We start from the raw sequence: 56969 nt of genomic DNA on the forward strand, positions 1-56969 counted from the left end.
AACGCCGCCACCTTCCAGGCCATCCCCATGCCGGGCGTGACCATGGGCGACGCGGTGCAGTTCCTGACCCGCCAGGCGCAGGCGCTGCCGGCCGGCTTCAGCTACGACTGGCAGTCCGACGCGCGCCAGTTCAGCCAGGAAGGTGCGGCGCTGATGATCACCTTCATCTTCGCCATCATCGTGATCTACCTGGTGCTGGCGGCGCAATACGAAAGTCTGCGCGACCCCTTCACCATCCTGGTGAGCGTGCCCATGTCCATCTGCGGCGCGCTGATTCCGCTAGCGCTGGGCATGGCCACGGTGAACATCTATACCCAGATCGGGCTGGTGACGCTGATCGGCCTGATCAGCAAGCACGGCATCCTGATGGTGGAGTTCGCCAACGAGATACAGGTCAGCCACGGGCTGGACCGGCGCGCCGCCATGGAGCAGGCCGCGCGCATCCGCCTGCGCCCGATCCTGATGACGACCGCCGCCATGGTGATGGGGCTGATCCCGCTGCTGTTCGCCACCGGCGCGGGCGCGCACAGCCGCTACAGCCTGGGCCTGGTCATCGTGGTGGGCCTGCTGGTGGGCACGCTCTTCACGCTGTTCGTGCTGCCCACCGTCTACACCGTGTTCGCCCGCGACCACCGGGCGGCGAGCGATACGCCGCGCGCCCGGGAACTGGCGCTGGCGCAGGCCGAGGACGCCGCGGCCTGAACGAAGGAATCATCATGAAACACTCGACCCCGGATTTTCCTCTCCGCACACGGCTGCGCCGCGGCGCCGTCGCGCTGCTGGCGGCGCTGGCCGCCGCGGGCTGCGCCGTGGGGCCCGACTACCGGGCGCCCAGGCCCGATCCCGTCACCCTGGCCAGCCCCGAGCAGGCCCTGTTCTCCACCGACCGGGTGCAGCGCGACTGGTGGAAGCAGTTGCAGGACCCGCAGCTGGACCGGCTGATCGCGCTGGCGCTGGAGCGCAACCTGGACATCCGCCAGGCGCAGGCGCGGCTGGCCGAATCGCGCGCGGTGCTGGACGAGCGCGAACTGGACCGGCTGCCCGCCGTGACTCTGGGCGGGGGCTACGAACGCAGTCTGTCGCAGGCCAATCCGGGCCCTGCCGGACGGCGCAATCTGGCCGAAAGCTACCGGGCCGGCTTCGACGCCACCTGGGAGCTGGACCTTTTCGGACGCCTGCGCCGGGCGGCCGAGGGCGCGGCGGCGCGCAGCGAGCAGCAGGCCGCCGACCTGGCCCAGACCCGCATCGTCGTGGCCGCCGAGGTGGCGCGCAATTACTTCGAGCTGCGCGGCGCGGAACAGCGGCTGGCGGTGGCGCGCGCCAATCTGGCGAGCCAGCGCGACAGCCTGCGCGTGATCCAGGCGATGGTGACGGCCGGGCGCGGCGACGAGGGCGACCTGGCCAGCGCGCGGGCCGAACTGGAAACCGTGCAGGCCAGCGTGCCGGTGCAGATCGCGGCGCGCCGGCTGGCGTTGTACCGGATCGCGGTGCTGGCGGCGCTGCGCCCAGTGGAGCTGGGCGAGCTGGAGGCGGGCAAGCCCCTGGCTCCGCTCAACGTGCGCCTGCCGATCGGCGACGTGAGCGCCTTGCTGTCGCGCCGTCCCGACGTGCTGGCGGCCGAGCGCGGCATGGCGGCCGCCAACGCGGACGTGGGCGTGGCCACCGCGGAGCTGTATCCGCGCATCGACCTGGGCGGCTTCCTCGGCTTCGTCGCCCTGCGCGGGGCGGACTTCGGCTCGTCGTCCAGCCGCGCGTTCAGCGTGGCCGCCGGCGCCGACTGGCCCGCGTTCCACCTGCCCACGGCGCTGGCGCGCAAGCGCGGCGCGGTGGCGCGGGCCGACGGCGCCACCGCCGGCTACGAGCAGACCGTGCTGCGCGCGGTCGAGGAACTGGAATCGGCGCTGACCGAATACGGCCAGACCCAGCAGCGCCTGGGCAGCCTGGTGCAGGCGGCCGCGCACAGCGGCCGGGCGGCGGAGCTGGCGCAACTGCGCTACCGCGAAGGCAGTGCGCCGTATTTGACGGTGCTGGACGCCCAGCGTACGCTTTTGCGCGCCCAGGACGCCGTGGCCGTGGCCGAAACCGAGTCCTATACCCGGCTGATCGCGCTGTACAAGGCGCTAGGCGGCGGATGGGAGGCGCCGGACGCCGGCTGACCGGCGGCCGCGGTTCGTGGCACCATAGCCGAACATCCCAGGCAAACATCCGGAGAATCCACATTCATGTCTGACAGCCCGTCCCGCCCCGTCGTCTGGGAGCACCAACCCGCGGACCGCGTGCTCATGACCTTGAAGACGCGCGGCCCGCAATCCGTGACCGTCATCGCCAAGGCCCTGGACGTGACGGCCGAGGCGGTGCGCCAGCAGATGGCGCGCCTGCACGCGGAAGGACTGGTGGATTGCGAAAGCCATAGCGCCGGCCGCGGACGGCCGACGCAGATCTGGTTCCTGACCGATGCCGGGCACGGCCGCTTTCCGGACACGCACGCCGAAATGACGGTGCAGATGATCGGCGCCATCCGCCAGGTGTTCGGCGAAGAGGGCGTCGAAAAGCTGATCGCGGCGCGCGAAGCGGCCATGCTCAACGGCTATCGCCAGGCCATGCAGGGCGCGCGCAGCCTGAAGGAGCGCCTGGAGCGGCTGGTGGAAGTCCGCTGCGCCGAAGGCTATATGGCCGAGCTGCGCAAGGACGGCCCGGACTTCCTCTTCATCGAGAACCATTGCCCGATCTGTTCCGCGGCGAAAACCTGCATGGGCTTTTGCCGCAGCGAACTGGAACTCTTTCACAAGGTGCTCGGAGACGAGTTCCGGGTCAGGCGCGAGGAGCACATCCTCACGGGCGCGCGCCGCTGCGCCTACCGCATCGACAAGGCCGGATAAGCCCTCATGAGCCGGGCGGCTCCCAGCCGCCCAGCGCCTTGTAGAGCGCTACCGCATTGACCAGCCGGCGCTGCTGCAGCCGGATGAATTCCTGCTCGGACTCGAACAGGCTGCGCTGCGCCTCCAGCATTTCCAGATAACTGGCCACGCCGCGCTCGTAGCGCCTTTCGGTCAGGCGCTGGCGGTCGCGATCGGCGTCGCGGACCTTGCGCTGCGCATCGATCTGGGCGCGCAGCGTGTCGCGCGCGGAAAGCGCGTCGGCCACTTCGCGAAAGGCCTGCTGGATGCTGCCTTCGTACTGCGCCACCGCGATGTCCTTGCGCGCCTCGGCCAGCGACAGGTTGGCGCTGTTGCGTCCGGCGTTGAAAATGGGCAGCGTCAGCCTGGGCGCGAAGGTCCAGGCGCCCGTGCCCGCGCCGAACAGGTCCGAGAAGCTGCCGGCCGTGGTGCCGATGTCGGTCGTCAGCTGCACGGACGGAAAGAACGCCGCGCGCGCCGCGCCGATGTCCGCATTGGCGGCCCGCAGCATGTCCTCGGCCTGGCGCAGGTCCGGGCGCCGGGCTAACAGGGCCGAGGGCAGGCCGGCGGCCAGCGGCGTCAGGCTCTGGCTTTCCAGCGTGACGGCGTCGGTGTCCGGCGGCAGGGTGAAGTCGCCCGCCAGCAGGCCCAGGGTGTGCACGGCCTGGCGGTATTCCCGGCTCAGCTCGGCATGCGTGGCGCGCGAGGATTCCACCAGCATCTGCGCGGTGCGCAGGCCCACCGCGGTTTCCAGCCCGGCGTCGTAGCGGCGCTGGGTGAGCTTGAGCGTCGCCTCGCGCAGCGCCAGCGTGCTGTCGGTCAGGCGCAGCTGCTCGGCCAGCGAACGCTGGTTGAAGTAGGCCGTGGCCGTTTCCGACACCAGCGACAGCGTGGCGGCGCGGTGCGCTTCCTCGCTGGCCAGGTAGCGCGACAGCGCGGCGTCGCTCAGGCTTTTCACGCGGCCGAAGAAATCCAGCTCGAACGCGGCGATGCCGACGGCGGCGCGATAGCGGTCCGCCACCGGCATGCGCGGCTGGCCCGGTTCGACGGCGCGTCCGCGGCTGAACTCGGCCGCGCCGTCGATGGCGGGCAGGCGGTCGGCCTGCTGCACGCCGTACAGCGCGCGGGCTTCCTGGATGCGCAGCGCCGCCACCCGCAGGTTGCGGTTGTTGCGCAAAGCGGCGTCGATCCAGGCCTGCAGCGCCGGGTCGTTGAAATAGGCGCGCCAGTCCTGCGGCATGGCGGCTTGTCCGTCGGCGGCGGGCGCGCCGTAGGCCTCGGGGACCGGCGCGGCCGGACGTTCATACACAGGGGCCAGCGAGCAGCCGGCCAGGGCCAGCGCAAGCAGGGGTGTTGCCATAGCCTTCATGGCGAGGTCTCCAGCGGTTCGCGGCCTTGCGGACGCGCGGGGCGCACGCGCATGCCGAGCGCGCGGCCCACGATGAGAAAGAAAAGCGGCACCAGGAAGATGGCCAGCACCGTGGCGGTGACGATGCCGCCCAGCACGCCCGTGCCGATGGCGGCCTGGGCGCCCGACGCCGCGCCGGTGGCCAGCGCCAGCGGCAGCACGCCCACGCCGAAGGCCAGCGAGGTCATCACGATGGGCCGCAGGCGCAGCCGCGCCGCCTCCAGGGTGGCGGACACGATGCCCTGGCCGTCGCGCACCAGGTCCTTGGCCACTTCGACGATCAGGATCGCGTTCTTGGCCGACAGCCCGATCGTGGCGATGAGGCCGACCTTGAAGTAGATGTCGTTGGGCATGCCGCGCAGCGTCACGCCCAGCAGCGCGCCGATCACGCCCAGCGGCACCACCAGGATCACCGCCAGCGGGATGGACCAGCTTTCGTACAGCGCGGCCAGCGCCAGGAACACGACCAGCACCGACAGCGCGAACAGCATGGGCGCCTGGTTGCCGGACAGCCTTTCTTCATACGACTGTCCCGACCAGTCGAAGCCGATGCCGCGCGGCAGCTCGGCCGCCAGCGCCTCCATGGCGCGCATGGCCTCGCCGCTGCTGTGCCCGGGCGCGGCAGCGCCGTTGATGGTGAAGGAAGGAAAGCCGTTGTAGCGCTCTAGCTGCGGCGGTCCCATCGACCATTTCAGCGTGGCGAAGGCCGACAGGGGCACCATCTGGCCCTGCACGTTGCGCACGTGCAGGCGCGACACGTCGTCCATGTCGACGCGGCTCCTGCCGTCGGCCTGCACGGTCACGCGCCGCACCTGGCCGTTGAGCATGAAGTCGCCGATGTAGTCCGACCCGTACATCACCGCCAGCGCGGTGTTGATCTCGTCCATCGGCACGCCCATGGCCTGGGCCTTGTCGCGGTCGATGCGCAGCTCCAGCTGCGGCGCCTCTTCCTGGCCGGCGAAGACGACCTCCGCGAGCGCGGGATGCTCGGACGCGGCCGCCAGCAACTGCCGGCGGGCCCGGGTCAGCGCCTCGTAGCCCAGGCCGCCGCGGTCCTGCAGGCGGAAGTCGAATCCCGACGTGGAGCCCAGGTCCGGCAGCGGCGGGGCGTTCAGCGCATGCACCATGACGTTCTTGCGGTCGGCGAAGGCGTCGTTGATGCGGTCCACCACGGCGTTCACGTGCAGGTCGGCGGCGCCGCGCTCCTTCCAGTCCTTCAGCGTGACGAAGAACATGGCCGAATTGGGCCCGCTGCCGTAGTTGCTGAAACCGTTGACCGAATACACGTACTCGACGGGTTCGTTCTCCATCATGTAGCGCTCGACCTCTTTCACCATCGCCATGGTTTCGGCCTGCGGCGACCCCTGGGGCAGGATGACCATGGCCATGAAGCTGCCCTGGTCCTCGTCCGGCAGGAAGGAAGAGGGCAGCCGCGCGAACAGCAGCGCCGCCGCGGCGATCACCGCCAGGTAGGCCAGGCCGAAGCGCACGGGGCGCGCCAGCACGCCGGACACCCGCGCCGTGTAGCGCGCGGTCAGGCGCGCGAAGGCCCGGTTGAACCAGCCGAAGAAGCCGCGCTTGTCGTGATGGCCGGCGGCGATGGGCTTGAGCAGGCTGGCGCACAGCGCCGGCGTCAGCGACAGGGCCAGGAAAGCCGAGAAGGCGATCGAAACGGCCAGCGTCACGGCGAACTGGCGGTAGATATTGCCCACCGCGCCGTCGAAGAACGCCATGGGCACGAACACCGACACCAGCACCACCGTGATGCCCACGATGGCGCCGCTGATCTGGCCCATGGCCTTCACCGTGGCCGCGCGCGGCGGCAGTCCCTCTTCGGCCATGATGCGCTCGACGTTTTCCACCACCACGATGGCGTCGTCCACCAGGATGCCGATGGCCAGCACCATGCCGAACATCGTCAGCACGTTGATGGAATAGCCCAGCCCCAGCATCACGCCCAGGGTGCCCAGCAGGGCCACCGGCACGACCAGCGTCGGGATCAGCGTGGCGCGCAGGTTCTGCATGAACAGGTACATCACGCAGAACACCAGCGCCACGGCTTCCAGCAGGGTCATCAGCACCTTGCTGATGGAGATCTCGACGAAGGTGGAGGTCTCGTAGGGAATGTCCCAGGTCACGCCCGGCGGGAAGTACTGGGCCAGCTCCTCCATGGTCGCGCGGATGCGCCGGGTGGTGTCCACGGCGTTCGAGCCCGGGGCCAGCTTGATGCCCAGGCCGGTGCCCGTCATGCCGTTCACGCGCGACAGGTACATATAGTCGGTGCCGCCCAGCTCCACCCGGGCCACGTCCTTCAGGCGCAGGGTGGCGCCGTCCGGCTGCGCGCGCAGCGGAATGTTGCCGAACTGCTCGGGCGTGCGCAGGGATTCGCCGGCGACGATGCTGGCGTTCAGCGGCGCGTCCTTGGGCACGGCCTGGTTGCCCAGCTCGCCGATGGTGACGCGCGCGTTGTGGCTGCGCAGGGCCGAGACGATGTCGCCCGGCGTCAGGGACATGGCCGTCAGCTTGGCCGGGTCCGGCCAGATGCGCATGGCGGCCTCCGCGCCGAAGGCCTGCACCTTGCCCACGCCTTCCACGCGGCGCAGCGCCTGCAGCACGTTGGAGGCGGCCAGCTCGCCAAGCTGCATGTCGTCCAGGCTGCCGTCCGACTTCAGCGACACCACCAGCTGGATGTTGTCGGCCGCCTTCTCCACGCGCACGCCGTCGCGGCGCACGGATTCGGGCAGGCGCGGCTCCACCGCCTTCAGGCGGTTCTGCACTTCCACGGCCGCCAGGTCCGGATTGGTGCCCTGCTTGAAGGTCAGGTTGATGCTGGCCCAGCCCGTCGAGTCGCTGCTGGACGAGGTGTACATCAGCCCCGGGGCGCCGTTCATCTCGCGTTCGATGATGGCGGTGACGGCCTCTTCGACCACCTTGGCCGAGGCGCCGGGATAGCTTGCGCCGACGTTGACCACCGGCGGTGCGATGTCGGGATATTGCGCCACCGGCAGCGCGCGGATCGACAGGATGCCGACCAGCACGATGAGCAGCGAGATCACCCAGGCGAAGACGGGGCGATCGATGAAAAAACGCGCCATTGCGGTTTATCCTTGGTGGCCGGATGCGGGCGCGGCTGCCCGTTCCACCGGCTTGATTTTCTGTCCCGCCGCCAGTTGCGCGGCGTTCTCGACGACGATGCGCTCGCCGCCCGCCAGTCCCTGCGTGACGACCCAGTTCGGGCCTTGCAGCCGCTGCGCGGTGACGGCGATTTTCTGCAGTTCCCCGTCCGGCCCGGCGGCCAGCACGTGCGCGCCGTCGGCGTTGCGCAGCAGGGCGTTGCGCGGCACCAGGTAGGTGTCGCGGTTGATCGCCTGTTCCAGCCGCACCCGCACGTACATGCCGGGCAGCAGTTCGCGGTTCGGGTTTTCGAACACGGCCCGCATCGTGACGTTGTCCGTGCCCGGGTCCACCGCCAGGTCGGCGAAGGACAGCGCGCCGCCGCGGCCGTACTCGGTGCCGTCGGGCAGCAGCAGCCGCACCCGCACCTGTTCCGGCGCCACGCCCTCCAGCGCGCCCGCGCGGATCTGCTTCTGCAGCTGCATCACCTCGGCGGCCGGCTGCGCGAAGTTCACGTAGATGGGGTCGATCTGCTGCACCACCGTCAGCGGCGTGGCCTGGCCTTCGCCCACCAGCGCGCCCTCGGTCACCAGCGCGCGCCGCGCGCGGCCGTCGATGGGCGAGGTGACGCGCGCATAGTCCAGCTTGAGCCTGGCGCTTTGCAGGTTGGCGCGGGCCAGGGCGACTTCGGCGCGGGCCTGGCGTTCCTGGGCCACGCTTTCGGCGTGGTCGCGTTCGCTGATGGCGCGGTCCGACACCAGGTCGGCGTAGCGCCGCAGCTTGTCGGCGGCGGCGGACAGGTTGGCCTGGGCGCGCGCCAGGTTCGCGGCTTCGGAGTCGTAGGCGGCCTGCAGCGGCGCGGGATCGATCTGGAACAGCGCGGCGCCGCGCGCCACGTCCTGGCCTTCCTCGTACAGGCGGGCGGTCACGATGCCGGCCACGCGCGCGCGCACTTCCGCTTCGCGGTAGGGCTCCAGGCGGCCCGGCAGTTCGGTGGCGACGCTGGTGGGCGTGGCCCGGGCGACGATGACGCCGATCTCGGCCGGGGCGTCGGCGGCTTGCGGGGTTTCGGGCTTCGAGCACCCGGTAATAAGAATTAATACGGAAGATAGGGCGAGCGTGCGTAGGGAGACTTTTTGCTTCATTTTTGAAATTGTCTTGATGGGCCCGCGGCGGGGCTTACGTGGGGAAAGGCGCCAACTTTCCCGGGTGGGGAAGCGAGTCTATCATTTAATCCGTCACGCTTGATTAATTATTTTGTTCGGAAGTATGCTCTTCGCTTCACACATGTTCACAGTGTCCAAAAAGGCGGCTTCGAGGCCGCCTTTTTTTTGCACCCCGTTTTTTGAGAAGGAGGTCCCCGCATGGCCCGCAAGACGAAAGAAGAGTCCCAACGCACCCGCGACCGCATCCTGGATGCGGCCGAGCACGTGTTCCTGTCCAAAGGGGTGGCCGCCACCACCATGAGCGACATTGGCCTGACCCCATAGGGTGGTCCGGTTTCAATCTTAGTTCATGATCGGCCTTGGGGCTATTGCCTGGGCAGATGACGGTGCTGCTCCGCTTGCTGGCGCAGGCCAGATGATGGCCTCGGGTGCCGGTGGCTTGTATCCAAGCGACGAGTGTGGCCTCTCGGTGTTGTAGTACCGCCGCCAGGCTTCGATGATGATCTTGGCCTCGGCGAGGCTGTAGAAGATCTCACCGTCGAGCAGTTCGTCGCGGAGCTTCGAGTTGAAGCTCTCGCAGTAGCCGTTCTCCCAAGGGCTTCCAGGTTCGATGAACGCTGTCTTTGCGCCGACGGCTACGATCCACTCCCGTACAGCCTTGGCGATGAACTCCGGGCCGTTGTCGGAACGGACATGGCCGGGCACACCACGCAGGATGAACAGGTCCGACAGGGCGTCGATGACGTCGGTCGAGTTGAGCTTGCGATCGATGCGGATTGCAAGGCATTCCCTGGTGAACTCGTCGATGATGTTGAGCATGCGGAATCTCCTGCCATCGTGGGTCCGACCCTCGACGAAGTCATAGGACCAGACATGGTTTGGATGCTCGGGTCGAAGCCGGATGCACGATCCGTCATTCAACCAGAGCCGCCCCTTCTTCGGTTGCTTCTGGGGAACCTTCAGCCCCTCCCGCCGCCAGATCCGTTCGACACGCTTGGCGTTCACCGTCCAGCCTTCAGACCGCAGCATCGCCGTGATCCTGCGATAGCCATAACGGCCATAGCGGGAAGCGAGCCGGATGATGTCGGAGGTCAACGCCTCTTCATCGGGCCGGCCTTGCGGCTTTTTGCGCTGGGTCGAACGATGCTGGCCGAGAACCTTGCAGGCAAACCGCTCCGAGACGGAGAACTTCGCCATGACACGATCGACGCAACGGCGACGGCGAGCGGGGCTCAGAAGTTTCCCGAAGCAGCCTCTTTCAGGATCAGCTTCTCGAGTGTCAGGTCCGAGACCGCCTTGCGCAGCCGGTCATTCTCTTTCTCGAGCTCCTTCAGCCGCTTCACCTGGTCACCCTTCAGGCCACCGAACTCCTTGCGCCACCGGTAATACGTAAACTGCGTCACGCCGATCAAACGGACCGCTTCTCCGACAGAACGACCTTGCGACAACAGAACATCGACTTGGCGCAGCTTCGCCACGATCTCTTCGGGTTTGTGCTTCTTCTGGGGCATTCCAACGTCCTCCTACGGCTCAATAGCCTACTTCAGGGAGGACCACTTTTCAGGGGGCAGACCACAGGCCCATCAGGTAAGTGAAGAGATTCATCTGTTCGACCTCGACCACGGCGGCGTCCCAGGACTTGGTACGGGCCAGGGCCAGGCCCAGCAGGTCCACGCATTGCCGCAGCCGGGCGTTGAGGCGTTCGTCCATCTCGCGGCCCAGTCCGCGCGGGCCCAGGCCCTGGAACAGGTACATGCCCAGGGAGAAATCGGTGCGGCGCTCGGCGTAGTAGCCATAGAAGGCGTGGATAGCCCGGCGCGCGGCCGTGCGCGCCTCGCCCGTGGCCGCGGCTTCGCTCAGGTGGGCGTGCAGGCGCTGCAGCGAGGCTTCCAGCAGCGCGCCGTAAATGGTTTCCTTGCCCGCGAACCAGGGGTAGATGGCGCCGGTGGTGCAGCCGGCCTCGTTGGCGATGGCGCGGATCGTGGTCTTCTCCAGCCCGTCGCGTTCGAACACGCGCTGGGCGGCGTCGAGGATGAGCTGGCGGCGCAGCGCGTTCAGGCTTTCGCTACGGCCGCTGCGGGGGGAAGTGGAGGGCATGGCGCGGGAACCGGTTGTCGATGCGTTCGATCATAGCGGCGATTTTTATTGATAACAATGTTATTGAAAGCCGGGGGACGGAAACGGATCGGCATATGGATTGCAGCCGCTAAACCGATCGCGGCTGAAAGGTTTGTTCCGGCCGGCCGCGCCGGATCGCGGCCGCGCGGCAACGTAGCTCGCGCCAAAAACAGGGCTCCGAAATGCCTCAAAAAATTAGGGGCAGGGCTGAAAGTCGCATGAATAGGGGCTTGGTCAGTTTCATCAGGGTTAGCCCTAGGCCGATCGGCCAGGCCTTGCCGTGATGTTGCAATATCCCAACAAGCCTGTCGCAAACCTGCACTTTTCTGATGCCGGCCGTAGCCAGCCCCCCTGATTTTTGATGCAATAGCGTCAACTTCCCTTCGCGGAGTTAGGGGGGCGGCAGGCTGGTTTGCTGGATTGCTGCTCTTGTCACTCAAATCAACGGAGATTTCTTAAATGAAAAAGACTCTGCTCGCTGCCGCCCTGCTCGCCGGTTTTGCCGGTGTCGCCCAGGCAGAAACGTCTGTCACCCTGTACGGCATCATCGACACGGGTATCGGTTACAACAAGGTCAAGGGCAACGGCTTCGACGGCAGCCGCGTCGGCATGATCAACGGCGTGCAGAACGGTTCGCGCTGGGGTCTGCGTGGTTCGGAAGATCTGGGTGACGGCCTGCGCGCTGTTTTCCAACTGGAATCGGGCTTCAACTCGGGTAACGGCAACTCGGCTCAGAACGGTCGCCTGTTCGGTCGTCAAGCCACGATCGGTCTGGCCTCCGACAGCTGGGGTCAACTGGACTTCGGCCGTCAGACCAACATCTCGTCGAAGTACTTCGGCTCGATCGACCCGTTCGGCGCTGGTTTCGGCCAAGCTAACATCGGTGTCGCCCTGAGCGCTGCCAACACCGTCCGCTACGACAACATGGTCCTGTACCAAACCCCGTCGTTCAGCGGCTTCCAGTTCGGCGTCGGCTACTCGTTCAACGCTGACGACAACAACGCTCGCCAAAGCGGCTGGCGCACCGCCGACAACACCCGCGCGATCACCACCGGTCTGCGCTATGTCAACGGTCCGCTGAACATCGCTTTCTCGTACGACCAGCTGAACGCCTCGAACAACCTGACGCAGCCGGAAGTTGACGCCACCCCGCGTATGTACGCCCTGGGCGCTTCGTACGACTTCGAAGTTGTGAAGCTGTCGCTGGCCTACGCCCGCACGACCGACGGCTGGTTCGGCGGCCAAGGCGTGTCCGGCCCCGCTGGCAACATCAACTTCGGCAACAACATCTTCGCTGACGGCTTCAAGGCCAACTCGTACATGGTCGGCCTGTCGGCCCCCATCGGCGGCGCTTCGAAGCTGTTCGGTTCGTGGCAGATGGTTGATCCGTCGAACGATCGCCTGAACACGGCTCCGGGTGCTGACGAGACGATGAACGTCTTCTCGCTGGGCTACACCTACGACCTGTCCAAGCGCACCAACCTGTACGCCTACGGTTCGTACGCCAAGAACTACGCCTTCATCGACGACGTCAAGTCGACCGCCGTCGGCGTCGGTATCCGTCACCGCTTCTAATCCAACGCAGGGCGCAAGCCCTGCCTGGATTTGAAAAAGTGCGCGAACGGGCTTCGGCCCGTTCGTACGAAAACCACTCTCCGGAGTGGTTTTTTTTCGTTCCGGCGTTGTTTTTCGCCGCCTGGTCGACGGCGCGCAAAGCGCTTGTAGTAAGCTTGTCCGGTCGCTGCGCAAGCCGCGATTGTTCCGGTGAAGAAATGCAGTCTTTCACCCGCTGTTCAGGCTACAGAGTTCAGCCAGAAGTAACCCCGCGAATGCTACAATCCTAAGGAACCTCTGAACAAGTCCAACGAACCTGTCAGAATATAAGTTATTGAAAACAGTCCGATCCGAGTGAACCCGATGAGCCAGTTGAGTTTTTCCGAAGCCGAGTACGTTGGCAAACGCAAGAAAACGCGCCGTGAGAAGTTTCTGGCCAAGATGGAGCGTGCGGTGCCGTGGAAGCTCTTTGCCGATCTGGTCGATCCGCATTACCCCAAACCGGGCATCGGTCGTCCACCGTATCCGCTGGAAACGATGCTGCGCATCTACTTCATGCAACTGTGGTTTTCGCTGTCGGACCCGGCCATGGAAGAGACGCTGTACGACAGCTTTTCGATGCGCCAGTTTGCCAAACTGCCTGGAGGTCGTGTGCCGGACGAGACCACCATTTTGAACTTCCGTCATCTGCTCGAGCAGCACAACATTGCCGACCAAGCGCTTGAGGCGGTCAACCTGCTGTTGCAGGATCAAGGCATTCAGGTGCGCAAAGGCACCATTGTGGACGCCACAATTATCGATGCACCCAGCTCGACCAAGAACGCCAGCGGCACGCGGGACCCCGAGATGCATCAGACCAAAAAGGGAAACCAGTGGCACTTTGGGATGAAGGCCCACATTGGGGTTGATCTTCACAGCGGGCTGGTCCACACGGTGGTGGGCACCGCTGCCAATGAGCATGATGTTACTCAGGCGGCTGCGTTGCTGCATGGTGAAGAAACGTTGGCTTTTGGCGATGCCGGTTATCAAGGCGTAGACAAACGACCCGAGCACCAAGGGCGTGACGTAACCTGGCACATTGCCATGCGCCCCGGCAAACGGCGCGCCTTGGGTAACAGCGCAATTGATCGTTTGACGCAAAACATTGAGCGGGCCAAATCCAGTCTTCGAGCCAAGGTTGAGCATCCGTTTCGTGTCATCAAATGCCAATTCGGGTTTCGTAAAGTCAGATTCCGTGGACTGGCCAAGAACACTGCGCATTTGAAAATGTTGTTTACGCTGTCCAATATCTGGATGGCACGCCGCCCGTTGACGGCGGTGGCAGGGTAAGTGCGCCCAAAAAGCGCCAACAGGCCCGAAAACGGGCCTGATCGGGGTGCAAACAACCCGAAAGTGGCGATGATTTGAGCAGTTTTTAACCATTTTTGAATACTTTGGTCATGAGGTCGATTTTTGGATGTTTGAAATCGAGTTCTTCAGACCTTCCCTAAGGTTTGCGCATTTGACGGACGCCTGAATGAACCTGCAACAGTATTTCCCCGTCCTGCTGTTTATCGTAGTGGCCACCCTCATCGGGTTCGCGCTGCTGACGGCCGGCTCCCTCCTTGGTCCGCGGCGTCCGTACGCCGAAAAGCTTTCGCCGTACGAGTGCGGCTTCGAAGCTTTTGAAGACGCCCGCATGAAGTTTGACGTGCGCTACTACCTGGTGGCGATCCTGTTCATTCTTTTCGACCTCGAAATCGCGTTCCTGTTCCCGTGGGCCATCGCCCAGGGCACGGTCGGGCTCGTCGGATTCTGGACGGTCATGGTCTTCCTGGCCGTGCTCACCGTCGGCTTCATCTATGAATGGAAAAAGGGCGCGCTGGACTGGGAATAAGCCCCGGGCTTCCTGTACAGCACGCTATCAGAGACGAATATGGCTATAGACGGCATTCTCAAGCAAGGGTTCATCACAACCAGCGCCGACAAGTTCCTTAACTGGGCGAAGACCGGCTCCATGTGGCCCATGACCTTCGGTCTGGCCTGCTGCGCGGTTGAGATGATGCACGCGGGCGCGGCCCGCTACGACCTGGACCAGTTCGGCATCATTTTCCGGCCCAGCCCGCGCCAGTCCGATCTCATGATCGTGGCCGGCACGCTGTGCAACAAGATGGCGCCGGCGCTGCGCAAGGTCTATGACCAGATGCCCGAGCCGCGCTGGGTGGTCTCGATGGGCTCCTGTGCCAACGGCGGCGGCTACTACCACTATTCGTATTCGGTGGTCCGTGGCTGCGATCGCATCGTACCGGTAGACGTCTACGTGCCGGGCTGTCCGCCTACGGCCGAGGCGCTGGTCTACGGCTTGCTGCAAATGCAGAACAAGATCCGCCTGACCAACACGATTGCGCGCTGAGCCTTCGCCCGCCGGGCGGCAACCCGCCGCCGGCCTCGCGAAACCAGCGTATCGGTTCACCTAAGCGTACAAGATGATGACCAGGCTCGAAACCCTGAAAAACAATTTGCAGACCACCCTCGGCGCCGATATCGCGCTGACCGAGGCGCTGGGCGAGCTGACGCTCGAAGTGCCCGCGCAGCAGTGGTTCTCGGTCTGCAACAAGCTGCGCACCGAAGCCGGCCTGCGCTTTGAAACCTGTATCGACCTCTGCGGCGTCGACTACCTGACCTGGGGCAACGGCACCCGCCAGATGCCCGAGGAAGCCAACGCCAAGGTCCAGCGCGCGCGCTTCGCCGTCGTCGTGCACCTGCTGTCCATCGAGCACAACTGGCGCCTGCGGGTGCGCACCTGGGCCGAGGACGACGAGTTCCCGGTGGTCGCCTCGCTGATCGAGTGCTGGCCGGGCGTGGGCTGGTTCGAGCGCGAAGCCTTCGACCTGTACGGCATCGTCTTCGAAGGTCACCCGGACCTGCGCCGCATTCTTACCGACTACGGCTTCATCGGCCACCCGTTCCGCAAGGACTTCCCGTTGTCCGGCACCGTCGAAATGCGCTACGACCCCGAACAACGCCGCGTCATCTACCAGCCGGTCACGATCGATCCGCGCGAGATCACCCCGCGCGTGGTCCGCGAAGATTCCTACGGCTTGGGGCGTTAAATCATGGCAGAAATCAAGAACTACACGCTCAACTTCGGTCCCCAGCACCCGGCCGCCCACGGCGTGCTGCGCCTGGTGCTCGAGCTCGACGGCGAAGTGATCCAGCGCGCCGACCCGCACATCGGCCTGCTGCACCGCGCCACCGAAAAACTGGCCGAACACAAGACCTACATCCAGGCGCTGCCCTACATGGACCGCCTGGACTACGTGTCCATGATGTGCAACGAGCACGCCTACGTCATGGCCATCGAGAAGCTGCTGGGCATCGAAGCGCCGCTGCGCGCCCAGTACATCCGCGTGATGTTCGACGAAATCACGCGCCTGCTGAACCACCTGATGTCGCTGGGCTCGCACGCCCTGGACGTGGGCGCCATGGCGGTGTTCCTGTACGCCTTCCGCGAGCGCGAAGACCTGATGGACTGCTACGAAGCGGTCTCGGGCGCGCGCATGCACGCGGCCTACTACCGTCCGGGCGGCGTCTACCGCGACCTGCCGGATTCCATGCCGCAGTACGGCGCCACCAGCAAGTACCGCGGCGACAAGGAACTGCGCGCCATGAACGACGCGCGTTCGGGTTCGCTGCTGGACTTCATCGAAGACTTCACCAACCGCTTCCCCGGTTGCGTGGACGAGTACGAAACGCTGCTGACCGACAACCGCATCTGGAAGCAGCGCCTGGTCGGCATCGGCGTGGTCGATCCCGAGCGCGCCAAGGCGCTGGGCTTCACCGGCCCGATGCTGCGCGGTTCGGGCGTGGCCTGGGACCTGCGCAAGATGCAGCCCTACGAGGTCTACGACCTGGTCGATTTCGACATCCCGGTGGGTGTCAACGGCGATTGCTACGACCGCTACCTGGTCCGCGTCGCCGAAATGCGTGAAAGCAACCGCATCATCCGCCAGTGCGTGGAATGGCTGCGCAACAATCCGGGCCCGGTCATGATCGAGAACCACAAGATCGCCCCGCCCAAGCGCACCGCCATGAAGACCAACATGGAAGAGCTGATCCATCACTTCAAGCTCTTCACTGAAGGCTTCCACGTTCCTCCCGGTGAAGCGTATGCCTCGGTGGAACACCCCAAGGGCGAATTCGGCATCTACGCGGTGTCCGACGGCGCCAACAAGCCCTACCGTCTGAAAATTCGGGCGCCGGGCTTTGCCCACCTCCAATCGCTGGATGAAATGTCTCGCGGTCACATGATCGCCGACGCCGTCACCATCATTGGCACGCAGGACATCGTTTTCGGCGAGATCGATCGCTGATCCGCCCAGACAGTCACGAGCACGCCCGCATAACCCGGATTCAAACTATGCTGCTTTCCGAACAGGCCTACCAGAAAATCGACCGAGAACTCGCCAAGTTCCCGGCCGACCAGCGGCAGTCCGCCATCATGGCCTCGCTTGCCATCGCGCAAGAAGAGAAGGGCTGGTTGGCTACCGAAATCATCGAAGATGTGGCCAACTACATCGGCGTCCCGCCCATCGCGGTCCAGGAAGTCGCCACTTTCTACAACATGTTCGACGTCAAGCCCGTCGGCAAGAACAAGATCGCCGTCTGCACGAACCTGCCCTGTGCCTTGCGCGACGGCGAACGCGCCGGCGACTACCTCAAGCGCAAGCTGGGCGTCGACTACCGAGAAACCACCGCCGACGGCCAGTTCACGCTCGTGGAAGGCGAGTGCATGGGCGCTTGCGGCGATTCGCCGGTGCTGATCGTGAACAACAAGCATATGTGCGTGCGCATGACCGAAGAGAAGCTGGACGCGCTGGTCGCGGCCCTCAAGGCGCAAGGAGAGTCGGCATGAACGCGCCCGACCTGTACAAGCAGTTTGCGCAGGGGCTGGACCCCAACCCGCTGAACGACCTGACCAACTCGATGTGCCTGCACGGCCGGCACATCCAGCCGCAGATCCTGGCCGACGTCGACGGCGCCAACTGGCGCCTGGCCGACTACGTCAAGCGCGGCGGCTACGAAGCCCTCAAGAAGATCCTGACCACCGGCATGAAGCCGGAAGACGTGATCGCCGAAGTCAAGGCCTCGGGCCTGCGCGGCCGTGGCGGCGCGGGCTTCCCGACCGGCCTGAAGTGGAGCTTCATGCCGCGCGCCTTCCCCGGCCAGAAGTACCTGGTGTGCAACTCCGACGAAGGCGAGCCGGGCACGTTCAAGGATCGCGACATCCTGCGATTCAACCCGCACATCGTGATCGAAGGCATGGCCATCGCCGCCTACGCCATGGGCATCAGCGCGGGCTACAACTACATCCACGGCGAAATCTTCGAAGTCTACGAGCGCTTCGAGGAAGCGCTGGAAGAGGCTCGCGCCGCCGGCTTCCTGGGCGACAAGATCCTGGGTTCGGATTTCAGCTTCCAGCTGCATGCGTTCCACGGCTACGGCGCCTACATCTGCGGCGAGGAAACCGCGCTGCTGGAATCGCTGGAAGGCAAGAAGGGCCAGCCGCGCTTCAAGCCGCCGTTCCCCGCCAGCTTCGGCCTGTACGGCAAGCCCACCACGATCAACAACACCGAGACGTTCGCGGCGGTGCCGTGGATCATCCGCAACGGCGGCCAGGCCTACCTGGAAGTCGGCAAGCCGAACAACGGCGGCACCAAGCTGTTCTCGATCACCGGCGACGTCGAGCGTCCCGGCAACTACGAGATCCCGCTGGGCACCCCGTTCTCGACCCTGCTGGAACTGGCCGGCGGCATGCGCGGCGGCAAGAAGCTCAAGGCCGTGATTCCCGGCGGCTCCAGCGCCCCGGTGCTGCCCGCCGACATCATGATGGAATGCACGATGGACTATGACTCCATCGCCAAGGCGGGCTCGATGCTGGGCTCGGGCGCGGTGATCGTCATGGACGAGACGCGCTGCATGGTGAAGTCGCTCATGCGCCTGTCGTATTTCTATTTCGAGGAAAGCTGCGGCCAGTGCACGCCGTGCCGCGAAGGCACCGGCTGGCTCTACCGCATGGTGCATCGCATCGAAAACGGCCAGGGCCGTCCGGAGGACCTGGACCTGCTCGACAGCGTGGCCGGCAACATCATGGGCCGCACCATCTGCGCCCTGGGCGACGCCGCGGCCATGCCCGTGCGTGGCTTCCTCAAGCATTTTCGCGACGAATTCGCGCACCACATCGAGCACAAGTCTTGTGTGGTCCCGCAATATCTGTAGGTCTCAGGAACAGCAATGGTTGAACTAACCGTCGACGGCAACAAGGTCGAAGTGCCCGAAGGCAGCATGGTCATGCATGCCGCCCAGAAGATCGGGCTTTACGTGCCGCATTTCTGCTACCACAAGAAACTGTCCATCGCGGCCAACTGCCGCATGTGCCTGGTTGAAGTGGAAAAGGCGCCCAAGGCGCTGCCCGCCTGCGCCACGCCCGTAACCAACGGCATGGTCGTCCACACCTGCTCTGAAAAGGCGCGCGCCGCCCAGAAGTCGGTGATGGAATTCCTGCTCATCAATCACCCGCTCGACTGCCCGATCTGCGATCAGGGCGGCGAATGCCAGCTGCAGGACCTGGCCGTGGGCTACGGCGCCTCCTCCTCGCGCTACAACGAGGAAAAGCGCGTGGTCTTCCACAAGGACCTGGGCCCGCTGGTTTCCGCCGAGGAAATGAGCCGCTGCATCCACTGCACCCGCTGCGTGCGCTTCGGCCAGGAAATCGCCGGCATCATGGAGCTGGGCATGCTCAACCGCGGCGAGCACTCCGAGATCACGACCTTCGTCGGCCGTTCGATCGAATCCGAGCTCTCCGGCAACATGATCGACATCTGTCCGGTGGGCGCGCTGACCTCCAAGCCGTTCCGCTACAGCGCCCGTACCTGGGAGCTGGCGCGCCGCCGTTCGGTCAGCCCGCACGACAGCCTGGGCGCCAACCTGGTGATCCAGGTCAAGGGCGACCGCGTCATGCGCGTGGTGCCGTTCGAAGACGAAGCCATCAACGAATGCTGGATCTCCGACCGCGACCGCTTCTCGTATGAAGGCCTGAACAGCGAAGACCGCCTGTCGGCCCCGATGATCAAGGGCACCGACGGCAAGTGGCAGGAAGCCTCCTGGTCCGACGCGCTGGCCGCCGTGGCCCAGGGCCTGTCGCGGGTGCGCGACAGCTTCGGCGCCGGCCAGATCGGCGCGCTGGCCTCGGAATACGCCACCACCGAAGAATACGCGCTGCTGGGCCGCCTGGTCCGCGCGCTGGGTTCGGAAAACATCGACTTCCGCCTGCGCCAGACCGACGCGGCCTTCGACGCCGCCCTGACGGGCGCGCCGTGGCTGGGCATGCCGATCGCCGAACTCGACAACCTGGACCGCGTCCTGGTCGTGGGCTCGTTCCTGCGCAAGGACCACCCGCTGATGGCGCAGCGCCTGCGCCAGGCCGCCAAGCGCGGCACGCAGATCCTGATGCTCGACAGCGCCGCCGACGATCCGCTGATGCCGGTCGCCGCCCGCGTCACCGTGGCCCCGTCCGAACTGGCGCGCGCGCTGGCCGAAGTGGCCGTCGCGCTGGCCCAGGCCAAGGAACAGGCCGTGCCGGCCGAGTTCGCCTCGGTCGTCCCGGGCGACAATGCGAAGGCCATCGCCGCCAGCCTGGCGTCCGGTTCCAACACCGCGGTCCTGATGGGCAACCTGGCCGTGGCCAGCCCGCAGGCCTCGACCCTGGCGGCCAACGGCCGCGCCGTGGCCGACCTGGCCGGCGGCAAGTTCGGCTTCCTGACCTCCGGCGGCAACACCGTCGGCGGCTACCTGGCCGGCGCGATTCCGGGCAAGGGCGGCAAGAACGCCGCCGCCATGCTGGCCGAGCCGCTCAAGGCCTACGTGGTGCTGCACGCCGAGCCGCTGCTCGACGCCGACAACGGCCAGCAGGCGCTGGCCGCGCTGCGCGGCGCGCAGTTCGCCGTGGCCCTGACGCCTTACCGTTCGGCCGCCGCCGAATGGGCCGACGTCATGCTGCCGGTCTCGCCCTTCACCGAAACCTCGGGCACCTTCGTCAACGCGCAAGGCCTGGCCCAGAGCTTCAAGGGCACGGTTGCGCCGTTCGGCCAGACCCGTCCGGGCTGGAAGGTCCTGCGGGTGCTGGGCAACGTGCTGCACCTGGCCGGCTTCGACGACGAGACCTCCGAGTCCGTGCGCGACGCCGTGCTGGCCGGCGGCGTCGAAGGCCGCCTGTCCAACGACATCAAGGCGCCGCTGGGCCTGGGCCAGGCGGCAGCCGGCCTGGAGCGCGTCGCCGACGTGCCGATCTACCGCAGCGACGCCATGGTGCGCCGTTCCGAGCCGCTGCAGGCGGCTCCGGCCTCGAAGAAGCCGGCCGCCGCCATGAACGGCCGCACGCTCACCAGCCTGGGCCTGACGGCCGGGGCCAAGGTGCGCGTGTCGGGCGGGCAGGGCGCCGTCGAACTCGAAACCGTGCAGGACGATGCCGTGGCCGACCGCGCCGTGCGTATTTCGGCTGCCTTTGAAAACACCGCGGCCCTGGGTGGCGCATTCGGTCAAATCAGCGTGGAGCGTGCCTGATGGAATGGCTTAATGTTCTTGAGAGCCAGGGTACGGCATTGCTGGGCCCGACGGTCTGGATGGTCCTCTGGACCCTCATCAAGATTGTGATCATCGCTGTGCCCATCATCCTGTGCGTGGCCTACCTCACGTACTGGGAACGCAAGATGATCGGCGCCATGCACGTGCGCATGGGTCCGAACCGCGTCGGCATCAAGGGGCTGCTGCAGCCGTTCGCCGACGTGTTCAAGCTGCTGACCAAGGAAGTGGTGGTTCCGTCGCAGGCCAACAAGGTGCTGTTCGTCGTGGCCCCGGTGGTCACGCTGATGCCGGCCCTGGCCGCCTGGGCGGTGGTGCCGTTCGGTCCCGACGTGGTGCTGGCCAACGTCAACGCCGGCCTGCTGTACATCATGGCCATCACGTCCATCGGCGTGTACGGCGTGATCGTCGCCGGCTGGGCGTCGAACTCCAAGTACGCGTTCCTGGGCGCGCTGCGCGCCTCGGCGCAGATGCTGTCGTACGAACTGGCCATCGGCTTCGTGCTGGTGACGGTGCTGCTGGTCTCGGGCAGCCTCAACATGTCGGAAATCGTGCACGTGCAGAACCGCGGCTGGTTCGCCGACAAGGGCCTGACGTTCCTGTCCTGGAACTGGCTGCCGCTGTTGCCGCTGTTCGTGGTCTACGTGATTTCGGCCGTGGCCGAAACCAACCGCCACCCGTTCGACGTGGTCGAAGGCGAATCCGAAATCGTGGCCGGCCACATGGTCGAATACTCGGGCATGGCGTTCGCGCTGTTCTTCCTGGGCGAATACGCCAACATGATCCTGCTGTCCTGCATGGCCTCGATCATGTTCCTGGGCGGCTGGGCCTCCCCGATCGACATCGCGCCGCTGACCTGGATTCCGGGTTGGATCTGGCTGGGTATCAAGACGTTCGTCGTGGTCTCGTTGTTCGTGTGGTTCCGCGCGACTTTCCCGCGCTACCGCTACGACCAGATCATGCGTTTGGGTTGGAAAATCTTCATCCCGCTGACCGGCGTGTGGCTGGTCTTGGTGGCGATCTGGATGCAGACGCCCTGGAACATTTGGCGCTAAGCCGCCAGGCAGAGGCAGGATATGGAAGCGATCAAGGATTTCTTCGGCAGCCTGATGCTGACCGAATTGCTCAAGGGCATGCGCCTGACGGGCAAGTATTTCTTCAAGCGCAAGGTGACCTTGCGCTACCCCCAGGAAAAGACGCCCGCGTCGGCGCGTTTCCGTGGCCTGCACGCGCTGCGCCGCTACCCCAACGGGGAAGAGCGCTGCATCGCGTGCAAGCTGTGCGAAGCCGTGTGCCCGGCCCTGGCGATCACCATCGAGTCGGACCAGCGCGACGACGGCACCCGCCGCACCACGCGCTACGACATCGACCTCACCAAGTGCATTTTCTGCGGCTTCTGTGAGGAAAGCTGCCCGGTGGACTCCATCGTGGAAACGCATATCCACGAATACCACGGCGAAAAGCGCGGCGACCTGTATTTCACCAAAGACATGCTGCTCGCCGTGGGCGACCGCTACGAAGCCGAAATCGCCCAACGCCGGGCCGAAGACGCTCCCTATCGTTGAAGCCCAGGGTCTGATCCATGACTTTTACCACTGTCCTGTTTTACATACTGGCCGCCGTGCTGGTGATCGCGGCCTTCCGCGTGATCACCGCGCGCAGCCCGGTCACTGCCGTCCTGCACCTGATCCTGGCGTTCGCCAACGCGGCCATGCTGTGGATGCTGCTCGGCGCCGAGTTCCTCGCGCTGCTGCTGGTGCTGGTGTACGTGGGCGCCGTGATGGTGCTCTTCCTCTTCGTCGTGATGATGCTGGACATCCGCATGGATGCGCTGCGCCAGGGCATGAAGACCTACCTGCCCCTGGGGCTGGTGATCGGCCTGGTGCTGGTGCTCGAGATGTCCTTCGTGCTGGGCTCGACCTGGTACGGCGCGGGCCCGCAGGCCCCGGTCGCCGGCGACTACAACAACGCCCGCGCGCTGGGCGAGGCCATGTACACCCAGTACATCTACGCCGTTGAAGTCGGCGCCGCGCTGCTGCTGGTCGGCATGGTCGCCGCCATCGCGCTGACCCTGCGCCGCCGCCGCGACGTCAAGTACAACGACCCCGTCGCCGCCGTGCGCGTGCGCGCCAAGGACCGTTTCCGCCTGGTGAGCATGCAGCCCCAGAGCGAGCGCGCCCAGTCGCAGATCGGTGCCTCGTCCGCCGCCGCGCCCCAAGGAGAACAAAAATGACGCTGACGCTGGCCCATTACCTGATCCTGGGGGCGGTGCTGTTCGCCATCGGGATCTTCGGCATCTTCCTGAACCGCCGCAACCTGATCATCCTGCTGATGTCCATCGAGCTCGTGCTGCTGGCCGTCAACATGAACTTCGTGGCGTTCTCCAGCTGGTTCGGCGACACCGCCGGCCAGGTGTTCGTGTTCTTCATCCTGACCGTGGCCGCCGCCGAAGCGGCGATCGGCCTGGCCATCCTGGTGCTGCTGTTCCGCAACCTGAACACGATCAACGTTGACGAACTCGATCGCCTGAAGGGCTGACGGGGTATTGGAAGAAAATGTCTAGCTCACCCAATCTCTACTTGCTCATCGCGCTGGCCCCGCTGGCCGGAGCGATTCTCGCGGGCCTCTTCGGCACCGGCTTCCTGGGCCGTCCCATCGGCCGCCGCGCTTCGCACGTGATCACCATCCTGGGCGTGCTCGTCTCCACCATCGGTTCGGTGGTGGTGCTGAACGACGTGCTCAACGGCCTGCGCTTCGACGGCGCGGTCTACACCTGGAGCCTGATCGGCCAGACCAAGCTGGAAATCGGCTTCCTGATCGATCCGCTGTCGGCCATGATGATGGTCGTGGTCACCTCCGTGTCGCTGATGGTGCACATCTACACCATCGGCTACATGGCCGACGATCCCGGCTACCAGCGCTTCTTCTCGTACATCTCGCTGTTCACGTTCTCCATGCTGATGCTGGTGATGTCGAACAACATGGTGCAGCTGTTCTTCGGCTGGGAAGCGGTGGGCCTGGTGTCCTACCTGCTGATCGGCTTCTGGTACACGCGCCCGACGGCGATCTTCGCCAACATGAAGGCGTTCCTGATCAACCGCGTCGGCGACTTCGGCTTCGTGCTGGGCATCGGCCTGCTGTTCGCCTACGCCGGCACCATGCAGTACGCCGAAGTGTTCGCCCAGGCCGACAAGCTGGCCGCCCTGACGCTGCCCGGTTCCGACTGGATGCTGCTGACCGTGGCCTGCATCTGCCTGTTCATCGGCGCCATGGGTAAATCGGCCCAGGTTCCGCTGCACGCCTGGCTGCCCGACTCGATGGAAGGCCCGACCCCGATCTCCGCGCTGATCCACGCCGCCACCATGGTGACGGCCGGCATCTTCATGGTCGCGCGCTTCTCGCCGCTGTTCGAGCTGTCCGACACCGCGCTGTCCTTCATCATCGTGATCGGCGCCATCGGCGCGCTGTTCCTGGGCATCCTCGGCATCATCCAGAACGACATCAAGCGCGTGGTGGCCTACTCCACGCTGTCGCAGCTGGGCTACATGACCGTCGCGCTGGGCGCCTCGGCCTACTCGGTGGCGATCTTCCACCTGATGACCCACGCCTTCTTCAAGGCGCTGCTGTTCCTGGGCGCGGGCTCGGTCATCATCGGCATGCACCACGACCAGGACATCCGCAACATGGGCGGCCTGCGCAAGTACATGCCCATCACCTGGATCACCTTCCTGCTGGGCACGCTGGCCCTGGTCGGCACCCCGTTCTTCTCGGGCTTCTACTCGAAGGAACACATCATCGAGGCGGCCGGCGCCGCCAACGTGTGGGGCGCGAACTTCGCCTACTACGCCACGCTGATCGGCGTGTTCGTGACCTCGCTGTACTCGTTCCGCGTGTACTTCCTGGTCTTCCACGGCAAGGAACGCTTCGACACCTCCGACCACGGCCACGGCCATGGCCACGATGCGCACGGCCACGAAGACCACGGCCACCACGGCGGCAAGCCGCATGAGTCGCCCTGGGTGGTCACGCTGCCGCTGGTGCTGCTGGCGATCCCGTCGGTGCTGATCGGCGCCTGGGTGGTCGACCCGATGCTGTTCGGCAAGTTCTTCGACGGCGTCATCAAGGTCCTGCCGCAGCATCCCGCCATGCACGAGCTGCATGAAGAATGGCACGGCTGGGTGGCCTTCGGCCTGCACGCCTTCCAGACGGTTCCGTTCTGGCTGGTCGTGGCCGGCGCGGTCATCGCCTGGTACTGCTACCTGATCAATCCCAAGGTTCCGGCCAAGATCCAGTCCAGCCTGTCGGGCATCAACAAGCTGCTCGAAAACAAGTACTACGTCGACTGGATCAATGAACAGATCATCGCCCGCGGCGCGCGCTGCCTGGGCCGTGGCCTGTGGCAGACCGGCGACCGCGGCATCATCGACGGCCTGCTGATCAACGGCAGCGCCCGTGTGGTGGGCTGGGTGGCAGCGATCAGCCGCCACCTGCAGTCCGGCTTCATCTATCACTACGCGTTCGCGATGATCATCGGCATCATGGCGCTGGTGACTTTCTTTGTGCTGATTCCCCAATGATGGCAAGCGAGATGGCATCCAACACTTTTCCCTGGCTCACGCTTGCGATCTTTGTTCCGATCGTATTCGGCCTGCTGGTGCTGGCGGTTGGCCGTGACGACCGCCCCGGCCTGACGCGCGGCCTGTCGCTGATCGGCTCGATCGCGGGTTTCCTGGTCACGATTCCGCTCTACACCGGGTTCGACTCCTCCACGGCCGCCATGCAGTTCGTGGAGAAGACCTCCTGGATCGAGGCCTTCAACGTCAACTACCACCTGGGCATCGACGGCATCTCGATGTGGTTCGTGCTCCTGACCGCCTTCATCACCATCATCGTGGTGCTGGCCGGCTGGGAAGTCATCACCAGCCGCGTCGCCCAGTACATGGCCGCCTTCCTGATCCTGTCGGGTCTGATGGTGGGCGTGTTCGCGGCGGTCGACGGCATGCTGTTCTACGTGTTCTTCGAAGCCACGCTGATCCCGATGTACATCATCATCGGCGTCTGGGGCGGCCCGAACCGCGTGTACGCGGCGTTCAAGTTCTTCCTGTACACCCTGATGGGCTCGCTGCTGACCCTGATCGCGTTCATCTACCTGTGGAACGCCTCGGGCGGCTCGTTCGACATCCTGACCTGGCAGCAGACCAAGCTGGGCTACACCCCGCAGATCCTGATCTTCGTGGCGCTGCTAGCGGCCTTCGCCGTCAAGGTGCCGATGTGGCCGGTCCACACCTGGCTGCCGGACGCCCACGTCGAGGCGCCCACGGGCGGCTCCATCGTGCTGGCCGCGATCATGCTGAAGCTGGGCGCCTACGGTTTCCTGCGCTTCTCGCTGCCGATCGCCCCTGACGCCTCGCACAGCCTGGCCGGCCTGATGATCACGCTGTCGCTGATCGCCGTGATCTACATCGGCCTGGTCGCCATCGTGCAGGACGACATGAAGAAGCTGGTGGCCTATTCGTCGGTCGCCCACATGGGCTTCGTGACGCTGGGCTTCTTCATCTTCAACACGGCCGGCGTCGAAGGCGCCATCGTGCAGATGATCTCCCACGGTTTCGTGTCGGGCGCCATGTTCATGTGCATCGGCGTGCTCTACGACCGCATGCACTCGCGCCAGATCGCCGACTACGGCGGCGTGGTCAACGTGATGCCGCGCTTCGCCACGTTCTTCATCCTGTTCTCGATGGCCAACAGCGGCCTGCCCGCCACCAGCGGTTTCGTCGGCGAATTCATGGTCATCATGGGCGCGGTCGAGCACAACTTCTGGATCGGCCTGCTGGCGGCGACCGCCCTGATCCTGGGCGCCTCGTATTCGCTGTGGATGGTCAAGCGCGTGGTCCTGGGCGACGTCGCCAACGACCATGTGCGCGAGCTGACCGATATCAACCGCCGCGAGTTCGTGATTCTTGGCGTGATGGCGATCGCCGTGTTGTACATGGGGATCTATCCCAAGCCCTTCACCGACGTGATGCACGTTTCGGTGGAGGCCCTGCTGCAACACGTTGCCGTCTCGAAACTGTAAGACAAGACAATGATGCAATCCCAAATCGATTTCGCCCTGGCGACACCGGAAATCCTCTTGCTGGTTTTCGGCCTGGCTATCCTGCTCATCGACGCGGTCAGCAATCACCCCGAGCGCAAGCCGACGTTTCTGCTGACCATGCTGGCCTTGGGAGTGCTGACCGTCGTGTCGGCGCTGCAATGGAGCAACGGCGTGACCGGGTCGACCTTCAACGGCCTGTACGTCACCGACGAGCTGTCGCACCTGCTGAAGATCGCGTCCTACATCGCGGTCGCCGTGACCCTGGTGTATGGCCGCCTGTACGCGCAGGTGCGCGACATGATGCGCGGCGGCGAGCTCTACGTGCTGACGCTGTTCGCGCTGCTGGGCCAGATGGTCATGATCTCCTCCGGGAACCTGATCTCCATCTACCTGGGCCTGGAGCTGATGTCGCTGGCGCTGTACGCGCTGATCGCCCTGCGCCGCGACAACGTCACGGCCACCGAAGCCGCCATGAAGTACTTCGTGCTGGGCGCGCTGGCCTCGGGCTTCCTGCTCTACGGCATGTCCATGGTCTACGGCGCCACCGGCCACCTGGACCTGGCCGAAGTGGCCAAGGTCATCGCCGCCGGCAAGGCCGAGAACCTGGCGCTGGTGTTCGGCATCGTGTTCCTGGTTTCGGGCCTGGCGTTCAAGCTCGGCGCCGTGCCGTTCCACATGTGGGTGCCTGACGTCTACCAGGGTTCGCCGACCGCCGTCACGCTGATCCTGGGCGCCGCGCCCAAGCTGGCCGCCTTCGCCATCACGCTGCGCCTGCTGGTCGATGGCCTGCACGGCCTGGCCGCCGACTGGCAACCCATGCTGATGATCCTGGCGGTGCTGTCGCTGGCCATCGGCAACCTGACCGCCATCGCGCAGACCAACTTCAAGCGCATGCTGGCCTATTCGACCATCTCGCACATGGGCTTCGTGCTGCTGGGCCTGATGTCGGGTTCGGTCGCCGGCAAGCCGGACCTGGCTTCGGCCGCCTACGGCGCCTCGCTCTTCTACATGCTGACCTACGTGCTGACCACGCTGGCTAGCTTCGGCATCATCCTGCTGCTGTCGCGCCAGGGTTTCGAGTGCGAGCAGATCGACGACCTGAAGGGCCTGAACCGCCGCAGCCCGTGGCACGCCGCCATCGTGCTGCTGCTGATGTTCTCGCTGGCCGGCATTCCGCCGCTGGTGGGCTTCTACGCCAAGCTGGCCGTGCTGCAGGCGCTGATCAGCGCCGGCCACGTCACGCTGGCCGTGATCGCGGTGCTGTTCTCGCTGATCGGCGCGTTCTACTACCTGCGCGTGGTCAAGGTGGTGTACTTCGACGAGCCGGCGGCCGACGCCGCGCCCATCGCCGCCACCTGCGGCCAGCGCGGCGTGCTGTCGGTCAACGGCGCGCTGATCCTGGTGCTGGGCGTGCTGCCGGGCGGCCTGATGGCGCTGTGCGTGCAGGCCATCCGCAGCTCGCTGAACATGTAAGAGGGCGGCCGGGCATGAACCAGACCCTGGCGGTATGGCTGTTGATCGCGCTGGCCCTGGTCAGCGCCAACCTGCCGTTCCTGACCGAGCGGGTGTTCGCCGTCATGCCCTGGAAGCGGGGCGGGGCGGCGGCGGTCAAGCCGCTCTGGGTCCGCCTGATCGAGGTGCTGGTGTTCTACCTCGTCGTCGGCGCGCTGGGCTTCGCGTTCGAATCCGCGCTGGGCAACCGGTTCTCGCAGACCTGGGAGTTCTACGCCATCACGCTCAGCCTGTACCTGGTGCTGGGTTATCCGGGTTTCGTCTACCGGTATCTGTTCAAGCGGCATCCGCGCCTGCGCACCTGAAGCCCGGATCCGCTTTGTGAAAAACGCCCCTTTGGGGCGTTTTTTTATGCGGACATGGATAGGTGCCAACCACCGGCCGCGGCGCGTCCTGAGCCGATCCTGGAGGCTCTGGAAGGCCTTGGAACGGCAAAAGGTGTTGTATTTTCATCTTTCATGACCGTTTGGTGGAAATGTTCAGGTTCCATTCAGCCAGTGGGTTCAGAATCGCAAACGTTTAAAAAACAAGAATCGTTGCTATTCACACTGGAGAAGCTGGTTTGAAGCCCCAAGACTCGTATTCGCTGAATACGCTCGCCACCTCGCTGGCCGCCGCCATCGCCGTTCCCGCGCTGTTCGTCAGCCCCCACGCCGCCGCCCAGTCCGCCGACGGCGTGACGCAGCTTGCGCCGGTGCGCGTGGAAGGAGAGGGCTCGTCGTACCAGACCACGACCGTGTCGTCGCCGAAGATGACCGCGCCGCTGCTGGACACCCCGCGCACCGTGCAGGTCGTGCCCAAGCAGGTGATCCAGGACCAGTCGGCGTCGACCCTCCAGGACGTGCTGCGCAACTCGCCGGGCATCACCTTCGGCGCCGGCGAAGGCGGCCGTCCGGGCGGCGACCTGCCCATCATCCGCGGCCAGAACTCGGCCGGCAGCATCTTCCTGGACGGCATCCGCGACTCCAGCACGCAGGTGCGCGACACCTTCAACCTGGAAGAAGTGGAGATCATCAAGGGCCCGGACTCGGTGTACTCCGGCCGCGGCGGCGCCGGCGGCAGCATCAACATGGTCAGCAAGACCCCGCGGGCCACCGACTTCACCGAAGGCACGATCCAGCTCGGCACGGACAACAACTACCGCGCCACCATCGACAGCAACTGGCGCCTGGACGAAAAAGCCGCCTTCCGCCTGAACGTGATGGGCAACAAGGGCGACGTGCCGGGACGCGACGACGCGGTGGACTTCGAGCGCTGGGGCGTGGCCCCGTCGCTGACGCTGGGCGTGGGCACGCCGACCCGCATCACGCTGAGCTACTACCACTATCAAGACGACAGCATGCCGGATTACTCCATCCCGTATGACCCGAAGACGGGCCAGCCGGTGACGGAGACCATGGGCGTGAGCCGCAAGAGCTTCTACGGCCTGACCGGCCGCGACTTCATGAAGACGCGCGACGACGTCGCCACGGCCGACTTCCAGCACGATTTCTCCGACAAGCTGCAACTGCGCAGCGTGCTGCGCTACGGCCGCGGCACCACCGACTTCGCCGCCACCAACCCGGACGACAGCAAGGGCAACGTGCCCAACGGCCTGGTGTACCGCGCGCTCAAGTCGGGCTATTACGTCACCAAGACCTTCGCCAGCCAGACCGACCTGACCGGCGAATTCGAGACCGGCAGCCTCAAGCACAGCTTCGACCTCGGCTTCGAATACAGCAACATCAAGCAGGACAAAGACGGCTACACCCAGTCGGGCGTGCCGACCAGCGCGACCTGCACCGGCCTGTCGGTGGTGTGCGCCTCGCTGTGGGACCCGGACCCGCACACCGATTACGCGGGCCGCCTGACCCGCAACAACAATCCGGCCCGCTACAACACCGACACCATCGCGCTCTACGGCTTCGACACCATCAAGTTCAACGAGCAGTGGCAGGCCAGCCTGGGGCTGCGCTGGGACAACTACCGCACCAGCGGCAGCAACATCGCCCGCGGCCGCAACGACCCGGCCGGCACGCCCGCGTTCTACAGCACCAGCCGCGAGGACAACCTCTTCAACTACCAGATCGGCCTGGCCTACAAGCCCATGCCCAACGGCACGATCTATGCCACCTACGGCACGTCCTCGACGCCGTCGGCCATCGCCGCCGGCGCCATCAGCGACGCCGCGTCGGCCGTGAGCGAGTCGCTGGAGCCCGAAAAGAGCCGCACGGTGGAACTGGGCACCAAGTGGGACGTGTTCGACGACCGCCTGACGCTGTCGGCGGCCGCCTTCCAGGACATCCGCAAGAACACCAGCGTGGCCGTGTCGGCCACCGAGACCGAGCAGATCGGCGAGGCCAAGGTGCGCGGCATCGAACTGGGCTTCTCCGGCAGCATCACGCCGCGCTGGAACGTGTTCGGCGGCTACACCTTCATGGACAGCGAAATGACCAAGGGCGCCTTCAACAGCGGCGCCGTGGGCCAGGATCTGCCCAACACCCCGCGCAACGCCTTCAGCCTGTGGACCACCTACAAGGTGCTGCCCAAGCTGACGGTGGGCGGCGGCGCCTACTACGTGGACAAGGTGTACGGCAACTCGGATTCGAGCAAGAACCCCGACGGCACGCCCAAGGCGCGCTGGGTGCCCTCGTACTGGCGCTTCGATGCGATGGCGTCGTATGAATTCAACCCGAACGTGTCGGCCCAGCTGAACGTGATGAACATCTTCGACGAGACGTATTACACCAAGGCCTATGCCGCGCACTATGCGGCGCTGGGCGGCGGGCGTGCGGCGTTGCTGTCGCTGCGTGTGCGGTATTGATTGGGGATGGGCGCCCGCCGCGGCAGGCGGCGGGCGCCGTCCCATGGCACTCCGAGGCCGGCGCAAGCCGGCCTTCTTCTTTTTTTACCCCTCGAACCAGCTCAACACCCCGTCCAGCCCCGACACGTTGAGCGCATAACGCGTCTGCTGGCGCACCAGCGGCTTGGCGTGGTAGGCCACCGGAAAACCGGCCGCGGCCAGCATCTTCAGGTCGTTGGCGCCGTCGCCCATGGCGATGATCTGTTCCTGGGTGGCGCCATGGCGGCGCGCGAATTCGCGCAGGTGCATGGCCTTGGCGTCGGCGTCGAGGATGTCGCCCAGCACCTTGCCGGTCAGCACGCCGTTGTCGATCTCCAGCGTGTTGGCGTGCGCGCTGTCGAGCTTGAGGCGCTCGCGCAGGCGGTCGGTGAAGAAGGTGAAGCCGCCCGAGACCAGCAGCACCTTGATGCCGGCGGCCTGGGCCGTGGAGATGAGGCGTTCGGCGCCCGGGTTCAGGCGCAGCTTTTCCGCGTAGACCTGGTCCAGCGCCTCGGCCGGCACGCCCTCGAGCAGGGCGACGCGGCGCCGCAGGCTTTCGGCGAAGTCCTTGATCTCGCCGCGCATCGCGGCCTCGGTGATTTCCGAGACCTTGTCTTTCACGCCGACCACGCCCGCGATCTCGTCGATGCATTCGATGTTGATCAGCGTGGAGTCCATGTCCATGGCCAGCACCTTGCAGTCCGACAGCTTCAGCCCGGCGGGCAGGAAGGCGGTGTCGATGCCGCGGCCCTCGGCCCACGCCACGACCTCGGCGCGGGTGGACTCGTCGTGCTGCACGTCGAGCAGGCGGGCGGCGGTGGCGCTGATGCGCGCGATGCCCTGCGCCTGGGCCAGGGCCGCGAGCTGTTCCGCGTGTTCGGCGCTCAGGGCGGGGGATTGGACGACTAGGTGGTGGGTGGTCATGGGGTTCGGGTGATGGCTACGGTTACTTCAGGGCGCGCAGCACGGCGCGCACGGCGTCGACGCGGGCCGGCACCTGCGCGGCCTTGATCTCGACCCGTAATTTATCCTGTCCCGCCAGTTTGATGTGGCGCTGGCGCTGGACCAGCTCGATGATCCTGGCCGGGTCCACCGAGGTCTTGGCGCCGAACTGCAGCAGCGCCTGGGTTTCGCTGGCGTCGATCTTGACCACGCCCAGCGGCTGCGCCGCCAGGCGCAGGCGATGCGTGGCCAGCAGGGTCTGCGCGGCTTCGGGCAGCTTGCCGAAGCGGTCGATCAGCTCTTCCTGGATGTGGATCAGGTCGTCCTCGCCCGCGGCGTGCGCCAGGCGCTTGTAGATGCCCAGGCGGGCGTGCACGTCGGCGCAATAGTCCGAGGGCAGCAGCGCCGGCGCGTGCAGGTTGACCTCGCAGGCCAGGTTGAAGGGTGCTTCCAGGTCGGGTTCTTCGCCGGCGCGCAGCGCGCGCACGGCCTCGTTGAGCATCTCGTTGTACATGGAGAAGCCCACTTCCTGGATATTGCCCGACTGCGAGTCGCCCAGCACCTCGCCGGTGCCGCGGATTTCGAGGTCGTGCATGGCCAGGTAGAAGCCCGAGCCCAGTTCCTCCATTGCCTGGATCGCTTCCAGCCGCTTCTTGGCGTTGCTGGTGATGGCGTCTTCGCCGGGCGTCAGCAGATAGGCGTAGGCCTGGTGGTGCGAGCGCCCGACCCGTCCGCGCAGCTGGTGCAGCTGGGCCAGGCCGAAGCGGTCGGCCCGGTGGATCACGATGGTGTTGGCGCTGGGCACGTCGATGCCGGTCTCGATGATGGTGGTGCACAGCAGCACGTTGTAGCGCTGCTGGTAGAAGCCCTTCATCACCTGTTCCAGCTCGCGCTCGGGCATCTGGCCGTGGGCCACGGCGATGCGGGCCTCGGGCACCAGTTCTTCGAGGCGGGCGCGGCGGTTGTGGATGGTCTCGACCTCGTTGTGCAGGAAATAGCACTGGCCGCCGCGCTTGAGCTCGCGCAGCAGCGCCTCGCGCAGCGTGCTGCCGTCCTCGCGGCGCACGAAGGTCTTGATGGCCAGGCGCTTCTGCGGCGCGGTGGCGATGACCGAGAAATCGCGTATGCCTTCCAGCGACATGCCCAGGGTGCGCGGAATCGGCGTGGCCGTCAGGGTCAGCACGTCGACCTCGGCGCGCAGCGCCTTCAGCGCCTCTTTCTGGCGCACGCCGAAACGGTGCTCCTCGTCGATGATGACCAGGCCCAGGCGCTTGAACTTCACGTCCTTGGACAGGATCTTGTGGGTGCCGATGACGATGTCCACGCGCCCGTCGTTGATGCCCTCGATGGCGGCCGACACTTCCTTGGCCGAGCGGAAGCGCGACAGCTCGACCACCCGCACCGGCCAGTCGGCGAAACGGTCGGAGAAGGTCTGCGCGTGCTGCTCGGCCAGCAGCGTGGTGGGACAGAGCAGGGCGACCTGCTTGCCGTTGGCCACGGCCAGGAAGGCGGCGCGCAGCGCCACCTCGGTCTTGCCGAAGCCCACGTCGCCGCACACCAGCCGGTCCATGGGGCGTCCGGAGGTCATGTCGGCGATGACGGCCTCGATGGCGGCGGCCTGGTCGGCGGTCTCCTCGAAGCCGAAGCCTTCGGCGAAGGCCTGGTAGTCGTTGAGCGGCAGGTTGAAGGCGTAGCCTTCGCGCGCGGCGCGCTGGGCGTAGAGCGCCAGCAGCTCGGCGGCGGTGTCGCGCACCTGCTTGGCGGCCTTGCGGCGCGCCTTGTCCCATTGGCCCGAGCCCAGCTGGTGCAGCGGCGCGGCCTCGGGGTCGGCGCCGCTGTAGCGCGCGATCACGTGCAGCTGCGAGACCGGCACGTACAGCGTGCTGCCGCTGGCGTATTCGAGGTGGAGGAACTCCATCCCGCCTTCGCCCATGTCCATGTTGACCAGGCCGTGGTAGCGGCCGATGCCGTGCTGCGCGTGGACCACCGGGTCGCCCTCGCGCAGTTCGGACAGGTCGCGCACCATCGCCTCGACGTTGCTGGCACGCTCCTGGTCGCGCTTGCCGCGCCGGCCCGTGGCCGCCAGGCCCGGGTAGAGGTCGTTCTCGGTCAGGAAGGCCAGGTTGGCCTGGGGCAGCTGGAAGCCCGTGGACAGCGGCGCGGCGACGATGCCGAAATGCGCGTCCGAGGCCAGGAAGGCCTCGATGGCGTCGGGCTGCGCGTCCGGGGTGAGGCCGAATTCGTTCAGCATCTGCACCAGCGTCTCGCGCCGGCCGGCGGAGTCCGCGCACAGCAGCACGCGCGTCTGGCTGCCCGCCACCAGCGCGCGCAGCTTGGCGATGGGGTCGTCCGAGCGCCGCGCCACGCTGACGTCGGGGGCGGCGCGGAAATCCGGATGCGGCTGGCCGGAGCTGAGCGCCAGCCGGCAGAAGGCCTTCAGGCCGGCGTAAAGCGCCTCGTTGTCCAGGAACAGCGCCGAAGGCGGCAGCACCGGGCGTTCGCGGTCGCTTTTCAGAAAGCCGTAGCGGCTGGCGGTGTCCTGGTTGAAGCGCTGGATGGCGTCGTCGATGTCGCCGACGGTGACCGTGACGGTGCCTTCGGTCAGGTAGTCGAACAGCGTGGCCGTGTCCTCGAAGAACAGCGGCAGGTAGTACTCGACGCCGGCGAACGGAATGCCGTTGCCGATGTCCTTGTACGGCAGCGCGCGCGAGGGATCGCCCTCGAACACTTCGCGAAAGCGCGCGCGAAAACGCGTGCGCGCCTCGTCGTCCATCGGGAATTCGCGTCCCGGCAGCAGCTGCACCTCGCGCACCGGGTACAGGCTGCGCTGCGTGTCCACGTCGAAGCTGCGGATGGTCTCGATTTCGTCGTCGAACAGGTCCAGGCGGTAGGGCACCGCCGATCCCATGGGGAACAGGTCGATCAGGCCGCCGCGCAGGCAGAATTCGCCGGGCGCCGTCACCTGCGTGACGTGGTTGTAGTTGGCCAGCGTCAGCTGCGCGCGCAGCGCGGCTTCGTTGAGTTTGTCCTTCTGCCTGAAGGAAAAGGTGTAGGCCGCCAGGAACGCGGGCGGCGCCAGCCGGTACAGCGCGGTGGTGATCGGCACCGTCAGCACGTCCACCGATTTGGTCATCAGCGCGTGCAGCGTGTGCAGGCGTTCCGAGATCAGGTCCTGGTGCGGCGAGAACGCGTCGTAGGGCAGGGTTTCCCAGTCGGGCAGCTGGCGCACGCGCAGTTCGGGCGCGAACAGCTGGATCTCTTCGGCCAGGCGCTGGGCCTCGACCGGCTCGGCGGTCAGGATGACCAGCGGCGCCGCGGCCTGGCGCGCCAGGTCGGCCAGCAGCCAGGCGTCGCCGGAACCGGGCGGGCGCGGTTGCGCGTAGCGCGCGCCGGGCTTGAGCGCGGACAGGGTGGGAGCCGTGGCGGGGACGGGGGCGGCGAGAGTGGGGGAGGGCATCAGGCTGGCAGCAGGCATCAAGCGGAAGATTATAAAATCACCGCACCATGTCTGCCTCCATCATCGCAATCGTGCCTGCCGCCGGCGTCGGCGCCCGCGCCAGCCGGCCCGGACACGAAGCCGTGCCCAAGCAATATCGCCCCTTATCCGGCCAGCCCATGCTGCGCCACGCGGTGTCCGCGCTGCTGGCCGACGACCGCATTTCCCAGGTGCGCGTGGCCGTGACGCCGGGCGACGGCTGGGTGGACGCGGCGCTGGCCGGGCTGCCCCGCACCGTGTGGCGGGCCTGCGGCGGCGCGACGCGCGCCGACACCGTGGCCGGCGCGCTGGCCGACAGCGGCGTCGCCGACGACACCTGGGTGCTGGTGCATGACGCCGCGCGCCCGGGGCTGCCGGCGGCCGCGCTGGCCCGGCTCATCGACGCCTGCCTGGCCGATCCGGTGGGCGGGCTGCTGGCGCTGCCGGTGGCGGACACGGTCAAGTCCGGCGACGCGCGCGTGGAGCGCACGCTGGACCGCAACGGCCTGTGGCTGGCGCAGACCCCGCAGATGTTCCGCGCCGGCGTGCTGCGCGATGCGCTGACGGCGGCCTCGGTAAGCGGCGCCGCCGTCACCGACGAGGCCTCCGCGATCGAGGCGGCCGGCTATGCGCCGCTGCTCGTGCCGGGCGCCTTGCGCAACTTCAAGGTGACCTGGCCGGATGATTTCGAACTGATGGAAAAATGGCTATGAGCATTCCCTTTCGCGTCGGGCAGGGCTTTGACGTGCACGCCCTGGTCGAGGGCCGTCCGCTGATCATCGGCGGCGTCACGATTCCCCACACGCATGGCCTGCTGGGCCATTCCGATGCCGACGTGCTGCTGCACGCCATCACCGACGCGCTGCTGGGCGCGGCCGGCCTGGGCGACATCGGCCGCCACTTTCCCGACACCGACCCGGCCTTCAAGGGCGCCGACAGCCGCGTGCTGCTGCGCGAGGCGATGGCGCGGGTGCGCAAGGCAGGCTGGACGCCGGTCAACATCGACGCCACGCTGCACGCGCAGGCGCCCAAGATCGGCCCGCATGCGCCGGCCATGGTGAAGAACATCGCCGCCGACACCGGGCTGGCGGAAACCGAAGTCAACATCAAGGCCAAGACCAACGAAGGCCTGGGCTATCTGGGCAGGAAGGAAGGGATCGCGGCGACGGTCGTCGCGCTGCTGGCGCGGGCCTGACCCCGGAAGGGGCCAGGCTGCGCAGGGAGTACTAGGCGGCCGGGGAGCCGCCCGCGGGCCTTAGGCCTTGCCTTGGGCCGCCAGCGCCAGGGCGGCGGCGTTGACGACTGCGGCGATGCGGCCGACGTCGCGCATCTGTTCGACCGACAGGCCGTCGTTCTTCAGGTTCTCGTAGTGCGAAGCCACGCAGAAATGGCACTTGCCGATGATGGAGGCGGCCAGCGCGAACAGCTCGAAGCGCTTTTTCTCGACGCCGCCGTGGGTGGCGTAGGCGTTCATGCGCAGCTGCGCGGGCAGGCTCTTCAACTGGGCGTCGCCGGTCATTTCCACGTAGGGATACCAGGTGTTGTTCATGCCCATCAGGGACGAAGCGGTCAGCGCGGCGTTGGCGTCGGTTTCCGACAGGCCGCTCTTGAAGGCTTCGACCAGCGCCGGGCTGCGCGCGGCGAAAGCGGCCGACAGGGCGGCGCCGACGGCGTCTTCGGGCGCCAGGGTCGAACGGGCGATCACGGCGTCCAGATTCAGGCGGATGTCCTTGGCCCAATCCGGCAGTTGATCCTTAATGGTGGCGAGAAATTCCATAGTTTTTACCTATCATCTAGCGCAGTTAAAGCCCAGCGCGGGACCTGCTGGGCAGATCCCGGGCCGGGCTGGAAATTACAGCGTGGCGCCGCCAACCGAGCGGTTGCACGGGCACAGCTCGTCGGTTTGCAGGCCGTCGAGCAGACGCAGGACTTCTTCGGGGTTACGGCCGACGTTCAGGTTGTTCACCGAAACGTGCTGGATCGTGTTGTCCGGGTCGACGATGAACGTGGCGCGCAGGGCAACGCCAGCGCCCTTTTCACGCACGCCCAGCTGGTCGATCAGGGCGCCGGTGGTGTCGCCGAATTGGTAGTGACCCAGCTTGTTCAGGTCCGGGTGCTCACGGCGCCATGCCAGCTTGACGAATTCGTTGTCGGTGGAGCCGCCCAGCAGAACGGCGTCGCGGTCTTCGAAATCCTTGGCCAGCTTGTTGAAGCCGACGATTTCGGTCGGGCAAACAAACGTGAAGTCTTTCGGGTAGAAGTAGATCACCTTCCACTTGCCGGGGAACGAGCTTTCGGTGATGTCTTCGAATGCCGACACGCCGTTTTCTTCGTGTTGGTTGAAGCCGGGCTTGACGCCGGTGACCTTGAAGGGCTCGAGTTTGTCGCCAACAGTTTTCATGTTTACTCCCAGTTTGTCGGTGAAATTAAGGCACTGCCTCAAACCCCAAATTCTACGCTATGGATTGTCGTTGTCTAATTGATAATTCCTAAACTTGGCTTTGGGCAACTCTATCCGGGCGGTCAGGCCGCCGCCATCGCGGGCGAGCATGCGCAACGAGCCGCCCACGTGCTTGAGCAGGCGCTCGACGATGGCCAGGCCCAGCCCCGCGCCGCTGACGCCGGTGCGCGCCGCTTCGCCGCGCGAGAACGGCCGCAGCAGGCGGTCGACGTCCTCGGGGGCGATGCCGGGGCCGCGGTCGGACACCTCGATCGCGATCATGGCGCCGTCGGCCTGCAGCGTCATGGTCAGATGGGCCATGCCGTCGGGCGAGCGGCCATAGCGGCGGGCGTTCTCGATCAGGTTGCTGACGATGCGCTTGAGGTCCAGCGCCGTGATGCGGGCCCGCAGGCCCGGCTCCAGCGAGGCGTCCAGTTCGCCGCCCAGCGACGCGGTATGGCTGCGTTCGCGCTCGTAGAGTTCGGCCAGCACGGCGGAAATGTCGGTGGCCAGCTGCGGCAGCGTGCCGGCCGGGCGCGCGTACTCCATCAGCTGTCCGATACTGTGGTCGATCTGGCCCAGGTCTTCGTCGATGGCCTGGCGGGCGTCCTCGGACACGCCGCTCAGCTCGATCTCCAGCCGCATGCGCGCCAGCGGCGTGCGCAGGTCGTGCGAAATCCCCGCCAGCATCAGCTCCCGGTCGGCTTCCGCCTGTCTGAGATCCTTGGCCATGCGGTTGAAGGAAGCGTTCAGGTCGCGGATTTCCAGCGGCCCCTGCTCGGGCAGCGCGGCCGGCGTCTCGCCGCGCGAAAGCACCTGGGCGGCGCGCGCCAGCCGCGACAGCGGCCGGTTGACGAAGCCCACGCTGACCGCGGCTCCCACCAGAGACAGCAGCAGCGCCGTGGCGCCCCAGCCCAGCCATTCGATCCCGCCCGTCAGGCCGATCTGCTCGCGCTCGAATACCAGCCAGTACAGGTCTTTCTCTATCTGGAAGCTGACCCAGAAGCCGGGCACCTGGTTCACGCCCCAGGCGATCTGCGTCTCGGGGCCGAAGCGCGTGCGGATGTGCTGGGCCACGCGCTGCCAGTAGTCGTCGTCGGGCAGGGCTTCGGCGAAGTCCGTGACCTCGCGCGGATAGACCTGGATGCCTTCGTTGGTGGCCAGGTCCAGCAGCAGCTTGCTGCGCTCGTCGTTATGGGAATAGATCAGCGCGGTGCGCGTGATATTGACGGCCGTGATCACCCGCTGCGCCATTTGATTGGCGCGCGGTCCCAGCTCCATGCTGAAGAAGACTTGTAGCCACGCGCCCAGGCTGACGAGCATCAGCGCGGCGAGCAACAGGAACGTGCGGCCGAACAAGCCGAGCCGCAAACGTGAAGTCAGGTTCCTGAAGGTTCTGCGCAAGCGGGGCACGAGGCTGCGCTCCTGCCCGGGGCGGGCGAGCCGGTCAGCTGCCACCGTCCGGCACGAACACGTATCCCAGGCCCCAGACGGTCTGGATGAATACGGGCTTGGACGGATTCGGTTCGATCAGCTTGCGCAGGCGCGAGATCTGGACGTCGAGGCTGCGGTCGAAGGCCTCGTATTCGCGGCCGCGGGCCAGCTCCATGAGCTTGTCGCGCGACAGCGGGATCTTCGGGTGGCGCGCAAACACCTTGAGCACCGAGAATTCGCCCGTGGTGATGGGGACTTGTTCGCCGTTGCGCGTGAGCGTGCGGGTCGACAGGTTCAGCACATAGGGGCCGAACGCGATGGATTCGTTCTCCTGGCTGGGGGCGCCGGGGTGTTCCTCGGTGCCGCGGCGGCGCAGGATCGCATTGATCCGCGCGAGCAGTTCCCGGGGGTTGAACGGCTTGGACAGGTAATCGTCCGCGCCCATCTCCAGGCCGACGATGCGGTCGATCTCTTCCGCCTTGGCCGTCAGCATGATGATGGGGGTATTGTCATGGCCACCGCGCAGCCGGCGGCAGATGGACAGGCCATCCTCACCGGGCAGCATCAGGTCCAGCACGAGCAGGTCGAAATGCTCGCGTTGCCAGAGCTTGCCCATCTCTTTCGCGTCTTCGGCAACGAAAACGTTGAATCCCTGCTCGGACAAATACCGGCGCAGCAGATCGCGCAAGCGCGGATCATCGTCGACGACGAGGATTTTTCGGGTGGGGGTGGTGTTTTGCGTATTCATGGCCGGAAATGTAACAGTGGCAAGAACCAGCGGCTAGTGGGCGTTCACAAGATATTACACATTGCGATCCATGGTTGAAATCCCCCTAATAACCGGGGGCGGAGCCGCCGTATTTCGTACAATCTGCATCTATGGAACTAAACCTGCTGGCCCTGGAAACCTCTTCGTCCCGCTGCGGCGTGGCCCTCTTGCGCGCGGCCGACGGCCGGGTGGAGGTCAGCGTCAGGGAGCACGAGGGCTCCCAGGAGCACGCGGAACGGCTTTTGCCCATGGCCAGCGAGCTGCTCGCGGCCAGCGGGCTGGCCCCGGACGCCCTGCATGCGGTGGCCTTCGGCCAGGGGCCGGGCGGCTTCACGGGGCTGCGCGTGGCCTGCGGCGTGGCCCAGGGCATGGGGCTGGGGCTGGGCATTCCGGTGTTACCCATTGTCTCTCATATGGCGGTCGCCGCCCAGGTGGACGCGACCCCCGCCGACGCCATCGTGGTGGCGCTGGACGCCCGCATGAATGAAGTCTATCTGGCCGTGTACCGGCTGGACGGGGCGGACGGCGAAGCTGGCTGGGATACCCTGCAGGCGCCGCTGCTGATCGCGGCGGCCGAGGTCGCGCCCTGGACCGAACATCATCTGCCCGGCTGGTCGGCGCGCGCGGGCCGCCCGCTGAACGCGGTGCTGGCCGGCGACGCCTGGGACGCCTACGCGGCCGACATGGCGGCGCCCGCGGACTGGCGCCGCGCCGCCGGCGCGCAGCGGCCCGAGGCGGCCAGCGTGGCGCGCCTGGCGCGCCAGGGCTGGCTGCGCGGCGAGGCCGTGGCCCCGGAACTGGCCGCGCCGCTCTACGTGCGCGACAAGGTGGCTTTCACCACCGCCGAACGCCTGCGCGGCGAGGGCGGCAATCCCAAGGCCCGGCCCGCGCTGGCGCCCGGGGTGCCGCAGCCCATGACCGACGCCGACCTGGACGAGGTGGTGGCGCTGGAGGCGCACGTGCAGGCCTTTCCCTGGACCCGCGGCAATTTCGCCGACGCGCTGGCGGCCGGCTACGGCGCCTGGGTGCTGCGCCGCGAAGGCCGGCTGGCGGGCTTCTGCATCGTCATGCACGCGCCCGACGTGGCGCATCTGCTGGTGATCGCGGTGGACAAGGCGCTGCACCGCCAGGGCCTGGGCGGCCTGCTGCTGGACTGGTGCGAGCAGCAGGCGCGCGAACACGGACTCGAAGGCGTGCTGCTGGAAGTGCGCCCCTCCAATGCATCGGCCGTTTCTTTCTACAAGCGCCACGGCTACCTGCAGATCGGCGTGCGCCGCGGCTACTATCCGGCCGAGAAGGGCGGACGCGAAGACGCCCTGGTCATGCAGAAGCGTATTGCGGCGGCGGGAGCGGCCGCATGATGCCGCCCGTCGCGCCCCGGCCGCCCAGCGTCAATCCGCTGCAGCGCTTCTGGCTGCGCGAGATCGGCATGGAACGTTTGTGGCTGCGCCCGGCGCCGGCCGCCGAGCGGCCCGCGCCCCAGCCCCAAGTCCCTGTTTCCAAACCGGTTTTGCCGGCCGAAGCGCCCGCCGCGCCCGCAAGCGCGCCGGCGCCGGCCCGCCCGGCCGCGGCCGAACCCGCAGCGCCGCCCGCGACCGGGCGTCCGGGCATTCCGGCTTCCATCCTGAACCGCAGCGGCCCGCCGCCGCGCCCGGCGCCCAAGGTGGCCGAGGAAGCGCCGCCGCCCGCGCCGATTCCGGTGGCCGAGGCCGTCCGCAACGCCAGCCTGGACGAAATGCGCGAACAGGTCGTGGCCTGCGAGGCCTGCGGCCTGTGCAAGGGGCGCCGCAACGCGGTGTTCGGCCACGGCGGCCAGCCCACGCGCTGGCTGGTGGTGGGCGAGGCGCCGGGCGAGCAGGAAGACCGGCAGGGGCAGCCCTTCGTGGGCCGCTCGGGCCAGCTGCTCGACGCCATGCTGTCGGCCGTGTCCATGAGCCGCGAGCGCGACGTCTTCATCACGAACGTGATCAAGTGCCGCCCGCCCGGCAACCGCAATCCCAAGCCCGAGGAAATCGCCGCCTGCAGCCCGTACCTGATGCGGCAGATCGCGCTGCTCAAGCCGCAGCGCATCCTGGTGCTGGGCCGTTTCGCGGCCCAGACGCTGCTGGGCACGGACGCCACCATCGGCAGCCTGCGCGGCCGCATCCATCAACTGAAGACCGAGGACGGCCAGCAGATCCCGGTCGTGGTCAGCTACCACCCGGCCTATCTGCTGCGCAGCCCCGCCGAGAAGGCGCGCGCCTGGCAGGACCTGAAGCTGGCGGCCCGCATGGACTGAGGCCGCCGGCCGCGCAGACAAAAAAACCGGGCGCCAGCCCGGTTTTTCTTTGCAGCGTCCGTATTCAGTGCGAGGAATCCAGCGCGCGGCCGTGGCCTTCCTGGCCGATCTGCTCATGCAGTTCGGGGTTGGCCTGCAGATTGCGCTTGCTCCAGCGCATGAACACCACCATCAGCACGGTGACCACGGTGCCGAAGATCACGATGATCAGGTTGATCGGCAGTTGCAGCCACAGCAGCAGGGTGTACATCGCCACCATGAGCAGGATGTTGAGCTGTTCGTTGAAATTCTGCACGGCGATCGAATGGCCGGCCGACAGCAGCACGTGGCCGCGGTGCTGCAGCAGCGCGTTCATGGGCACCACGAAGAAGCCGGCCAGCCCGCCGGTGATCAGCAGCAGCAGGTAGACGCTCCAGGGCGAATACACCAGCGGCATCAGCAGCACCACCAGGCCCATGGCGGCGCCGACGGGCAGCACGGCCAGCGCGCGGCGCAGCGGGATGCGGCCGGCCAGGATGGAGCCGACCACCGTGCCCAGGGCGGCCACGCCCATCAGCATCGAGGCCTTGTCCAGCTGGTATCCGAGGTGGCTGCGGCCCCATTCGATGACGATGAGCTGCAGCGTGGCGCCGGCGCCCCAGAACAGGGTCGTGACCGCCAGCGAGATCTGGCCCAGCTTGTCCTTCCACAGCACACAGACATAGCCCCAGAAGGTGCGGACCAGGCGGACCGGGTTCTTCTGCTGCGGCGGGTAGCGCACGTGGGTGTGCGGAATCATCAGGTTGCACAGCGCCGCCAGCAGATACACGAAGGCGATGACCAGGATCGCGGCCTCGGCCGGGGTGTGGACCAGGCTGCCGATGAACGAGTGGCTGAGCAGGGCGGCCGAGACGGAAGACGAAATCAGCAGGCCGCCCAGCACGGTGCCCAGGATGATGGAGAAGACCGTCAGGCCCTCGATCCAGCTATTGCCCTTGACCAGCATGGCCGGGGGCAGCATTTCGGTCACGATGCCGTACTTGGCCGGGGAATAGGCCGCCGCGCCGATGCCCACGATGCCGTAGGCGACACAGACGAGATAGGTCTGGTAGTGGGGCGGAATGCCGATATTGGCGTAGGAGAACATCAGCAGGCAGCCGCCCACCTTCAGCGCATTGGTGGAGAACATCACGCGGCCCTTGGGGAAGGAATCCGCCAGCGCCCCGACGAAGGCGGCCAGCACCACATACGCCAGCGCGAACGACCATTTCATCATGGGGGCCAGCCAGTCGGGCCCGTGCAGCTCCTGTATCAAGGCGATGGCTGCGATGAACAGCGCATTGTCCGCCAATGATGAGAAGGCCTGCGCGGCCATGACCAGATAGAAACCACGTTTCAAGAATGTCCCCGTGCTTGGGCCGGAGTCCGGCCGGTCCGCGTGAAAATTTTGTGTGTCGTGCCAAAAAGTGTCAGGGAGTATAGCCGGACGCCAGGCGGCGGCCATTGCGCGTTTGCCCGCGTGTTGACCGTTGCTAACGTTCTGGCCGGGGGCGCCTGCGGTATCATACGGACCATATGAGAGCCGGCCCTGAATGGGCCGGTTTGCAATCTGCGCGGCAGGTCCAGGTCCCCAGGTCCATTAACGCCTTTGGTTCAACCCCTCCGTCGTCACCCATCGTACTGTGCGTCTTACTCAGCTCAAACTCGCCGGCTTCAAGTCTTTCGTCGATCCCACCGTGATTCCCGTGCCCAGCCAGCTGGTGGGCGTGGTGGGTCCCAATGGCTGCGGCAAGTCGAACATCATCGACGCCGTGCGCTGGGTGCTGGGCGAGGCCAAGGCCTCGGAGCTGCGCGGCGAGTCCATGCAGGACGTCATCTTCAACGGCTCGGGCAACCGCAAGCCGGCCGCCCGGGCCTCGGTGGAAATGGTGTTCGACAACAGCGAAGGGCGCGCCGCCGGCCAATGGAGCAGCTACGCCGAAATCGCCGTGCGCCGCGTCCTGACCCGCGACGGCACCAGCAGCTACTTCGTCAATAACCAACAGGTCCGCCGCCGCGACATCCATGACATCTTCCTGGGCACGGGCCTGGGCGCCCGCGGCTACGCCATCATCGGCCAGGGCATGATCAACCGCCTGATCGAGGCGCGCCCCGAAGAACTGCGGGTGTTCCTCGAAGAGGCGGCCGGCGTGTCGCGCTACAAGGAACGCCGCCGCGAGACCGAGAACCGCCTGTCCGACACCCGCGAGAACCTGACCCGGGTCGAGGACATCCTGCGCGAACTCAACAGCCAGCTCGAAAAGCTGGAGGCGCAGGCCGAAGTGGCCACGCGCTACCGCGAGCTGCAGGCCGACGGCGAAAAGAAGCAGCACGCGCTATGGCTCCTGAAGGAAACCGGGGCGCGCGAAGAGCGCGCCCGGAAGGCCCAGGAAATGGCGCAGGCCCAGAACGAACTGGAAGCCGCCATCGCCGGCCTGCGGGCGGGCGAGGCGGCGCTGGAGTCGCGGCGCCAGGCCCATTACGCGGCCAGCGACGCGGTCCACACGGCCCAGGGCGCGCTGTACGAAGCCAATGCCCAGGTCAGCCGCCTGGAGGCCGAGATCCGCCACGTGGTGGATTCGCGCAACCGCCTGCAGGCGCGCCGCGAGCAGCTGCAGCAGCAGATCGGCGAATGGACCGCCCAGCGCGAACACTGCACCGAGCAGATCGCCCAGGCCGAGGACGACCTGGCGACCGGCGCGGCCCGCACCGAAGAGGCGCGCGCCAAGGCCGAGGACGCCCAGGCCGCGCTGCCGGCCATCGAACAGCGCGTGCGCGAAGCCGCCTCCGGACGCGACGAGATGCGCGCCGCGCTGGCCCGGGTCGAGCAGAACCTGGCCCTGGTCGCCCAGACCCAGCGCGACGCCGACCGCCAGATGCAGTCCCTGGAGCAGCGCCGCGAACGCCTGCAGCAGGAACTGCGCGAACTGCACAGCCCCGACCCCGTGCGCCTCGAACAGCTGGCCGGCGACCGCCTGGCCGGCGAGGACCAGCTCGAGGAAGCCCAGCAGGAACTGGCCGCCCTGGAAGGTCGGGTGCCGGAAGCCGACGCCGAGCGCAGCCGCGCCCAGGCCGCCGCCCAGACCGAGGCGCAGAACCTGGCGCGCCTGGAGGCCCGCCTGTCGGCGCTGGTCAAGCTGCAGGAAGACGTGCAGAAGCAGGGGGCGCTGGAGCCCTGGCTGGCCAAGCACGAACTGGCCGGCCTGGCGCGCCTGTGGCAGAAGCTGCACGTCGAGCCGGGTTGGGAAACCGCCCTGGAGGCCGCCCTGCGCGAACGCATGGCCTCCATGGAAGTGCGCAGCCTGGACTGGGCCCGCGCCTTCGCCGAGGACGCGCCGCCGGCGCGCCTGGCGTTCTATCAATTGCCCGTGGCCGCGCCCACGCCGCCGGCCCCGGCCGGGCTGACCCCGCTGGCCAGCCTGCTGCGCATCACCGATCCCGACCTGCGCACGCTGCTCAACGAGTGGCTGGGCGGCGTTTACACGGCCCCCGACCTGACTCAGGCCCTGGCCATGCGCGCCAGCCTGCCGGCCGGCAGCGCCTGCGTGGTCAAGGCCGGCCACCTGGTCGACGCGCACAGCGTGCGCTTCTACGCGCCGGACTCCGAGCAGGCCGGCCTGCTGGCCCGCCAGCAGGAAATCGAAAACCTGCAGCGCGAGATCAAGGCCCAGCAGCTCATCGCCGACCAGGCGCGCGCCGCGGTGGCCCGCGCCGAGGCCGGCTGGCAGCAGGTGTCGCAGGCCATCGCGCCGGCGCGCCAGCGGGTCGCCGAGGTCACCCGCCGGGTCCATGACATCCAGCTCGAACATTCGCGCCTGCAGCAGCAGGCCGAACAGTCGGGCGAGCGCGCCTCGCGCCTGCGCCAGGACCTGGAGGAAATCAAGGTCCAGGAAGAAGACCTGCGCGCCACCCGCGAAGAGGCCGAAGCGCGCTTCGAGACGCTGGACGAGGAACTGGCCGAGCACCAATCCCGCTTCGCCGACGCCGAAATGGACGGCGAGACCCTGGCCGCCCAGGCCGAGGCCGCCCGCAACGCCCTGCGCGAGCTGGAACGCGCCGCCCAGGAAGCCGAATTCGCCGAACGCAGCATCCAGGTCCGCATCACCGAGCTGCAGCGCAACCAGCAGCTGGCCGCCGACCAGAGCCAGCGCGCCAGCGTCGAACTGGAACAATTGCAGGACGACCTGGCCGAACTGGACGCCTCGGCGTCCCAGGCCGGCCTGCAGGACGCCCTGGAAGTGCGCGCCGAGCGCGAGGAAGCGCTGTCGCGCGCGCGCCAGGAGCTCGAAAACCTCGCGGCCCTGCTGCGCGGCGCCGACGAAGAGCGCATGCAGCAGGAGCAGACCCTGGAACCGCGGCGCGCCCGCATCATGGAATTGCAGCTGCAGGAACAGGCCGCCCGCCTGGCCGAAGAACAGTTCACCGAGCAGCTCAACGCGCGCGAAGTCGACCGCGAGGCCCTGGCCCAGGAACTGGCCAACCAGCCCGACGAATGGCGCCGCGCCAGCTGGCTGCAGTCGGAAGTCGGCCGCATCTCGCGCCAGATCGAGTCGCTGGGCTCGGTCAACCTGGCCGCGCTGGACGAACTCAACACCTCGCGCGAGCGCAAGGGCTTCCTGGATTCGCAGCACCAGGACCTGATGACCGCCATCGAGACCCTCGAGGACGCCATCCGCAAGATCGACCGCGAGACCCGCGAGCTGCTGCAGGAAACCTTCAACGTCGTCAACGGCCACTTCGGCGAGCTCTTCCCCAAGCTGTTCGGCGGCGGCGAGGCCAGGCTGACCATGACGGGCGAGGAAATCCTCGACGCCGGCGTGCAGGTCATGGCCCAGCCTCCGGGCAAGCGCAACAGCACCATCCACCTGCTGTCCGGCGGTGAAAAGGCCCTGACCGCGACCGCCCTGGTGTTCGCGCTGTTCAAGCTCAACCCCGCGCCGTTCTGCCTGCTGGACGAGGTGGACGCGCCGCTGGACGACGCCAACACGGAGCGCTACGCGAACCTGGTCGCCAACATGAGCGAGCAGACCCAGTTCCTGTTCATCTCGCACAACAAGATTGCGATGCAGATGGCCAAGCAACTGATCGGTGTAACCATGCAAGAGCAGGGGGTTTCGCGTATCGTTGCGGTAGATATAGATTCGGCCGTCCAGATGATGGCCTCCGAAGCGGCATAAACCAATACTAAGAAGGGCGCCGGGCGTTTCGGCGCGGGATTGATACATGAGTGATTTGCAGATCGGGCTGATTGCCCTGGGCGTCCTGCTGATACTGCTGGTGCTGGGATTCAACTGGTGGCAGGACCGGCGCGTGCGGCGCAGGATGCAGACCCATTTCCCGGCCTCCGAGCAGGACCCCCTGCTGGGGGCGGGAGCCGCCGCGGGCGGCGCGGCCGCGGCGCGGCGTGAACCCGGCATGGGCGGCGAGCCCGCGCGCGCCCAGCCCGGCCAGCCGGCCCCGGTCGATCCGGGCACGGACGCCGACGACACGGTCGAGCCGGACCCCGCCTGCGAGGTCGTGATCGAAATCAACTTCGCCGAACCGGTGCGCGGCGCCGAGCTGCTGCCCTACATGCAGAGCCTGCGCCACGTGGGCCGCAAGCCCATGCGCGTGTTCGCCGAGACCGACCAGCGCCGCCACCGCGCGCACATCCACGCCGACGAATCCTATGCCTCGATGCAGCTGGCCGTGCTGCTGGCCAACCGCAGCGGTCCCCTGACGGCCATCGAGTGGTCGCAGGCCTGGGCCCGCGCCCAGGACATGGCCGAACGCTTCGACGCCACCATCGAAGGCCCCGACCAGCAGGCCGTGCTGGAGCAGGGCGCCCGCCTGGACGATACCTGCGCCGCGCTGGACACCCAGGTCGGCCTGACCCTGCTGCTGGGCACGGCCCAGCCGGCCGCCGAAGTGCTGGCCGTGGCGCGCGAGATCGGCTTCGTGCCGGACGGCAACCGCCTGGCCTGGCCGGCCGAGAACGGCGTGGCCCGCTTCACGCTGGCGCGCGCCGACGGCGCCGCCTTCGACGCGGGCATGGGCGGCATCGAACGCCTGTACCTGCTGCTCGACGTGCCCTGCAGCCCGGCCGACAGCCGCGCCTTCGGCCGCATGGTCGACGTGGGCCGCGACCTGGCCGCGCGCCTGCGCGCCGAACTGGTCGACGACCAGGGCAAGCCGCTGGCCGAGGGTTCCGAGACGGTCATCGACGAACGGCTGCAGGTGCTGTTCGGCCAGCTGGAGCAAGCGGGCCTGCCCGCCGGCAGCGAACGCGCCCAACGGGTCTTTGCGTGACCCCCCCGAAGCGCTGCGCGCTTCCCCCCCAGGGGGGCGCCGCAGCGGACCGGCAGAGCCGGCTCCGCGCGGCCCCGCGCTCACGTTGACGCGTCAGGTGTTTTGGGCGGTTCGCGGCGTTATGGATAACTGAAATGAAAAGCTCTTCCGGTGAAAGCGCGGCGCAGGCCGCCGCGCGCCTGCGCGCAGAAATCGAACAGCACAACGTCCGCTACTACGTCTACGACGAGCCCTCCATCTCGGATGCCGAGTACGACGGGCTGATGCGCGAACTGCAGGCCCTGGAGGCCGAGCATCCCGAACTGGTCACGCCCGAGTCGCCCACCCAGCGGGTCGGGGCCGCGCCGGTGTCGGCCTTCGGCGCCGTGCGCCACGCGGTGCCCATGCTGTCGCTGGGCAATGCCTTCGACGAGGAAGACGTGCTGGCCTTCGACCGCCGCGTGACCGACACGCTGCGCGGCGCCGGCCTGCTCGGCCCGGCGCAGCAGGCCGATTATTTCTGCGAACTCAAGCTCGACGGGCTGGCCATCAGCCTGCGCTACGAGGACGGCCGCCTGGTGCAGGCCGCCACCCGCGGCGACGGCCAGACCGGCGAGGACGTCACCTCCAACATCCGCACCATCAAGGCGATCCCGCTGCAGCTCAAGGGCCCCGCCCCGAAAGTGCTGGAAGTGCGCGGCGAGGTGCTGATGAACCGCGCCGACTTCGTCAAACTCAACGAAGCCCAGGCCAGGCGCGACGAGAAAGTATTCGTCAACCCGCGCAACGCGGCCGCCGGCAGCCTGCGCCAGCTCGATCCGCGCATCACCGCCAAGCGCCCGCTGCGCTTTTTCGCTTACGGCTGGGGCGAGGTGCATGGCCTGCCAGGCTCGCAGGGCGGCCTGTTCGCCGAGGCCTCGGCCGGCGCCGCCGAGACCTCGCAGCTGCCCGAGAAGTCCCACGGCGCCATGCTGGACTGGCTGGCCTCGCTGGGGTTGCCGGTCAACGTGAAGCACAACCACCGCGCCACCGGCGCCGAGGGCCTGATGGCCTTCTACGCCAAGGTCGGCGCGCTGCGCGCCGAACTGCCCTACGACATCGACGGCGTGGTCTACAAGGTCGATTCGCTGCCGGCGCAGAAAGTGCTGGGCTTCGTGGCGCGCGCGCCGCGCTTCGCGCTGGCGCACAAGTTCGCCGCCGAAGAAGCCACCACCACGCTGCTGGACATCGAGGTCCAGGTCGGCCGCACCGGCGCCATCACGCCGGTCGCCCGCCTCAAGCCCGTGTTCGTCGGCGGCGTGACCGTCACCAACGCCACGCTGCACAACGAAGACGAAATCCGCCGCAAGGACGTGCGCATCGGCGACACGGTCATCGTGCGCCGCGCGGGCGACGTGATACCCGAGGTGCTGGGACCGGTGCTCGACAAGCGCCCGGACGACGCCCGCGAATTCGCCATGCCCACGGCCTGCCCGGTCTGCGGCTCGGCCATCGAACGCCTGGAAGGCGAGACCATCGCGCGCTGCACCGGCGGCCTGTTCTGCGGCGCCCAGCGCAAGCAGACCCTGTGGCACGCCGCCAGCCGCAAGGCGCTGGACATCGAAGGCCTGGGCGAGAAACTGGTGGACCAGCTGGTCGACAGCGGCCGGGTCAAGACCCTGGCCGACCTGTACAGCCTGCGTCCGCTCGAACTGGTGGGGCTGGACCGCATGGGCCAGAAGTCCGCCGACAACCTGGTCGCCGCCATCGAAAAGGCGCGCACCCCGAGCCTGTCGCGCCTGCTGTTCGCGCTGGGCATCCGCCACGTGGGCGAAACCACGGCGCGCGACGTGGCGCGCCATTTCGGCAGCATCGACGCCATCATGGACGCCGATGAGGAAGCCCTGTCCGCCGTGCCCGACGTGGGCCCGGTGGTGGCGGCCTCGATCCGCCATTTCTTCGCCGAGCAGCACAACCGCGACGTGATCGGGCAATTGAAGGCCCAGGGCGTGAACCCCGTGGCCGAGGCCGCGCCGCAAGGCACCACGCTGGCCGGCAAGACTTTCGTGCTGACCGGCACCCTGCCCAACTGGACGCGCGAAGAGGCCTCCATGCATATCCAGGCCGCCGGCGGCAAGGTCAGCGGCTCCGTGTCCAAGAAGACCGCCTACGTGGTGGCCGGCGAGGACGCCGGCAGCAAGCTCGCCAAGGCCCAGGAACTGGGCGTGGCGGTGCTGGATGAGGACGGGCTGAAGGCGTTGCTGGGGATGGGCGGTTAGATACTGCTGCGCGGCATGGCGTTGCGGATCGCGACGGCCGCGCGCTGCAGCGTCGGCAGGTAATGGGCTTTCAGTTCATCCGGCGACCGGGAGCCCAGCACCATGCTGATGCTCAGGCCGGCCACCGCCCGGCCCTCGTGGTTGTAGAGCGGGACCGCGACGCCGGCGAAGCCGTCCACCAGTTCGCTCACCGAAATGCAGTAGCCGTCCTGGCGCACCTGCCGGATCAGCTTGCGCAGCGCGCTGCGCGAGACGGTCGTGTACGGGGTCAGCCGTTTCAGGTCGGCGCTTTCCAGGTATTCGTCCAGTTGCTCGTCGTCCAGCGTCGACAGCAGCGTCCGGCCCAGCGAGTGCGCATAGGCGGGCAGCCTGCTGCCGACCGACAGGTCCAGCTTGAGCAGTCGGGGCGCTTCCTCGCGCGCAAGAAACACCACGTGCTGCCGGTCCAGCACGCCCAGCGAACATGTTTCCCCCACGCTGTGTGCGACCTCCTGCATGGTCGCGCGGGTCAGCTTCGGCAGGCTCAATGACGCGAAATAGGCGTAGCCCAGGTCCATGACCTTGGGGGTGGGCGAGAAATTCCTGCCGTCCTGGCGCACATAACCCAGCTTTTCCAGCGTCAGCAGGATACGGCGCGACGCCGCCCGCGTCACGGACAGGTGTTCCGCCGCTTCCTGGACGGTGACGCTCGCCACGCCGGTGGCGTAGATCTGCAGCAATTGCAGCCCGTTGGCCAGGCTGTCGAGAAACTCCTCTTTCCTTTCTTTCGGTGGCGCCAAGATCGTGTCCATGTGGTCGGCAATCGTGTTTTGGTCAGATCTCGATTGTAGTTTGACATTCGCCGCATTCCCCATAAAATGAGTTTTAGCGAACAATTGTTCGTTAAATAGATGGGTGCGACACGCCCACGAACCTTTGGAGGAATGCCATGCGCAGGAGACTATTGCGCGCCTTTGGCGCGTTCGCATTGGCGTCCGTCGCCGCCGCGGCCGGTCCGGCCGCGGTTGCCGCAGACGCTTTTCCCAGCAAACCCATTCGTTTCGTGGTGCCCGCCGCCGCGGGCGGACCCACCGAAATCGTCACGCGGCTGCTGGCCGAGCGCATGACCCAGAGCATGGGCGTGTCCGTCATCGTCGAGGCCAAGCCGGGCGCCGGCGGCAACATCGGCGCGGACGCGGTCGCCAAGGCCGCGCCGGACGGCTACACCATCCTGATGGGCACGATCGGCACCAACGCGATCAACCAGACGCTCTACAAGAGCATGCCGTTCCAGCCGCAGAAGGACTTCGTGGCGGTGACGCAGGTGGTTTCGTATCCGCTGGTCGTGGTGGTGAACCCCAATCTGCCGGTCCGTTCGGTGGCCGATCTCATCGCCTACGCCAAGGCCAACCCCGGCAAGCTGAACCGCGCCTCGGGCGGAAGCGGCACGTCCATGCACATGTCGGGCGAACTCTTCAACGAGATGGCCGGGGTGAAGATGCAGCACATTCCGTACAAGGGCAGCCTGCCCGCGCTGACGGACGTGATCGGCGGACAGGCGGACGTGGCCTTCGACAGCCTGGTCATCGCCCAACCCCTGATCAAGTCCGGCAAGCTGCGCGCCATCGCGGTCACCGGCCCCGAACGCTCGCCGGCCGCGCCCGACCTCCCCACGGTCGCCGAAACGCTGCCGGGATACGCCATGACGTCGTGGATAGGCGTGTTCGCTCCCGCCGGCACGCCGCGGCCGGTGGTGAACCGCCTGCAGCAGGAAATCGCCAAGGCGCTGGCCGACCCGCGCGTGCGCGAGCAGCTGAAGTCGCAGGCGGCGGAGCCGGTGGCCAGCACGCCGGACGAATTCGCCCGCTTTACCGCCGAGGAAACCAAGAAATGGGCGCCCGTCGTCAAGGCGTCCGGCGCGTCGGTTTCCTGAACCCCAAAACGAGGAGCTATTCATGCAGTCCATCGATTTTTCGGCGCGTCGCAAGCGCGTGGCCCAACATGCGCGCGAACTGGGTTTCGACGCCTACCTGGGTACCCGCCAGGGCGCATTGCACTACCTGAGCGGCGCGTTCATGCCCTGGCGGGGAGCCGTGCTGGTGACCGCCGACGGCCATTGCGAATTCATCTACTGGGCCATGGACGCCTCGCGCGTGCGGGCTGAAGGGCACGAGATGGATATGTATGAGTTCGAGTTTTCGGACTTCCCGCAACTGATCCGCCAGCGCCTGGAGCATCACGGTCTGAGCCGGGCCAAGGTGGCGCTGGACCTGGCACATCCCGGGGCCGCGCAGGTGGCGCCGGGCATGCTCACCGCCGCGGAGTATTTCGATCTGTCCACGCACCTGCCCGACATCCGCTTCGAGAACGGCGTGGACGTGATCGACGACGTCATGCTGATCAAGGACGCCCCGGAGATTGCGCGCCTGCGTCTGGCGGCCGAGGTGTCGGACTATGGATTCGAGCAGGGCATGAACGCGGTGCGCGTAGGCGCCACCGAGAATGAAGTCGCTGGCGAGATCGAGCGCGCGATCCGGCGGCGCGGCAGCACCTGGTCATGGGCGGTGACCGGCGGCACCGAAGTGGGGGCGGGCGAACGCACCGGCTTTCTGCGGGGCGTCACGCAGCAGGCGACCGACCGCCCCATCCAGGCGAACGAGTTCGTGATCCTGGACCTGCACCCGCTGATGGATCTCTACATGGCCGACACCGCCTTGCCCGTTTTCCTGGGCAAGCCCGACGCGGCCCAGGCCAAGCTGATCGACTGCTGGGAAGAAACCGTCCAGACCATGCTGGGCTCGCTGACGCCGGGCAGGCCGATCGCCGAGTGCGCCAGCCGCGGGATCGCCGTGTTCGAAAAGCATGGCCTCGCCGAGTTCGGGCTGCCGCTGTTCGGCCACGGACTGGGAACCTGCGCGCGAACCAGGCCGTTCATCAACCTGCGCAGCCGCGACGTCGTGACGCCGGGCATGGTGGTGGCGCTGGGCACGCACCTGTACCGGCCCGGCGTGGGCGGCATGCGGCTCGAATACCCGGTGCTGGTCGGCGAGCACGGCGCCGAGCCTCTGGTGCAAACCGAGGCGCGCGTGCACCGCCTTTCCTGATGCCTTCCGCTGGAGTTTCATCATGCAAGCAAACCCTCTTAGCGACTTGATCGGCGCCGAAGTGCGGGGCGTGGACCTGGAAACGCTGGACGCCGGCGGCTTCGAGGCCGTCAACGCGCTGTTCCTGCGCCACCAGTTGCTGGTCTTCAAAGACCAGCGCCTCTCGCCCGAAGGCCAGCTGCGATTCAGCCGCCGGCTGGGCGAACTGGATATCCACGTGCTGGCCCAGTACAACCATCCCGACTATCCCGAGATCTTCGTGCTGTCCAACGAAGTGAAAAACGGGGTGCCGGCCGGGATCGCCGACGGCGGTTCCTATTGGCATTCGGACTTCGCCTTCCGGGAGTGTCCGGCCAAGGCCACCATCCTCAATGCCCAGGTGATCCCGCCCGAAGGCGGCAATACCCTGTTCGTCAATATGTACCGGGCCTACGAGGAACTGGACGAGGCGACGAAGTCCCGGCTGGCCGGGTTGCGGGCGATACACCGCTACCGGCGCAGGAACACCAAGGCCGACGAGGGAACCCGCGTCGCCATGGACGCAGGCCAACTGGCGCAGACCCCGGACGTGGAGCATCCCATCGTGCGCACCCATCCCGAGACGGGACGCAAGGCGCTGTTCGTGCATCCTGGCATGACCGCAGAGGTGGCGGGCTGGGGCGAGGCCGAGAGCCAGGAATTGCTGGACAGGCTGTTCGCGCACAGCACGCAGGAACAATACCAGTACGCCCTGCAGTGGGAGCCGGGCGACGTGGTGATGTGGGACAACCGCTGCGTCATGCACAAGGCGACGACGCGCCAGCTTCCTCCCAGCATGCGACGCACGATCTACCGCACGACCGTCATGGGCGAGCGTCCCTTCTAGGAGCGCCCGGTGCCGGAGTATGCGCCGCAGTCCCCGATGGTCGAGGCCGGCACAACCCGATTTCCCGGCTTGCCGCTGGACGGCGGCGCCAGCCTGGCTGCGGTCAGGCTGGCCTGGTCGCGCTTCGGCCCGCCGCCGGATCGGGCGCGCGCCGTGGTGCTGTTGCTGCATGGCATATCCGGCAGCCAGCAGGCCCTGCGCGCGCCGGGCGGGCAGGCGCAGCATCCCGACGCGGGCTGGGCCGCCGCGTGGCTGGGACCCGGCAACGCGCTGGATACGCGTCACATCTGCGTGCTGGCGCCGAATGCGCTGGGCTCCTGCTTCGGCAGCAGCGGCCCCGAGGGGAGCACGGCGCGCGAATTCCCCGACATCTCGATCGCCGACGGCGTGCGCCTGCAGGGCATGTGGCTGCGGGCGATGGGAGTGGAGCGACTGGACGCCGTGGTCGGGTACTCCTATGGCGGGTACCAGGCGTTCCAGTGGGCGGTGCGACCGCCCTTGCCGGTCGGCCGGGCGATCGCGATGGCGTCGGCGCCGCGCGGCGGCGGTAGCGAAGCGGACGTGCAGCGCCTGCGCCGGGTTGCCGCCGCCCTGGATGCCGGCGACCCGCAGGCGTGGAACGAATGGGTCGAACTGCGCTGCGCCACCCTGCGTCGCTACGGCTATGCCCAATGGCTGCGCGATATGGGGGAGTCTGGCATGGAGCAGCGCATCCACGGCGAAGCCGCGGCCTGGGCGGCGCGTTTTTCGCCCTGGTCCATGGCGGTTCTCAGGGCATCGGCCTGCCGCTATGATGCCCGCCCGGCGCTGCGCGATGCGGTCACGCCCGTATATTGGCTGCGCTGCCGGTCGGACGCGCTGTTTCCGCCGGGCGTTGCGGGCCATGAGCCATATCCGGCCCACGTCGTGCAGATCAGCGTAGACGGACGATACGGCCACGCTTCGCCGGTGCTGGAGGGCGAGATATGGCGCGCGCCCCTCGTGCGGGCGATGACGAGTTCTTCGCTGTAAAGAAAAAGCCGGCTTTCGCCGGCTGATGGGTTACGCGCGTTGAGCGGTCGAGTTCTTGCGCAGAATCTCTCGCGCTCCACCCATCCTACTGGATCTTGGCCTTTTCGCGCAGTTCCTTCTGGTAGTCGGCCAGGGTTTGCTGGCGCAGCATTTCTTCCAGTTGGGTGCGCACCTGGTCCAGCGGCGGGAATTCCACCGGGCGGGTGTCGTCGACCATGATGATGTGCCAGCCGAACTGGGTCTGCACCGGCTTGTCGACCAGTTCGCCCTTCTTCAGCTGGGTCACGGCCTGCGCGAACGGCTGGACGTAGTTGGTCGGGGGCGCCCAACCCAGGTCGCCGCCCTTTTCGGCGCTGCCGGGGTCCTTGGAGTTCTTCTTGGCCAGGTCGTTGAACTTGCTCTTGTTGCTCTTGATCTGGGCCAGCAGGTCATTGGCCGTCTTCTCGTCTTCGACGAGGATGTGACGGACCTTGTATTCCATCTTGCCGGCCTGTTCCTTCTTGATCTTCTCGTATTCGGCGTTGACCTTGGCTTCCGAGACCGGATGCTTGGCCAGGTAGTCGGCCATCAGGGCGCGGACCAGGATGCCCTGGCGGGCCAGTTCGATCTCGGTCTGGACGTCGGCCTGCTTGGCGATGCCGCTGGATTCGGCGGCCTGCACGAAGATCTGGCGGTTGATCATTTCCTGCTTGACCTGTTCGCGCAGTTGCGGCGAATCGGTCGCGCCCTGGCTGACCAGCAGCTTGACGAATTGATCCAGGCTCTTTTGCGAAATGGCCTTGCCATTGACGGTGGCCACGTTCTGGGCAATAGCCGGCACGGC

46 protein-coding genes and 2 pseudogenes (2 of these 48 cut by a window edge) are annotated in these 56969 nt (G+C 66.8%); 34 read left to right on the forward strand and 14 right to left on the reverse strand.

Translation table 11 applies throughout. From position 1 onward, the window contains the following. The 3 genes and pseudogenes from C1I89_RS20075 to C1I89_RS20085 form a co-directional block, all read left to right on the forward strand. A pseudogene (locus C1I89_RS20075) lies at positions 1-702 on the forward strand (MexW/MexI family multidrug efflux RND transporter permease subunit) (it extends 2381 nt beyond the left edge of the window). A 14-nt stretch (positions 703-716) separates the two neighbouring features. Further along, a complete protein-coding gene (locus tag C1I89_RS20080; RefSeq protein ID WP_102774337.1) occupies positions 717-2156 on the forward strand; it encodes an efflux transporter outer membrane subunit in 1440 nt (479 codons plus the stop codon). Positions 2157-2222: 66 nt separating this feature from the next. Next, positions 2223-2879 carry a helix-turn-helix transcriptional regulator gene (locus C1I89_RS20085; RefSeq protein ID WP_102774338.1) on the forward strand — a complete coding sequence of 219 codons (657 nt, stop codon included), beginning with the start codon at positions 2223-2225 and terminating at the stop codon, positions 2877-2879. Between the two features lie 4 nt (positions 2880-2883). Here the strand turns inward: C1I89_RS20085 and oprZ are convergent, their stop codons facing one another. From oprZ to C1I89_RS20100, 3 genes are read right to left on the reverse strand one after another with little or no spacing between them, the layout of a single operon-like run. Continuing rightward, positions 2884-4266 carry a multidrug efflux RND transporter outer membrane subunit OprZ gene (gene oprZ / locus C1I89_RS20090; protein ID WP_102774339.1) on the reverse strand — a complete coding sequence of 461 codons (1383 nt, stop codon included), beginning with the start codon at positions 4264-4266 and terminating at the stop codon, positions 2884-2886. Beyond that, on the reverse strand, positions 4263-7400 hold the full coding sequence (locus tag C1I89_RS20095; RefSeq protein ID WP_102774340.1) for a multidrug efflux RND transporter permease subunit: 3138 nt from the start codon (positions 7398-7400) through the stop codon (positions 4263-4265). Before C1I89_RS20095 ends, oprZ begins: the two co-directional genes overlap by 4 nt. 6 nt (positions 7401-7406) lie before the next feature. Beyond that, complete coding sequence (locus C1I89_RS20100; protein ID WP_102774341.1) at positions 7407-8564, reverse strand: MexX/AxyX family multidrug efflux RND transporter periplasmic adaptor subunit; 1158 nt, start codon at positions 8562-8564, stop codon at positions 7407-7409. Between the two features lie 219 nt (positions 8565-8783). On the opposite strand from C1I89_RS20100, the pseudogene C1I89_RS20105 reads away from it, so the two are divergent. Further along, positions 8784-8894: pseudogene (locus tag C1I89_RS20105) on the forward strand (TetR family transcriptional regulator); the annotation flags it as partial. 33 nt (positions 8895-8927) lie between these two features. On the opposite strand, the gene C1I89_RS20110 reads toward C1I89_RS20105, so the two are convergent. Both C1I89_RS20110 and C1I89_RS20115 read right to left on the reverse strand, forming a co-directional pair. Then, positions 8928-10096 (reverse strand): IS3 family transposase gene (locus C1I89_RS20110; protein ID WP_102770881.1). Its coding sequence is split into 2 segments (ribosomal slippage): positions 8928-9832 and positions 9832-10096, totalling 1170 coding nucleotides; the frame shifts between segments, so codons are not numbered across the junction. 49 nt (positions 10097-10145) lie between these two features. Then, on the reverse strand, positions 10146-10682 hold the full coding sequence (locus C1I89_RS20115) for a TetR/AcrR family transcriptional regulator (protein ID WP_102774342.1): 537 nt from the start codon (positions 10680-10682) through the stop codon (positions 10146-10148). Positions 10683-11162: 480 nt separating this feature from the next. Between C1I89_RS20115 and C1I89_RS20120 the strand changes: the two genes are divergently transcribed. The 18 genes from C1I89_RS20120 (at position 11163) to C1I89_RS20205 (ending at position 31288) form a co-directional block, all read left to right on the forward strand. Then, a complete protein-coding gene (locus tag C1I89_RS20120) occupies positions 11163-12278 on the forward strand; it encodes a porin (protein ID WP_102774343.1) in 1116 nt (371 codons plus the stop codon). Between the two features lie 342 nt (positions 12279-12620). Next, positions 12621-13586, forward strand: a complete 966-nt coding sequence (locus tag C1I89_RS20125) for an IS5 family transposase (protein ID WP_102770808.1) — start codon at positions 12621-12623, stop codon at positions 13584-13586. A gap of 187 nt (positions 13587-13773) precedes the next feature. Further along, positions 13774-14133: an NADH-quinone oxidoreductase subunit A gene (locus tag C1I89_RS20130; protein WP_006217959.1), complete on the forward strand. Its 360-nt coding sequence runs from the start codon at positions 13774-13776 to the stop codon at positions 14131-14133. A gap of 39 nt (positions 14134-14172) precedes the next feature. Continuing rightward, entirely contained in the window at positions 14173-14649 is a 477-nt protein-coding gene (locus C1I89_RS20135; protein WP_006217960.1) for a NuoB/complex I 20 kDa subunit family protein, read from the forward strand. Positions 14650-14722: 73 nt separating this feature from the next. Continuing rightward, on the forward strand, positions 14723-15349 hold the full coding sequence (locus C1I89_RS20140) for an NADH-quinone oxidoreductase subunit C (RefSeq protein WP_102774344.1): 627 nt from the start codon (positions 14723-14725) through the stop codon (positions 15347-15349). A 3-nt stretch (positions 15350-15352) separates the two neighbouring features. Then, on the forward strand, positions 15353-16609 hold the full coding sequence (locus C1I89_RS20145; RefSeq protein WP_102774345.1) for an NADH-quinone oxidoreductase subunit D: 1257 nt from the start codon (positions 15353-15355) through the stop codon (positions 16607-16609). Between the two features lie 47 nt (positions 16610-16656). Then, complete coding sequence (gene nuoE / locus C1I89_RS20150; protein WP_043543414.1) at positions 16657-17151, forward strand: NADH-quinone oxidoreductase subunit NuoE; 495 nt, start codon at positions 16657-16659, stop codon at positions 17149-17151. After that, complete coding sequence (gene nuoF, locus C1I89_RS20155) at positions 17148-18515, forward strand: NADH-quinone oxidoreductase subunit NuoF (RefSeq protein ID WP_102774346.1); 1368 nt, start codon at positions 17148-17150, stop codon at positions 18513-18515. Before nuoE ends, nuoF begins: the two co-directional genes overlap by 4 nt. Before the next feature lie 15 nt (positions 18516-18530). Further along, the gene (gene nuoG, locus C1I89_RS20160) at positions 18531-20858 is read left to right on the forward strand and encodes an NADH-quinone oxidoreductase subunit NuoG (protein WP_102774347.1); all 2328 of its coding nucleotides are present in this window, start codon (positions 18531-18533) and stop codon (positions 20856-20858) included. Continuing rightward, positions 20858-21931, forward strand: coding sequence for an NADH-quinone oxidoreductase subunit NuoH (nuoH, locus tag C1I89_RS20165; RefSeq protein ID WP_102774348.1), 1074 nt, complete (start codon positions 20858-20860; stop codon positions 21929-21931). Before nuoG ends, nuoH begins: the two co-directional genes overlap by 1 nt. 21 nt (positions 21932-21952) lie before the next feature. Beyond that, positions 21953-22441 carry an NADH-quinone oxidoreductase subunit NuoI gene (gene nuoI, locus C1I89_RS20170; RefSeq protein ID WP_043543405.1) on the forward strand — a complete coding sequence of 163 codons (489 nt, stop codon included), beginning with the start codon at positions 21953-21955 and terminating at the stop codon, positions 22439-22441. Positions 22442-22458: 17 nt separating this feature from the next. After that, the gene (locus C1I89_RS20175; protein WP_102774349.1) at positions 22459-23109 is read left to right on the forward strand and encodes an NADH-quinone oxidoreductase subunit J; all 651 of its coding nucleotides are present in this window, start codon (positions 22459-22461) and stop codon (positions 23107-23109) included. After that, positions 23106-23414, forward strand: a complete 309-nt coding sequence (gene nuoK / locus C1I89_RS20180; protein ID WP_050448548.1) for an NADH-quinone oxidoreductase subunit NuoK — start codon at positions 23106-23108, stop codon at positions 23412-23414. Before C1I89_RS20175 ends, nuoK begins: the two co-directional genes overlap by 4 nt. Before the next feature lie 17 nt (positions 23415-23431). Next, complete coding sequence (gene nuoL, locus C1I89_RS20185; RefSeq protein ID WP_102774350.1) at positions 23432-25453, forward strand: NADH-quinone oxidoreductase subunit L; 2022 nt, start codon at positions 23432-23434, stop codon at positions 25451-25453. Continuing rightward, complete coding sequence (locus C1I89_RS20190; RefSeq protein WP_102774351.1) at positions 25450-26952, forward strand: NADH-quinone oxidoreductase subunit M; 1503 nt, start codon at positions 25450-25452, stop codon at positions 26950-26952. The genes nuoL and C1I89_RS20190 overlap by 4 nt, the downstream gene beginning before the upstream one ends. A 9-nt stretch (positions 26953-26961) precedes the next feature. After that, complete coding sequence (gene nuoN, locus C1I89_RS20195) at positions 26962-28446, forward strand: NADH-quinone oxidoreductase subunit NuoN (protein ID WP_102774352.1); 1485 nt, start codon at positions 26962-26964, stop codon at positions 28444-28446. A gap of 14 nt (positions 28447-28460) precedes the next feature. After that, a complete protein-coding gene (locus C1I89_RS20200) occupies positions 28461-28790 on the forward strand; it encodes a DUF2818 family protein (protein ID WP_102774353.1) in 330 nt (109 codons plus the stop codon). Between the two features lie 257 nt (positions 28791-29047). Beyond that, positions 29048-31288 carry a TonB-dependent receptor gene (locus C1I89_RS20205; protein ID WP_102774354.1) on the forward strand — a complete coding sequence of 747 codons (2241 nt, stop codon included), beginning with the start codon at positions 29048-29050 and terminating at the stop codon, positions 31286-31288. 84 nt (positions 31289-31372) lie between these two features. On the opposite strand, the gene serB is transcribed toward C1I89_RS20205, so the two are convergent. Together serB and mfd are read right to left on the reverse strand one after the other, a co-directional pair. After that, positions 31373-32230 (reverse strand): phosphoserine phosphatase SerB, encoded by an 858-nt coding sequence (serB, locus tag C1I89_RS20210; RefSeq protein WP_102774355.1) that lies wholly within the window; start codon positions 32228-32230, stop codon positions 31373-31375. A gap of 22 nt (positions 32231-32252) precedes the next feature. Beyond that, a complete protein-coding gene (mfd, locus tag C1I89_RS20215; RefSeq protein WP_181391008.1) occupies positions 32253-35723 on the reverse strand; it encodes a transcription-repair coupling factor in 3471 nt (1156 codons plus the stop codon). 29 nt (positions 35724-35752) lie between these two features. On the opposite strand from mfd, the gene ispD reads away from it, so the two are divergent. Further along, on the forward strand, positions 35753-36436 hold the full coding sequence (ispD, locus tag C1I89_RS20220) for a 2-C-methyl-D-erythritol 4-phosphate cytidylyltransferase (RefSeq protein ID WP_102774356.1): 684 nt from the start codon (positions 35753-35755) through the stop codon (positions 36434-36436). After that, positions 36433-36918: a 2-C-methyl-D-erythritol 2,4-cyclodiphosphate synthase gene (ispF, locus tag C1I89_RS20225; protein WP_102774357.1), complete on the forward strand. Its 486-nt coding sequence runs from the start codon at positions 36433-36435 to the stop codon at positions 36916-36918. The genes ispD and ispF overlap by 4 nt, the downstream gene beginning before the upstream one ends. 60 nt (positions 36919-36978) lie before the next feature. Here ispF and C1I89_RS20230 read toward each other — a convergent pair whose 3' ends face one another. The 4 genes from C1I89_RS20230 to risA all read right to left on the reverse strand — a co-directional run bounded on the left by C1I89_RS20230 (position 36979) and on the right by risA (position 40285). Continuing rightward, entirely contained in the window at positions 36979-37500 is a 522-nt protein-coding gene (locus C1I89_RS20230) for a carboxymuconolactone decarboxylase family protein (protein WP_102774358.1), read from the reverse strand. 75 nt (positions 37501-37575) lie between these two features. Beyond that, entirely contained in the window at positions 37576-38124 is a 549-nt protein-coding gene (locus tag C1I89_RS20235; protein WP_003813886.1) for a peroxiredoxin, read from the reverse strand. 57 nt (positions 38125-38181) lie between these two features. Next, positions 38182-39576: a sensor histidine kinase RisS gene (risS, locus tag C1I89_RS20240; RefSeq protein ID WP_181391009.1), complete on the reverse strand. Its 1395-nt coding sequence runs from the start codon at positions 39574-39576 to the stop codon at positions 38182-38184. A 34-nt stretch (positions 39577-39610) separates the two neighbouring features. Continuing rightward, positions 39611-40285: a response regulator transcription factor RisA gene (risA, locus tag C1I89_RS20245; RefSeq protein ID WP_006393425.1), complete on the reverse strand. Its 675-nt coding sequence runs from the start codon at positions 40283-40285 to the stop codon at positions 39611-39613. Here risA and C1I89_RS35350 point away from each other — a divergent pair. Genes C1I89_RS35350 through C1I89_RS20255 form a run of 3 tightly spaced genes read left to right on the forward strand, consistent with a single transcriptional unit; the run spans position 40187 to position 42644 of the window. Then, entirely contained in the window at positions 40187-40423 is a 237-nt protein-coding gene (locus tag C1I89_RS35350; RefSeq protein WP_258231495.1) for a hypothetical protein, read from the forward strand. The genes risA and C1I89_RS35350 overlap by 99 nt on opposite strands. Positions 40424-40476: 53 nt before the next feature. Beyond that, positions 40477-41727 carry a tRNA (adenosine(37)-N6)-threonylcarbamoyltransferase complex dimerization subunit type 1 TsaB gene (gene tsaB / locus C1I89_RS20250; RefSeq protein WP_102774360.1) on the forward strand — a complete coding sequence of 417 codons (1251 nt, stop codon included), beginning with the start codon at positions 40477-40479 and terminating at the stop codon, positions 41725-41727. Beyond that, entirely contained in the window at positions 41724-42644 is a 921-nt protein-coding gene (locus C1I89_RS20255) for a uracil-DNA glycosylase (RefSeq protein WP_102774361.1), read from the forward strand. Before tsaB ends, C1I89_RS20255 begins: the two co-directional genes overlap by 4 nt. A gap of 64 nt (positions 42645-42708) precedes the next feature. Here the strand turns inward: C1I89_RS20255 and lplT are convergent, their stop codons facing one another. Further along, positions 42709-44022: a lysophospholipid transporter LplT gene (gene lplT, locus C1I89_RS20260; protein ID WP_102774362.1), complete on the reverse strand. Its 1314-nt coding sequence runs from the start codon at positions 44020-44022 to the stop codon at positions 42709-42711. A gap of 283 nt (positions 44023-44305) precedes the next feature. On the opposite strand from lplT, the gene smc reads away from it, so the two are divergent. The 3 genes from smc (at position 44306) to ligA (ending at position 51187) form a co-directional block, all read left to right on the forward strand. After that, a complete protein-coding gene (gene smc / locus C1I89_RS20265) occupies positions 44306-47839 on the forward strand; it encodes a chromosome segregation protein SMC (RefSeq protein ID WP_102774363.1) in 3534 nt (1177 codons plus the stop codon). A 46-nt stretch (positions 47840-47885) separates the two neighbouring features. After that, positions 47886-48950, forward strand: a complete 1065-nt coding sequence (locus tag C1I89_RS20270) for a cell division protein ZipA C-terminal FtsZ-binding domain-containing protein (RefSeq protein WP_102774364.1) — start codon at positions 47886-47888, stop codon at positions 48948-48950. Positions 48951-49084: 134 nt separating this feature from the next. Continuing rightward, complete coding sequence (gene ligA, locus C1I89_RS20275; RefSeq protein WP_102774365.1) at positions 49085-51187, forward strand: NAD-dependent DNA ligase LigA; 2103 nt, start codon at positions 49085-49087, stop codon at positions 51185-51187. On the opposite strand, the gene C1I89_RS20280 is transcribed toward ligA, so the two are convergent. Then, positions 51184-51978: an IclR family transcriptional regulator domain-containing protein gene (locus C1I89_RS20280; RefSeq protein ID WP_102774366.1), complete on the reverse strand. Its 795-nt coding sequence runs from the start codon at positions 51976-51978 to the stop codon at positions 51184-51186. The genes ligA and C1I89_RS20280 overlap by 4 nt on opposite strands. Before the next feature lie 137 nt (positions 51979-52115). Between C1I89_RS20280 and C1I89_RS20285 the strand changes: the two genes are divergently transcribed. From C1I89_RS20285 to C1I89_RS20300, 4 genes are read left to right on the forward strand one after another with little or no spacing between them, the layout of a single operon-like run. Next, positions 52116-53099 (forward strand): Bug family tripartite tricarboxylate transporter substrate binding protein, encoded by a 984-nt coding sequence (locus tag C1I89_RS20285; protein ID WP_102774367.1) that lies wholly within the window; start codon positions 52116-52118, stop codon positions 53097-53099. A 22-nt stretch (positions 53100-53121) separates the two neighbouring features. After that, on the forward strand, positions 53122-54270 hold the full coding sequence (locus tag C1I89_RS20290; RefSeq protein ID WP_102774368.1) for a M24 family metallopeptidase: 1149 nt from the start codon (positions 53122-53124) through the stop codon (positions 54268-54270). 22 nt (positions 54271-54292) lie between these two features. Next, the gene (locus C1I89_RS20295) at positions 54293-55135 is read left to right on the forward strand and encodes a TauD/TfdA dioxygenase family protein (RefSeq protein WP_246842512.1); all 843 of its coding nucleotides are present in this window, start codon (positions 54293-54295) and stop codon (positions 55133-55135) included. A 9-nt stretch (positions 55136-55144) separates the two neighbouring features. Further along, on the forward strand, positions 55145-56146 hold the full coding sequence (locus C1I89_RS20300; protein ID WP_258231487.1) for an alpha/beta fold hydrolase: 1002 nt from the start codon (positions 55145-55147) through the stop codon (positions 56144-56146). Positions 56147-56231: 85 nt separating this feature from the next. Here C1I89_RS20300 and C1I89_RS20305 read toward each other — a convergent pair whose 3' ends face one another. Further along, positions 56232-56969, reverse strand: partial view of a peptidylprolyl isomerase gene (locus C1I89_RS20305; protein ID WP_102774371.1) — the 3' portion only. It continues 39 nt past the right edge of the window; 738 of the gene's 777 nt are visible here — the last part of the coding sequence; the start codon falls outside the window, past its right edge — the gene reads right to left on this strand; its stop codon occupies positions 56232-56234.

This window comes from Achromobacter pulmonis (genome assembly GCF_002885955.2).
GTDB classification, from domain to species: domain Bacteria; phylum Pseudomonadota; class Gammaproteobacteria; order Burkholderiales; family Burkholderiaceae_B; genus Achromobacter; species Achromobacter pulmonis_A.

What these genes read in the sequence shown, in the direction of transcription:
- ispD (WP_102774356.1), top strand. Translation starts at nt 35,753, where the DNA reads ATGTCTGCCTCCATCATCGCAATCGTGCCTGCCGCCGGCGTCGGCGCC.
- nuoL (WP_102774350.1), top strand. Translation starts at nt 23,432, where the DNA reads ATGTCTAGCTCACCCAATCTCTACTTGCTCATCGCGCTGGCCCCGCTG.
- C1I89_RS20145 (WP_102774345.1), top strand. Translation starts at nt 15,353, where the DNA reads ATGGCAGAAATCAAGAACTACACGCTCAACTTCGGTCCCCAGCACCCG.
- nuoI (WP_043543405.1), top strand. Translation starts at nt 21,953, where the DNA reads ATGGAAGCGATCAAGGATTTCTTCGGCAGCCTGATGCTGACCGAATTG.
- nuoH (WP_102774348.1), top strand. Translation starts at nt 20,858, where the DNA reads ATGGAATGGCTTAATGTTCTTGAGAGCCAGGGTACGGCATTGCTGGGC.
- C1I89_RS20235 (WP_003813886.1), bottom strand. Translation starts at nt 38,124, where the DNA reads ATGAAAACTGTTGGCGACAAACTCGAGCCCTTCAAGGTCACCGGCGTC.
- C1I89_RS20290 (WP_102774368.1), top strand. Translation starts at nt 53,122, where the DNA reads ATGCAGTCCATCGATTTTTCGGCGCGTCGCAAGCGCGTGGCCCAACAT.
- C1I89_RS20120 (WP_102774343.1), top strand. Translation starts at nt 11,163, where the DNA reads ATGAAAAAGACTCTGCTCGCTGCCGCCCTGCTCGCCGGTTTTGCCGGT.
- C1I89_RS20085 (WP_102774338.1), top strand. Translation starts at nt 2,223, where the DNA reads ATGTCTGACAGCCCGTCCCGCCCCGTCGTCTGGGAGCACCAACCCGCG.
- C1I89_RS20270 (WP_102774364.1), top strand. Translation starts at nt 47,886, where the DNA reads ATGAGTGATTTGCAGATCGGGCTGATTGCCCTGGGCGTCCTGCTGATA.
- tsaB (WP_102774360.1), top strand. Translation starts at nt 40,477, where the DNA reads ATGGAACTAAACCTGCTGGCCCTGGAAACCTCTTCGTCCCGCTGCGGC.
- C1I89_RS20230 (WP_102774358.1), bottom strand. Translation starts at nt 37,500, where the DNA reads ATGGAATTTCTCGCCACCATTAAGGATCAACTGCCGGATTGGGCCAAG.
- C1I89_RS20140 (WP_102774344.1), top strand. Translation starts at nt 14,723, where the DNA reads ATGATGACCAGGCTCGAAACCCTGAAAAACAATTTGCAGACCACCCTC.
- C1I89_RS20175 (WP_102774349.1), top strand. Translation starts at nt 22,459, where the DNA reads ATGACTTTTACCACTGTCCTGTTTTACATACTGGCCGCCGTGCTGGTG.
- oprZ (WP_102774339.1), bottom strand. Translation starts at nt 4,266, where the DNA reads ATGAAGGCTATGGCAACACCCCTGCTTGCGCTGGCCCTGGCCGGCTGC.
- C1I89_RS20200 (WP_102774353.1), top strand. Translation starts at nt 28,461, where the DNA reads ATGAACCAGACCCTGGCGGTATGGCTGTTGATCGCGCTGGCCCTGGTC.
- C1I89_RS20095 (WP_102774340.1), bottom strand. Translation starts at nt 7,400, where the DNA reads ATGGCGCGTTTTTTCATCGATCGCCCCGTCTTCGCCTGGGTGATCTCG.
- serB (WP_102774355.1), bottom strand. Translation starts at nt 32,230, where the DNA reads ATGACCACCCACCACCTAGTCGTCCAATCCCCCGCCCTGAGCGCCGAA.
- C1I89_RS20285 (WP_102774367.1), top strand. Translation starts at nt 52,116, where the DNA reads ATGCGCAGGAGACTATTGCGCGCCTTTGGCGCGTTCGCATTGGCGTCC.
- C1I89_RS20100 (WP_102774341.1), bottom strand. Translation starts at nt 8,564, where the DNA reads ATGAAGCAAAAAGTCTCCCTACGCACGCTCGCCCTATCTTCCGTATTA.
- nuoG (WP_102774347.1), top strand. Translation starts at nt 18,531, where the DNA reads ATGGTTGAACTAACCGTCGACGGCAACAAGGTCGAAGTGCCCGAAGGC.
- mfd (WP_181391008.1), bottom strand. Translation starts at nt 35,723, where the DNA reads ATGCCTGCTGCCAGCCTGATGCCCTCCCCCACTCTCGCCGCCCCCGTC.
- C1I89_RS20130 (WP_006217959.1), top strand. Translation starts at nt 13,774, where the DNA reads ATGAACCTGCAACAGTATTTCCCCGTCCTGCTGTTTATCGTAGTGGCC.
- nuoK (WP_050448548.1), top strand. Translation starts at nt 23,106, where the DNA reads ATGACGCTGACGCTGGCCCATTACCTGATCCTGGGGGCGGTGCTGTTC.
- C1I89_RS20135 (WP_006217960.1), top strand. Translation starts at nt 14,173, where the DNA reads ATGGCTATAGACGGCATTCTCAAGCAAGGGTTCATCACAACCAGCGCC.
- nuoF (WP_102774346.1), top strand. Translation starts at nt 17,148, where the DNA reads ATGAACGCGCCCGACCTGTACAAGCAGTTTGCGCAGGGGCTGGACCCC.
- C1I89_RS20080 (WP_102774337.1), top strand. Translation starts at nt 717, where the DNA reads ATGAAACACTCGACCCCGGATTTTCCTCTCCGCACACGGCTGCGCCGC.
- ligA (WP_102774365.1), top strand. Translation starts at nt 49,085, where the DNA reads ATGAAAAGCTCTTCCGGTGAAAGCGCGGCGCAGGCCGCCGCGCGCCTG.
- nuoN (WP_102774352.1), top strand. Translation starts at nt 26,962, where the DNA reads ATGATGCAATCCCAAATCGATTTCGCCCTGGCGACACCGGAAATCCTC.
- C1I89_RS20255 (WP_102774361.1), top strand. Translation starts at nt 41,724, where the DNA reads ATGATGCCGCCCGTCGCGCCCCGGCCGCCCAGCGTCAATCCGCTGCAG.
- C1I89_RS20280 (WP_102774366.1), bottom strand. Translation starts at nt 51,978, where the DNA reads ATGGACACGATCTTGGCGCCACCGAAAGAAAGGAAAGAGGAGTTTCTC.
- C1I89_RS20125 (WP_102770808.1), top strand. Translation starts at nt 12,621, where the DNA reads ATGAGCCAGTTGAGTTTTTCCGAAGCCGAGTACGTTGGCAAACGCAAG.
- ispF (WP_102774357.1), top strand. Translation starts at nt 36,433, where the DNA reads ATGAGCATTCCCTTTCGCGTCGGGCAGGGCTTTGACGTGCACGCCCTG.
- C1I89_RS35350 (WP_258231495.1), top strand. Translation starts at nt 40,187, where the DNA reads ATGCTCGCGTTGCCAGAGCTTGCCCATCTCTTTCGCGTCTTCGGCAAC.
- C1I89_RS20295 (WP_246842512.1), top strand. Translation starts at nt 54,293, where the DNA reads ATGCAAGCAAACCCTCTTAGCGACTTGATCGGCGCCGAAGTGCGGGGC.
- C1I89_RS20115 (WP_102774342.1), bottom strand. Translation starts at nt 10,682, where the DNA reads ATGCCCTCCACTTCCCCCCGCAGCGGCCGTAGCGAAAGCCTGAACGCG.
- nuoE (WP_043543414.1), top strand. Translation starts at nt 16,657, where the DNA reads ATGCTGCTTTCCGAACAGGCCTACCAGAAAATCGACCGAGAACTCGCC.
- C1I89_RS20190 (WP_102774351.1), top strand. Translation starts at nt 25,450, where the DNA reads ATGATGGCAAGCGAGATGGCATCCAACACTTTTCCCTGGCTCACGCTT.